A 54,949-nucleotide genomic window follows, 5' to 3' on the forward strand; every position below is an offset into this window, starting at 1 on the left:
GTACGTCGACCCGGCGAACCGGAAGCTCCGGCAACGCGACCAGCAGGTGTTCGCCAACCTGCGCAAGCTCGGCCTCTCCCGGCTGAGCTATCAGGTAGATGCCAACTGGGCCCCGGAAGTGCAAGCGCAGCACGGACCGAGTGCACGCGCGGTCCGCGTTCTGATGCTGGTGCAGATCGCAGGCATCGACTCGACTCCGCGCGCCACCGCGCTCGGCTACACGTTTGCCGAGCGTGACGGTCACTGGCTGCTGGTCGACGACGACGATCTCGCGGCCGAGACGGACCTCAAGGCGTACCGCGAACCCTGGGACCTCGGCGCGATCGAGGTGGCTCGCCGGCCCGGCGTACTCGTCATCGTCCCGGCGGGCGAACGACGCAACGGTGAACGACTTGCGCGAGAGTCGCAGTCGGCGATCCCGATGGTGCGCTCCGTCACCCGGCGTGCCCAGGCAGGGATCGCGGTGATCGCGATGGCCGACAGCCGTTCGATGGATCCCGAGTGGCGAACCGGCGGGCATCCGGCGGCCGCTGTCGCCGCGCAGAACTACGCTCCGGCGAATCCGGAGGCGAGCGAGTTCAAGGTCACCGGGAGCCGGGTGGTGATCAACCCCGACCAGCGCACCCAGGCCGGACGGCTGCTGCTCGCGCACGAGTTCACTCATGCGGCGATGGGGCCGCTGGGCGGTCGTGCGCCGATCTGGTTGGTCGAAGGATTCGCCAGGTACGTCGAGTACCGGCTCGCCGCGCAGAGCGGGTACCAGCGGGAGCTCGCCGACGAGCGCCGTGAGTTGCTGCGCGAGAAGATCCCGGCGCTGGTGGTGCTCCCGATCGACGGCGTCTTCCACGGCGACTACGACGAGGACAGCTACGGCGTCAGCTGGATCATCGTCGAGTACCTGGTGACGACCTATGGGCAGGCGGCCGTGAACTCGCTGTACGCCGATCTCGCGCGCGGACCGGATGCGCCCGCCGTTCGGGAGCAGGTACTGCGCAAGCATCTGAAGGTGAGCGAGACGGCTCTGGTTGCGGCGCTCAAGGAGTACGACGGCTCGGCCTAGCGCGGGCGGTGCTGGTCTGCCGTCGTACAGCCGACGAGGACGACCGAGGTTGCCGACCGTTGCGTTGTCAGGGTTACCGGGAGGACCTGGTGACGGGGTGCGTCTGCCTGGACCGTGACCGTCACCTCGCCGACGATCGAGAAGTCCGCGGACTTCGCCTGCAGGCGGCAGTTCGCCTCCACCGACTTGCTGCGGTCCACCTTCAGCGTCGCCTTCGCGCTGGTCGGCGAGACGATCTCGAATCCCTGCAGTTGCGAGGTCACCGGCGGGTTCGACTGCACCCAGGCCACCCAGATCAGCCAGGTCAGTCCGGCCAGGACGACCACTCCCACGGCGCCGATCAGCAGCGGCCGCCGGGACCGCCCGCCGCGGCCGTAGCGGGCGTTCAGGTCGGAGGCCGGAGTGGCGGCAGAAGACTCGGTCACAAGCGTGTCCAGGGGGTCGGTCGTGGGTTTTCGCGGGCGTTGGAGGACCATTGTGTCTTGTGAGTGGAGATCTTCGGTTGTTGCATGTGCACGCCCACCCGGACGACGAGTCGAGCAAGGGCGCCGCTTCGACCGCCCGGTACGTCGCTGAAGGCGTGGAAGTGATGGTCGCCACCTGTACCGGTGGGGAACGCGGATCGATCCTGAATCCGAAGATGGACCGCCCGGAGGTGCTGGCGAACATCACCGAGATCCGCCGCAAGGAGATGGATGCGGCGCGCGAGATCCTCGGGATCCGGCAGGAGTGGCTGGGCTGGGTGGACTCCGGTTTCCCGGAGGGCGATCCGCTGCCGCCGCTCCCGGAAGGCTGCTTCGCGGCGCAGAAGGTCGAGGACGCCGCCGCCCCGCTGGTGAAGCTGATCCGCGAGTTCCGCCCGCAGGTCGTCACGACGTACGACGAGAACGGTGGCTACCCGCACCCGGACCACGTCATGTGCCACACGATCACGGTCGCCGCGTTCGAGGCGGCGGGGGACAAGGACGCCTACCCGGAGCTCGGCGAGCCGTGGCAGCCGCTCAAGCTGTACTACCACCACACGTTCCACTACGAGCGGATGAAGGCGCTGCACGACGGGATGCTCGCGCGCGGCCTGGAGTCGCCGTACGCCGAGCGCCTGAAGGACTGGAAGCCCGACCCGGAGAACGAGCGCCGCATCACCACGCGGGTCGAGTGCGCGCAGTACTTCGAGGTGCGGGACAGGGCGCTGCTCGCGCACGCCACGCAGATCGATCCGGACGGTGCGTGGTTCGCCGTACCGCTGGAGGTGCATCAGGCGGTCTGGCCGACCGAGGACTACGAGCTGGCGCGGAGTCTGGTCGAGTCCGAGCTGCCCGAGAACGATCTGTTCGCGGGGCTGCGCTGACGGGGGCTGCGGACAATGAGAGAATGGTGGCGTGACAGCGATGATCTCCCTTCAGACGGCCGAGATCGACCCCAACGTCGTGAAGCCGGGATGGGTCGCGCTGCTCATCGTGCTCGCTCTCGGTGCCGCCACGGTGCTGCTGTGGCGCAACATGGGCAAGCAGTTGAAGCGGATCGACGTGGACCACGCTGGTGCGGACGACCCAGCACCGTCCGCCGGCCCAGCGAGTCCGGCCGACTCGCAGTCCCCGGCTGGCGATGCGGAGCCGAAGACTTCGGCCCCGAGCCAGACTCCGAGTGACGCCAAGGAACACAAGGAACACTTAGAGCACTGAGTCCATGTCGGTGCTGTAACTGATTCCCGGGAACTCGGAAACACCCTGGTCACGAGATGGTGTCGGACTGGGCTGCCCACCTTCGGCTGACCCTATAGTGAGCCGCGTGCTGAATGGTGCCCACGACCTGTCCCTCCGGTGACCGCGACCCGCGCGGCCAGGCACCGCATGCCCGGACGCCTGGTAGCGGGTGGGGTCGGTGCTGTCCTCATCGCCTCGGCGGCGCTGGTAGTGGCGCTGTACGCCGCCGACAGCGAGCCGCATGACGTCGGTGGGATCGGCGGGCCGGGCGCCTTCGTGTCCTGGCTGCTGCCGCTGTTCCGGTTGATCTCCACGCTGGCCACCGTCGGCTGCGCGGGCGCGCTGCTCGCGGCGGTCGTGCTGCTGCGGATCGAGGGCGGACCGCTCGGAGTGCAGGGCCGGCGGGCGGTTCGGGACGCGAGCAACTCGGCGATCATCTGGGCGGTGTGCGCGTTCGCGGGCGCGATCGTGACGGCGGCGCTCATACTCAACACCCCGGTGCTGCTGCTGCGGCTACGGCTCGACGACGCACTCGGCGTACCCGAGGTGAAGGCGCTGCTGATCACCGGCATCCTCGTCGTCGCACTGGCGATCGGCATCCGCCGGGTGCAGACCTCCTCGGCGGCAGGGCTCGGCGTACTCGTCGCCATCGCCGCACTGGTCCCGACCGCGGTCACGGCGTACCCGAGGAACGAGGCGTACGTCGTACTTGCCGGAGCGGCCCTGGTGATCCACGTGATCGCGGCCACGACCTGGGTCGGCGGGCTCGCGGGCCTTGTCCGCTACGGGCGGGCGAGCCGGACCGGGCTGCCGATCGTGCTGGAACGGTACGGCCAGGTCGCACTCATCTCGGCGATCGCCGTCCTGGTCAGCGGCCTGCTCAGCGCAGCGAGCCGCCTGGCCGCGATGGGTGGCGGCTGGGGCTCGATCATCGACGCCGCCACCGAGGACGCGTACGGCGTTCTGCTGCTGGTGAAGGTGGCCGCCTTCCTGCTCCTCGTCATCCTCGCCGCCGTCCACCGCAGCCGCTCCGACACCGACCTACTCGACTCGAGCCGCCCCTTCTGGCGCGTCGTAGGCGTAGAACTCCTCGTCATGGCCCTGACCCTCGGCCTCTCAGTAGCCCTCTCCCAGACCGCCTAGGACCAGGGGGCTGTTTGTAGGTCGGTGGTGGTGCGGCGGTCGCGGGCTGGTGGGGGTGGTTCGGCGGGGCGGCCTACGGCGATCATCGAGACGATGTGCCAGCCGGGGCTGGGGTTCAGGTCGGTGGTGAGGGTTTCGAGGTCGAAGGCGCGGAACTGGCGGCAGGCGAGGTCCATGGCGTGGGCCTGCAAGGTGAGGTGCGCGACCGATTGCCCGAGGTCGTAGTCCGCGAAGTCGGAGTAGGCCCAGTCGGTGTCCTCGACGTACCGGTGGGCCATCGTCACGATCAGCAGCGAGGCGCTCGGTGCCCAGCGGGCCGAACTGCGGGCGAGGTGCCGGACGACGCGTTTGTGGTCAGGCTCGTCGCGGCGGGCGACGAAGTACGCCCACGGTTGCGAGTTGCCCGCGGACGGTGCCCAGCGGGCCGCGTCGAGGAGCAGTTCGACGTCCTCCTCGGTGACCGTCCAGCCGGGATCGAACTGCAAGGGGCTGAAGCGGCTGGCGAGCAGTGGATGGACGGGCATGTTCCCATTCAACTGCCGCCCGTGCGGGGTCATTCCGCGGGACGCATACGGTGGGGGCATGGCGAACGAGCTCGGACAGTCGACCAGTCCGTACCTGCGACAGCACGCGGGCAACCCGGTGGAGTGGCGGGAGTGGTCTGAGCGGGCGTTCGCCGAGGCCCGGGAGCGGGACGTGCCGATCTTCCTGTCGGTGGGGTACTCCGCTTGTCACTGGTGTCATGTGATGGCGCACGAGTCGTTCGAGGACGCCGAGACGGCGGCGTACCTGGCTGAGCATTTCGTGAGCGTGAAGGTGGACCGGGAGGAGCGGCCGGACGTCGACGCCATCTACATGGCGGCGACAGTCGCGATGACCGGGCAGGGCGGCTGGCCGATGTCGGTGTTCCTGACGCCGGCGGGGGAGCCGTTCTTCTGCGGGACGTACTTCCCGAAGGACGCCCGCGGCGGGATGGCGTCGTTCCGGCAGGTGCTGGAGGCAATCACCGACGCCTGGCAGAACCGGCGTGAGCAGCTCGACGGGATCGGGAAGCGGGTCGTCGAGCAGCTCGGCGCGCAGCAACCCGCGGGCCAGGAGGCGTTCGACCTGGCGCAGGCGGTCCAGCTGCTCAAGGTCGATTTCGATCCGGTCGACGCCGGGTTCGGGCGAGCTCCGAAGTTCCCACCGTCGATGGTGCTCGACTTCCTGCTCCGCCATCACCGCCGTACCGGCGACCAGGACGCGCTCGCGATGGTCGCCCATACTTGCGACCGGATGGCCCGAGGCGGGATGTACGACCAGCTCGCCGGCGGTTTCGCGCGGTACTCCGTCGACGGCCAGTGGATCGTCCCGCACTTCGAGAAGATGCTGTACGACAACGCGCTGCTCCTGGACGTCTACACGCACTGGTGGACGATCAGCGGCGACCCCCTCGCGAAGCGCATCGCCGAGGAGACCGCCGACTTCCTGCTCGCCGAGCTCCGGACACCGGAAGGTGGGTTCGCCTCCGCCCTCGACGCCGACACCGACGGAGAGGAAGGCAAGTACTACGCCTGGACGCCGGAGCAACTCCGTGAAGCCGTCGGGGACGACGCCGACTGGGTCATCGACCTCTGCGACGTGACCGGAACCTTCGAGCACGGTACGTCGGTCCTCCAGCTTCGGCAGGACCCGGATGACTTGCACCGATGGAGCCGGGTCCGCGAAACGCTCAAGCAGGCGCGGAGCAGTCGTACCTACCCCGGGCGCGACGACAAGGTGGTGGCCGCGTGGAACGGTCTGGCGATCACGGCACTCACTCGCGCCGGGATCGTGCTCGAGAAGCCGCAGTACGTCGAGGCCGCGGAGGCAGCCGCCCGCTTGGTCCGGGACGTGCATCTGGATGGCGCGCGGTTGTACCGGACGTCGCGGGACGGTGTGCGGGGGAGTGCGGACGGCGTACTCGAGGACTATGCGGCGGTCGCCCAAGGATGCTTGACGTTGCTGGGGGCAACCGGTGACGTCGAGTGGTACCAGGTCGCAGAGGCCTTGCTGGACAGGGTTCTGGAGCAGTTTGTTGCTGATGGCTCCTACTTCGACACCGCTGCGGACGCCGAGCAGTTGGTGTGGCGGCCGCAGGACGCGACGGACAACGCGACCCCGTCGGGGGTGAGCCTCGCCGCCGAGGCCTTCGCCACGCTCGCGAGCCTGACGGGATCAGACCGGTATGAGACCGCGGCCCAAAAGGCGCTGCAGGCGTCGTCCGCCATCGCCCACCGCGCGCCCCGCTTCGCCGGCCGTGCCCTCGCGGTCGCCGAAACCATTGCCACCGGCCCCCTGGAGATCGCGATCGTCACCGGCCCCGCCACTCCGACCGGCGCGGGGGATTTGCTGCGAGTTGCTTTCACTGACGCGCCTTGGGGTACGCCGATCGCATCCGGCGTGCCCGGTTCCGCCGTACCGCTGATGGCGGGACGGGAGCTCATAGGCGGGCTGCCCGCGGCCTATGTGTGTCAGAAATTCACCTGCCGGCTACCCGTGACGTTGCCGGAACACCTTCGCCGGGAGTTGCACCCCACGGACTGAGGCCGTGCCGGGTGCGGGTTTTCCCTGCGCTTTCGGCCGGATCCCTTGACGCGCGGCGAGCGGACGGCGACAGTCGATCCTCAGCTGGATGTAACAGAACTCGCATGCATCGACACGAAGTGTCACAAATGAGGCAGTGGCACTGTTGCGTCAGCATCCGGCGCGTCCCCAACTGAATTCGGTCGCTGCGCCCAAACAGCGACCACACCGTGAGGAGATGTTGTCTTGAAACGACTGACATCAGCAGGGGCGGTGGCCGTCGTCGCGGCAGCGGGTCTTGCCGCTGGTATGACGGGGCTCACCGCTTCGAACGCGGGTGCCGCCGACCGGACGGCTCCGCTCCCGGCATCCGGCTTCAACCAGCCGGCCGCCGTCCAGGCCGAGCAGGCGCTGACCGCGCAGACGGCCGCCGCTCTCGGCCTCGGCACCGGAGAGCAGCTCAAGGTCCGCGACGTGGTCAAGGACCCGGACGGTACGGAGTACGTCCGATACGACCGTACCTTCAACGGCCTCAAGGTCGTCGGAGGTGACCTGATCGTCAAGCGCAAGGGCGAAACGATCGGGCAGGTCACGTACAACCGCGGCGCGAAGGTGGTTGCCGTCGGCACCAAGCCGACCCTGTCCCAGTCGGCGGCCCTCACCAAGGGCGCGCAGGCGGCCAAGTTCAAGGCGACCGGCAACAAGGGCGAGTTGGTGGTCTTTGTGACGCCGGCCAAGCCCGTCCTCGCGTACGAGGTCGTGACCACCGGTGTGAAGCCCGACCAGACCCCGTCGGTGCTGCACTCGTTCGTCGACGCCAAGTCCGGTGCGGTGCTCGCACAGGACGACGAGGTCAAGACCGGTACCGGCAACTCGATGTACTCCGGCACTGTCAGCATCGGTACGTCGGGCAGCTACACGATGAGCGACCCGAACCGCGGCGGCAACTACACCACGGACCTGAACGGCTCGACCTCCGGTAACGGCACGACGTTCACCGACGCCGACGACACCTGGGGGACCGGCGCCGCGTCGAACCGCCAGACCGCCGGCGTGGACGCGCACTACGGAGCCCAGCTGACCTGGGACTACTACAAGAACGTCCACGGCCGCAACGGCATCTTCAACAACGGCCAGGGCGCCCGCTCGCGCACGCACTACGGCAACGCCTACGTGAACGCGTTCTGGGACGGCACCCAGATGACGTACGGCGACGGCAGCAGCAACACGCACCCGCTGACGTCGATCGACGTGGCCGGTCACGAGATGAGCCACGGTGTCACCGAGGCGACCGCGAACCTGGACTACTCCGGTGACGCGGGCGGCCTCAACGAGGCGACCTCCGACATCTTCGGTACTGCGGTGGAGTTCTCCGCCAACAACTCGTCCGACCCGGGTGACTACCTGATCGGCGAGAAGATCAACATCAACGGCAACGGCACGCCGCTGCGCTACATGGACAAGCCCTCGAAGGACGGCCGCAGCGTGGACTGCTGGTCGACCAGCACCGGCGGCCTGGACCCGCACTACTCGTCGGGCCCGCTGAACCACTGGTTCTACCTGGCGTCGGAAGGCACCGGGAGCAAGGTCATCGGCGGCGTGACGCACAGCAGCACCGCCTGCAACGGCGCCACCATCACCGGCGTCGGCCGCGACGTGGCCGCGAAGGTCTGGTACCGCACGCTGAGCACCAAGCTGAGCTCAGGCAGCACCTACAAGGACGCCCGTGAGGGTGCGATCAACTCCGCGAAGGAGCTGTACGGCGCGGACTCGGCGCAGTGCAAGGGCATCGAGGCCGCGTTCAGCGGCATCTCGGTCCCGGCCGGCGCGGCCGCCTGTGGCGGTGGCACCGACCCGCAGCCGCCGACGGGTGACAACCTGCTGCTGAACCCGGGCTTCGAGTCCGGTGCGGTGAACTGGACCGGCACCTCGGGCCCGATCACCAACAACGCCGATCGCCCGGCGCGGACCGGCACCTGGAAGCTGTGGCTGCAGGGCAACGGTCGCGCCACCACCGAGAACGTCGGCCAGTCGGTCGCGATCCCGGCCTCGGCGACCAGCGCCACCCTGTCGTTCTGGATCCGGATCGACACCGCCGAGACGACTGCCTCGACGGTGTACGACACGGCGAAGGTGCAGATCGTCGACGGGTCGACCACGACCACGCTGGCGACGTACTCGAACCTGAACAAGAACACGTCGTACCTCCAGAAGACCCTGAACGTCACGGCGTACAAGGGGAAGACCGTCACGGTGAAGTTCGTCGGCCAGGAGGACTCCTCCCTGCAGACCAGCTTCGTCATCGACGACACCTCTCTGACCGCGAGCTGAGCTCACGGTGAATCGTCCGGGGCGTGCGCGGCCTCCCGCCCAGGCCCGCGCGCCCCGGATTCCTTTGCCTGAAGGAGATCCACCATGCGCAAGTCCCTCGTCCCAGGGCTCGGCGTAGTGCTCGCCGCGGGCGCATTGTTTGCTACTGGCAACAGTGCGGAAGCGGCCGATTCACCCGATATCTCAGTCACCAACACGAAGGCCCATCTGGACAAGTTGCAGTCCATCGCCACCAGCAACGGTGGTGACCGGTACACCGGCCGGGCCGGGTACAAGGCCTCGGCCGACTACGTGAAGGCCAAGCTGGACGCGGCCGGGTACACCACGACCCTGCAGTCGTTCAGCACCTCGGCGGGTACGTCGTACAACGTGATCGCGGAATGGCCGCACGGCGACGCGAACCACGTGGTGATGGCCGGCTCGCACCTGGACAGCGTCAGTTCCGGTCCGGGGATCAACGACAACGGCTCTGGTAGCGCCGGCGTACTCGAAACCGCCCTCGCCTACGCTGCCAGTGGTCAGACGCCCAAGAATCGCTTGCGGTTCGGATTCTGGGGTGCCGAGGAGCTCGGGCTGCTCGGCTCGAAGTACTACGTGAACAACCTGCCCGCCGCCGAGCGGGACAAGGTCGAGCTGTACCTGAACTTCGACATGATCGCGTCGCCGAACCCGGGGTACTTCGTGTACGACGACAACCCGGCCGGCAACGGCGCCCGTGACGATCTGGTGGCGTACTTCACCGGCAAGAGCGTGCAGACCGAGTTCATCGACGTCCAGGGCCGCTCCGACCACGCGGCGTTCCGTTCGTTGGGGATCCCAACGGCCGGTACGTTCTCCGGTGCCGAGGGCACCAAGACGTCCGCCCAGGCGACGAAGTGGGGAGGTACGGCGGGGAGCGCATTCGACCCGTGCTACCACCGGTCCTGCGACACCATCAACAACCTGGACCTGACCTCGCTGGACCGCCAGATCGATGCCATCGGCCACATGATCTGGATGTACGCGCAGAAGGACTACACAGGCGGACCGCCCCCGACCGGCGACAACCTCCTGCAAAATCCGGGCTTCGAGTCCGGTACGGCGAACTGGACCGGGAACACCGGCGTGATCACGAACAGCACCTCACGCCCGGCGCACACCGGCTCGTACAAGGCGTGGCTGCAGGGGAACGGCCGGAGCAGCACCGAGAACCTCGGGCAGTCGGTCGCGATCCCTGGTACGGCGACAGCGGCGTCGTTGTCGTTGTGGATCCGGATCGACACCGCGGAGACCACGGGCTCCACGGTGTACGACACGGTCAAGGTGCAGATCGTCGACGGGCCGACCACGACCACGCTGGCGACGTACTCGAACCTGAACAAGAGCACGTCGTACGTGCAGAAAACGCTGGATGTCACGCAGTACAAGGGAAAGACGGTCACTGTGAAGTTCGTCGGCCAGGAGGATTCCTCCCTGCAGACCAGCTTCGTGATCGACGACGTAGCCCTGACCGCGGGCTAGATCTGCTTGCAGAGCTTGCCCGGTGGGATGGCGGCCTCGGTGAGCAGTTGCGTCACCGGGGCCGCCAGCGGCTTCACCTTCGGGTCCTCGATGCGCGCCGTCCGGCCGTTCGCACTCACCGCGACGATCATGTCGTCGGGGTGCTTCGTGGCCGGCTTGGTCGCCGTCAGGCTCGCCCAGTCGACCTGCTGCGCGGCCGTGGTGATGGTCGTCAGCAGGCTCGGGTCGAGCTTGCACCGGATGGTTCCCTTGCCGCTCTTGCTCACGGTCGCGACACCGTCGGTGCCGATCTGCACCTGGTCGTCGAAGCCCGCGAACCCACCGGTCCTGGAGACGGTGAGCGGCAGACCGGTGCCCACGGGCGTCGACTGCGTCACCGACGCCGTCGGCAGGGTCGGCGCACTGGTCGACGGTGTGCTTGGGCTTCCGGTGCCGGATTCGCTTCCGCATCCGGTCAGCACGAAGCCTGCGATGACGGTTGCTGCTGCGTATCTGCTCAGGTTCCTCACGCATCATGGATACACGCAGGGGTGCCGTTCGTTGCAGCTGTGACACGACTGAAATGTGATCGCGTCAAACGACAGGGGAGACCAGGTCGATCAGCGCACGGGTCAGCTGGACCCGCTGCTCGAACAGCTCCAGTGGAGCGTTGTGCGTGCCGAACATCTCCAGCGGCAGTGCGGTGAACGCGGCCCGGATCAGCAGCGAGCCCAGGTACCCGTAGAGGACCTCCTCCTCGGTCACTTGCAGGCCGTCCTCCGCAAGCCCTTCCCGGAACCCTTTCAAGATCACATTGTGTACTGCGGGCAATGCCTCCGGCGCCAACTCGCCCGCGTGCGCCAGTCCGATCAGCAACTGCCCCAGATCGAACCCAACCGCCTGCGGGCAGTCGAAACCCCAGTCGATCGCCACGAACTCGTTCGGGCTGTCGTGCGGCACCAGCAGGTTCTGCGGGCTCGCATCCCCGTGCTGGTAGCACTGCGGCAACGCCTCGAGCGCATCGAGTACGGCAGGGACGCGCTCGCCCAGTGCGAGCAGGTCGTCCCGTAGTGCGTGGTCGCCAAGGTGGCAGACCGCTGCGCTCAACAGGGGGTGCCGCCAGGTCTGCGGATCAGCGAGCACGGGTAGCGCAGACTTCATGACGCGGCCGTCTGCGTAGTACCGCAGCGCCGTACCCGGTGTGCTGGAGACGACCCTGTCGAGCAGGGGCTCGACGAGATGGGGTTGCCGGCGAGCCGACAATCGTCCGAGCAGGTACGCCGCCCGCTCGAAGCGGTCCATCGGCCACGGGCCCCATTCCTGGACGACGTTCTCCATCCACAGGGTCGCGCGGTCGTCGTCGTACACGTCGATGCGATAGGCGTGCGCCAGTCGCAGGCCCGGCGGCATCAGGTCGCCGACGCCGCTGCGGTGGACGGCGATCTCCAACTGCCAGGGCATGTAGTCGATGAAGCTCTGCCGGTACTCCATGGGCACGAACTCGATGATCGGCGAGTGCCGGACGGACTGGAGTTTCTTCACGAAGCACGACCAGTCGGCGCCGTCGAGCGTCGTACCGAAGACGCGGTGCAGCGACTCGGTACTCGGCGTACCGATCGGGTAGTCGACAGGTTCGACCCGGACCGCGCCCGCGACGGCCGCCGGATCCCCGGTGATCGTCCGCGCGAGCGCGGTCAGGTCCTCCTCCCCCAACGCGTCCCGGCCCAACGGTTCGAGTCCGGTGATCATGTTCCCCCCACGGAAGTAAAGTCACCTTACTGATGTGATAGTAAAGTTGCTTTATGACTTCCGTCAACGACGATCGCCGGGTCGGGACCGATCACATCGCCGCACTGCTCGGGTCGGCGCTGGAACGGATCCGGTCGGAGATCCTGGCCACGTCCGAGGAGCAGTACCCCGGACTCCGGGTCTCGCACTACCGCCTGCTCGAACTGATCCCGCCCGACGGCGCCCGGATCACCGACCTGGCGGAGGTCGCGGCAATGACGAAACAGGGCCTCGGGCAGCACGTCGACTACCTGCAGAAACTCGGCTACACCGAGTCCGCCCGCCTCCCCACCGACCGCCGAGTCCGCCTGGTCCGCCGTACGCCGCTGGGCGACCAGGCAGTCGCCTTCAGCCGAGCCGCCATTGCCCGCGTAGAACAATCCTGGTCCACCCAACTAGGCCCCACCCGCTACACCCACCTCCGCCAAACCCTCCACGAACTAGGCAGCCAGCGGTAACCGCCCCGACGCGACGAGTCCGAACTACTCGACCGGATCAGACTGGGGATCGGCGATGGGGTGTGGGGACAGGCAATTGCCTGTCCCCAGTCCCCGCCGGGTGTCCCCGGCGCGCGAACGGCGTGCGGGGTTCACGCGCTCGGTGAGCGTGTGGTGGTGGGGGATACGGAGCGGTCACGCCTTCGGCGTGGCTGCTTGTCGGCCGGCTTCGCCGGCGTGCGCGGGGTGTGGGGGCGAGCGGAGGTGCTTGGTGGGTGGATGTGCGCTCGGCGCCTGGGGATCGACCGGCCGCTTTGCGGAACAAATGTTGCAGTAGCTGGCAAAAATGTTCCGAGCTACTCGACCGGATCAGACTGGGGATAGGCGATGGGGTGTGGGGATAGGCAATTGCCTATTCCCAGTCCCCGGCGGGTGTGCGCGGTGCGCGAACGGCGTGCGGGGTTCACGCGCTCGGTGAGCGTGTGGTGGTGAATGCAGAGCGGTCACGCCTTCGGCGGGGCGGCTTGTTGGCCGGCTTCGCCGGCGTGCGCGGGGTGTGGGGACGCGCGGGGGTGCTTGGCGGGTGGATGTGGGCTCGGCGCCGGAGGGCTTCGCCGGGTGAATGTCGCGTCGGGCGGGCGCGCGGGGCGGCCGGGCTGTTTGCGGAAGAAATGTTGCAGTAGGTGGCAGAAGCGTTCCGCAGTACCGGGCTGGGGCGGGCGATGGGGGCTGGCGACAAGGTGTTGCTTGTTCACTGGCGCCGCCGACGTGGTTCGGGCCCCGGGTGAGGGGGTTAGCCGGCGCGGTAGGTCGCGATGCTTACGGCGATGTAGTGGCAGATGAAGGCGGCGACGGTGAAGGCGTGGAAGATTTCGTGGAAGCCGAACCAGCGGGGGGACGGGTTCGGGCGCTTGGTGCCGTAGACGACCGCGCCGATCGAGTACAGGCCGCCGCCGACGGCGATCAGGGTGACGACTGCCGCGCCGCCCGCGTGGTAGATGTCGCCCATCCAGAAGATCGCGACCCAGCCCAGCGCCAGGTAGAGCGGCGTGTAGATCCAGCGCGGCGCGCTGAGCCAGAAGATCCGGAACAGGATGCCGAGCACCGCGCCGCCCCAGGCCAGGCCGAGCATCAGCAGCCGGTCGTTGCCGTGCAGCAGCACCATGCCGAGCGGCGTGTAGGTGCCGGCAATCAGCAGGAAGATGTTGCTGTGGTCGAGCCGGCGCAGGATCGCCTCGCCCTTCGGGCCCCAGTAGAACCGGTGGTACAGCGCGGAGATGCCGAACAGCAGCATCGAACCGACGGTGTAGACCGCGGCCGCCCAGCGCGCGTTCGCGTGCGGTGCCAGGCAGACCAGCACGATGCCGGCGGCGGTTGCGAACGGGAACGTTCCGGCATGCAACCATCCACGGAGCTTGGGCTTGAGTGGCCCGAGTCGCCCGGAGAGCCGGTGACCGGCTTCCTGGGGTTGTGCGCTGGAAACGGTCATCGCCGTCCTTTCGAGGGGTGTCCGGGCGGTTCCTACCTACGCAACCGTAACCTACGCAACCGTAGGTTCAATGGTTCAGAAGGATGAAATGTAGGCGAAGTCACCCGGGTGATGCAGCACGCCCACGGTTTACGATGCACGAACTTCGCTGAAAGTTCGACCTTTCCGGCAGGTTTCTGTGAGCCGCTCCAGGGCCTCTCGTGCCTGGCGTTTCTGGGCTAGCCTCGTGACCGAGAGTCTTCGAGGAGAGCACCCTACCCATGCGGACACCTGGCAAGCAGAAGCTGCGCAACGCCCTCTACAGCCTGTACGAGCGCCGGGTCCGCCGGTCCCTGTCGCCGGACCGGATCCCGCGGCACATCGGCGTCATCATCGACGGCAACCGGCGCTGGGCCCGGCAGGTCGGCGACCCGGTGTCGCGCGGTCACGAGGCCGGGGCGAACAAGATCTCCGAGTTCCTGGAGTGGTGCGACGACGTCGGCGTCAAGGTCGTCACGGTGTGGATGCTGTCCACCGACAACCTGACCCGCCCGGCCGACGAGCTGGAGCCGCTGCTGCGGATCATCGAGCAGACGGTCGAGGAGCTGACCGCGATCGGCCGCTACCGGATCCATCCGGTCGGCGCGCTCGACCTGCTGCCCGGCACCACCGCCGAGGCGCTGAAAGCGGCGGAGACAGCGACCCATGACGTCGACGGGATGCTGGTCAACGTCGCGGTCGGGTACGGCGGACGTCGCGAGCTCGCCGACGCGGTCCGTTCCCTGCTCCTCGAGGAGGCCGCGAAGGGCATCTCGATCGAGGAGTTGGCCGACCGCGTGGACGTCGAACACATCGCGCGGCACCTCTACACCAAGGGCCAGCCTGACCCCGATCTGGTCATCCGGACGTCGGGTGAGCAGCGCCTGGGCGGCTTCCTGCTCTGGCAGAGCGCGCTGAGCGAGTTCTACTTCTGCGAGGCGCTCTGGCCGGACTTCCGCCACGTCGACTTCCTCCGCGCCATCCGAAGCTACGCCCAACGCGAGCGCCGCTTCGGGACCTGATCTGCACGACCGGCGGGGCTCCTCGGCCGCAGCGTGTGCAGGTGGTACGGCGCCTGAGGTAGTACCCGTACGTCGCCACGCCCAGCGCCGTACCCCACAGCATCCAGAGGATGCCCGGGGCGTTGGCGGCCCACATGTCGCCGCCGAGTGGGGCCTGGGTGTTCATCAGGCCGGCTGGGATCAGTACGACGGCGACGATCGAGGCCGGGATGATCGCGAGCAGCGGTGGGACGCGCCGGCCGGCCTTGAACCAGATCCAGCGCGGGTAGACGTCGCCCCACCGGTGCACCAGGCCGTGCGTGAGCACGCCTCCGCCAAGGCCCATCACAGCCAGGCCGAGGCCCATCTCGAGCATTCCGGGGGTGTCGGCCATCATCTGGTGGAACTCGTCGGTGATGCCGACCGGCCAGCCGAGGTACCAGGCGATCCGGGTGAACTCGTACGGCAGGTTCGCCACCACCGCGACCGCGACCGCCCACTTGCCCCAGCGGAGCGCAGCCTCCGGTCGCATCCAGGCCGGATCGTGGGAGCCCCGGCCGCAGGAGACGCAGGCGTTGCGGCTGCGCCGGTGGTACGCGAGCGCCGTCGCCGCCCAGAGGATGCCGCCGACGAACAGGATGATCAGGTTCACCCGGTGCCAGTACAGGATGTCGCCGACGCCGTCCTGCGGTCCCGGTACGCCGGTGAATGCGAACACGATCAGCGCCGGGGCCATCGCGACCACCGCGATCAGCGTGTAGTCGGGGATGACAAGCGCCAGACCGACCGCGAGTACGGCGGCGACCGCCTGCAGGATCGACCCGCGCGGCCGCATCCGGGTCATGACGAGCGCGAGTACGGCGCCGCCGAGCCCGATCGCCGCCATCACGGGAGCGACCACGTGGACCGGCGTACCTTCGAGGATCGATGACGAGGCCTGATCGTCGGCGACCCGCGCGAACGGGTATCCGGCACCGCCAAGGGTCCAGTAGAGCCCTAGTACGCCGTACACAAGGGACCAGAGCGCGGTGGCGTACCCGGTCCACGTCGGCCAGTTCTTCGTCATGCACCGAGCCTCGCCCGGCGGCCCGGCGTACCGGATCACCCTGCGGAGTGACACGGCTCCCCCGCGTGGGTGGGGGAAGGCGTAACACCGTGTTAACCCCGTGGCCGGGCGTGTCGGGCTGCGCCGTTTGCAGGAGCCTCCTACCCTGACATTGACGGTCGGAGGGGAAGCCGGCTGTCACGGGAGGCCCGATCAGTTTGAGAATCTCGTTCCAGCCGGTTGCCCCATGAGGGGCCGAACGGAGTACCCGAGACCTAGGGTCTCGAGCTCACTGATCGCCGTTGCCGCTCGCGCGGCGGCGCGGAAGGGGCCAACACCAGGCCCCGAGGGCGGCACCCGACCCATCACCTAACCACTGGCGGGCCGGGGCGAGGGTGTACGTCACGGCCTAGAAGAGGACGTGCGACATGGCCATCCACGCCAAGGCGTCAAGTACCTCATCCACACCGGACCAGCGCACCTTCGTGCTGGACACCTCGGTGCTTCTCTCGGACCCGCACGCGATGCTGCGGTTCGACGAGCACGAGGTGGTCGTCCCGGTGGTCGTCGTCACCGAATTGGAGGCCAAACGGCATCACCCGGAACTCGGCTATTTCGCGCGGACGGCGCTCCGCCTGCTCGACGAGCTCCGGATACTGCACGGACGACTGGACGCGCCCCTGCCAGTGGGGGAGAAGGGTGGAACTCTTCGGGTCGAACTGAACCACACCGACCCGGAGACCTTGCCGGCCGGTTTCCGGCTCGGCGACAACGACAGCCGGATCCTGGCCGTGGCCTGCAACTTCATGGCCGAGGGCAAGGACGTCACGCTGGTCTCGAAGGACCTGCCGATGCGGGTCAAGGCGTCGGCGTGCGGTCTGATCGCCGAGGAGTACCGCGCCGAGCTGACGCTGGAGTCCGGTTGGACCGGTATGGCGGAGCTCGAGGTCGAGACGCACGTCGTCGACGACCTGTACGAGAACGGCGCGGTCGAGCTGACGGAGGCCGGTGAGTTCCCGACCCACACCGGGCTGGTGATGCTGTCCGACCGGGGCAGCGCGCTCGGCCGGGTGATGCCGGACAAGCGGATCCGGCTGGTCCGGGGCGACCGGGAGGCGTTCGGGATCCGCGGTCGTTCCGCCGAGCAGCGGGTCGCGCTCGATCTGCTGCTGGATCCTGATGTCGGGATCATCTCGCTCGGCGGCCGGGCCGGTACGGGCAAGTCCGCGCTCGCGCTGTGCGCCGGCCTCGAATCGGTGATGGAACGCCGGCAGCACAAGAAGGTGGTCGTGTTCCGGCCGCTGTTCGCGGTCGGCGGCCAGGAGCTCGGGTACCTGCCGGGCAGCGAGTCGGAGAAGATGCAGCCGTGGGCCCAGGCCGTGTACGACACGCTCGGCGCGCTGACCAGCGGTGACGTGATCGACGAGGTGATCGACCGGGGCATGCTCGAGGTCCTGCCGCTGACCCACATCCGCGGGCGGTCGCTGCACGACGCGTTCGTGATCGTCGACGAGGCGCAGTCGCTGGAGCGGAACGTGCTGCTCACGGTGCTGTCCCGGGTCGGTGCCAACTCGCGGGTGGTGCTCACCCACGACGTGGCGCAGCGGGACAACCTGCGGGTCGGCCGGCACGACGGTGTGGTCGCGGTGGTCGAGCAGTTGAAGGGGCACCCGCTGTTCGCGCACGTCACGCTGACCCGCTCGGAGCGGTCGCCGATCGCGGCGCTGGTCACCGAGATGCTCGATGACCTGCAGCTGTAAGGAGCGTTCGTACAGTTAGGTAATAAACGTCTGTAAAGCAGAGGTAAGAACGGTGCGGTCGCCACGCGGCGACCGCACCGTTCGTCCGTGACCTGCTTGTGATCACGGACGGTTTACGTCAGAGTATGTTCTCGTTGCAGCCGACGGGGGTCGGGTTTTCTCGGAAGGACAGATGAAAGCGAAGCGCTCCGTCGCGATTCTCGCAGTGACCGGAATCGCCGTGGTTTCCGTTGTCGCCGGTATCGACCTCTTCAGCTCTCCTGGGAGCAGCAGTGCGTCGGAGAAGGTGTCCGGGCGGGCCGAGATGGCCGTGCTGAACAGTGGGAAGGCGATCCCTTCCGCGACCACGCCGTCGGTCAATCCGCAGTCGGCCGCCGAGCTCGCCGCCGAGGCGGTCCGGATGCGGAACCAGGTCGAGGCCATCGAGCAGCAGCGCACCGCCCTGCAGGACGCGGCCGCGGTGAAGATGAAGGCCAAGAACGCCGCTCTGAAGCGCTATGAGGCGCTTCGGGAGGCCCAGCGCTCGTCGAGCGAGGAGCGGGCCAGCCGGGACGCCGAGCGGAAGAAGTACGAGGGCACGCCGAAGGAGGTCGCGATGAACCTCCTCCCCGACCACGGCTGGAGCCAGAGCCAGTTCAGCTGCCTGGAGAAGCTCTGGAACAAGGAGTCCCGCTGGAAGGTCAGCGCCGACAACCCGACGTCCACGGCCTACGGCATCCCGCAGGCGCTGCCCGGTAACCGCATGGCGGCTTACGGCAAGGACTGGCGGACCAACCCGGTCACCCAGATCAAATGGGGCCTGGACTACATCGAAGCCACCTACGGTTCCCCCTGCAGCGCTTGGGGCCACTCCCAGGCCAAGGGCTGGTACTGACCCGTCACCCGACGCGGAACACCGGACCGTAGGTCCCGTCACCGGCTCTCTTCAGCAGGGTGCCCTGACCGGCAGTTGCCAGCGTGATCGGGTCGCCGCCCAGACGTGCTGCGTGACCGCTCAGCCGGACGTCCTTGATGACGATGTCCCCCTTCGGCCGGCCCAGTACGACGGCGTACACCGTCTCGCCCTTCTGGGTGAACATCACCTGGTCTCCGGCGGTAGTGGTCGCCGACGAGCGCGTCCACGGCCGGGTGCCGTCCAGTGCCTCCCGGTTGACCTTCAGCCAGGCTCCGATGTCGGTGAGTCTGCTCAGCTGCTCCGGGACGATCACACCGTCGCCACCGCTCGGTCCGACGTTCAGTAGCAGCGCACCGTTGTTGGCTGCCGCCTTGGCGAGTGAAGCGATCAGATCGGTCGACTTGGCGTAGTCCTGGTCGTTCTCCTGACGGTTGTAGCCGAACGAGCCGCCGATACCGCGGTCCTGCTGCCAGAACTTGTCCTGGACGGTGTCGAAGTCTGTGTACTCCGGCGTCCGGAAGTCACTGTGCGGAGCGGGCTTCTGGGTGTTGATGCTGTCCGCCACACCAGGCAGCTTGAACAGGCCCTTCATCAACTGGTCGAACCCCCAACGCATCGGCTTCGGGCTCATCACCTGCCGGCCGAAGGACGCCGTACTCCAGCGGTCGTCGACGACTCCCTCCGGGACGGTGTTGTAGTAGTCCGCCAGCACCGAGTAGAGCCGTTTGGAGCCGGTCGGCCAGGCGATGTCGTTCCACAGGATGTCCGGCTTGTACCGCGTGATCAGCTCGCGCACCTGCGCCACGGCGTACTCGCGGTAGTCCTCGCCGTAGTGCAGATAGGCGTAGTCGCCCAGCGTCTTCACGGTCTTGCGCTGGAACGTCCAGTCGACCCCACCGGAGTAGTAGACGCCGAACTTGAGGCCCTGCTTTCGGACGGCCGCGGCCAGCTCACCCATCAGGTCCCGCTGGGTGTGGAAGTCCGGTGCGTGCGGGTTGCGGACCTTCGTGGGCCACAGCGAGTACCCGTCGGCGTACTTGGCCGTCACCACGATGTACGACGCTCCGGCCGCCTTGAACTGCGCAGCCCACCGGTCCGGGTTCCAGTTGGCCAGACCGGCGTCGAACTGCTTGGTGAAGTCGCTGTACGGCGCGTCGCCGTAGTGCTCGCGGTGATAGCTCGCGGTCGGCGACTTCGGGTCCTTCATCGCGTTCGCGTAGTCCTCGGCGTACGGGTTGTGGGTCATCGCGTGCCCGTACTGCGTCTCGAGCAGCTTGCTGAACGTGGTGCCCTTCGGCGCGAAGCCGGGGACCGAGTAGAGGCCCCAGTGGATCATGATCCCGAACTTCGCGTCGGCGAACCACTTCGGCAGCGGATGCTTGTTCAGCGACTCCACCGTGGCCTTGTACGGCCCGTCGGTCGTCATCTCGGCCTTGCGGTCGTCCTGCCACCTCCAGACCACGGAACCGCCGGCGAAGACCAGCACCAGTACGACGGCCACCACGGCGAGCCGCAGCAGGAACCTGCCGATCCCTCGGAGGATGCTTTTGGCAAGGATCATGGCGGCCATCCTGCCGTCGTACGGCGATCCCGCGGATCAGCCCGCCGTACGTCGTTGCCGTCGTTCGGGGGACCTGCGCCTCCACCGAAAGTATCGTTGCTGTGGGCCGTTCAGGCGCTACCGTCGGTCGAGTGGACACGGGGATCTTCGCCGCGCTGATCGCGCCCGGTTCGCGGACCGCGCCGGGCTACGGACGGTTGACCCCGCGGGACCGGGTGGTGGACGTCGCCTGCGTGCTGATCGCGCTCCTGCTCGGGCTGATCGCGGTGGGGGATGTGGAGCCGCCGCCCCGGATCGGTCCGCTGCCACACTGGCTGGACGTGTCGCTGTGCATCGCCGGTGCGCTGTCGCTCCTGCTCCGTAGGCGCTGGCCGACCGGTCTGGCCGTGTTGATGATCCTGGCGTCCACTCTGGTGCCGTCAGTGGGTGCAGCGGGCGGTCTGGCGCTGTTCAACGTTGCTGTGCACCGTCGGCCTGCTGTCAGCCTCTCGCTGGGTGCGGTGGCGATGGCGTCCTGCATGCTTCAGTTCTGGCTCTATCCGGTTGCTGACGTCCCCAATGGCTACTGGATCGCTGTGACGCTCACAGCGCTCGCCTGTCTGGTGCTGGTCGCCTGGGGGATCGTGATTCGGACGAGGCGGCAGCTGATGGCGTCACTGACCGAGCGTGCGGTCCGGGCCGAGTCGGAGCAGCAGTTGCGTGTTGAGCAGGGGAAGCGGCGGGAGCGGGAGCGGATCGCCCGGGAGATGCATGACGCGCTCGGGCATCGCTTGTCGTTGCTGAGCATGCATGCGGGTGCGTTGGAGTTCCGGCCGGACATGCCGTCCGCCGAGCTGTCACGTGCCGCTGGCGTGATCCGGTCCAGCGCACGCGACTGCGTGGACGACCTGCGCGAGATTGTCGGCGTACTGCGGTCTCAGCACACCGCTGACGAGTTGGGACGAGGCATAGCCGAGCTGGATGAACTGGTGGCCGAGTCACGGGCTGCGGGCACGCGGATCGAGCTAGAGGTGGCGGCTGAGCTCAGTGCGGTGCCGGACTCGATCGGGCGGCACGCGTACCGGATTATCCAGGAGGGGCTGACGAATGCGCGGAAACACGCTCCTCACCAGGCGGTTCGGGTGGCGGTGAGCGGTGCGGTAGGCACCGGCCTGTCGGTGGAGGTCTCGAACCGGTTGGAGCCTGGTGCGGAGGGTCCCGGTTCGCGCGTGGGGCTGATTGGGCTGGCCGAGCGGGCGTCCCTGGCTGGTGGGCGGTTCGAGCACGGGCCGACGGCGGACGGTGAGTTCCGGCTCGCGTGCTGGTTGCCGTGGGTGGCCTACGATGACGGGCGTGAGTGAACCGGTCCGACTGCTGTTGGTCGACGACGACCCACTCGTGCGGGCAGGGCTGTCCAGCATGCTGTCCGGTGCCCCGGAGTTGGAGCTGGTCGGTGCGGCCTCCGACGGGCAGCAGGCGGTCGATGCGGTGCGTGACCTGCGGCCGGACGTCGTACTGATGGACATCGGGATGCCGGTGCTGGACGGGGTTGCTGCGACTGCTGCGATCCGTAGGCGAGCCGGCGCGCCGGAGGTGGTCATGCTGACCACGTTCGGGTCGGATGAGGCTCTGCTACGCGCGCTGCGGGCCGGTGCGTCGGGTTACCTGCTCAAGGACGCTGCACCGGTTGAGATCGTTGCCGCTGTGGTGAAGGCGGCATCTGGTGAGTCTGTGCTGTCACCACAGTCCACGCGACAGCTGATGGACCATGTAGGCGCGGTCGACCAGCACAGCCGCCGTACGACGGCTCTCGCGGCGCTGGCACAGTTGACGGAGCGGGAGCGGGACGTCGTACTGGCCGTGGCCGAAGGCAGGAGCAATGCGGAAGCGGCCGCTGTGCTGGAGGTCGGGGTCGCCACGGTGAAGACGCATCTGACGAACTCGCTCGCGAAGCTCCAGCTCACCAACCGCGTGCAGCTCGCTTTGCTGGCTCACGACGCCGGACTGGTGTGACGGTGGAGTTGGCACGGGCAGTGAGTGAGCGCGGCGAGTTGGTGCTGCGCCGACGCGACGACGGGGCGTTGGAGCTGCGGGTCAACGGGGTCTTCGTGATGGACGATCAGGAGACGTCGAGCGAGGAGCTGCTGGCGTCAGCTGCGCTGGAGGCGGTGCGGCATCCGGATCGGGTGCTTGTCGGTGGGCTCGGACTTGGGTACACGGTCCGCGCGCTGCTGGCCGATTCCCGCTTACGGCAGGTGATCGTCGCGGAGATCGAGCCGGATGTGGTGTCCTGGATGCGCTCCGGCCTCGTCCCATCGGTCCTCGACGACCCTCGCGTCGGTGTGGTGGTCGGTGACGTGCGGGCTGTCGTCGCGGATCTTCCCGACGCATCCGTCGACGCGATCCTGCTCGACGTCGACAACGGCCCGGACTTCCTTGTCTACAACGAGAATTCGGCCATCTACTCGTCGGACTTCTTCAGCACCTGTCGCGCGAAGCTGCGCGCCGACGGCGTACTGACCGTTTGGTCATCGTCGTCCTCGGAGGCGCTCGAGTCCGCCGTCGCCTCGGTGTTCGGTGCCTGTGTCGTCAAACCGGTGCCCGTCGAGCTCCAGGGCCGGGCCGAGACGTACTTCGTCTATCAGGGCTGTGGCGTTGTCCACAGGTAGGCGATCGGCCTGATCCGGCAACGCTCAGCGACGTACTCTTTTGGTATGGGTGACGACGTGGAATTCAGGATCGAGCACGACACGATGGGCGAGGTCAAGGTGCCTCGCGACGCGTTGTGGCGTGCGCAGACGCAGCGTGCGGTGGAGAACTTCCCGATCTCCGGGCGGCCGCTGGCGCCGGCGCTCGTGCACGCGCTCGCGCAGATCAAGGCATCCGCCGCGGTCGTGAACGCCTCGCTCGGAGTGCTCGACGCGGAGCGGTCGGCCGCGATCGTGGCCGCCGCGGACCAGGTGGCGGCGGGGGAGTTCGACGCGGAGTTCCCGATCGACGTCTTCCAGACCGGTTCGGGTACGTCGACCAACATGAACGCCAACGAGGTTCTGGCCACCCTCGCCACCCGCTCGCTCGGCGCGGACGTGCATCCGAACGATCACGTCAACGCGTCGCAGTCCAGCAACGACACCTTCCCGTCGGCGATCCACGTCGCGGCCACGGCCGGCGTCGTGCAGGAGTTGCTGCCGGCGTTGGAGCACCTCGCGAATTCCCTGTCCCGTAAGGGATCCGAGTTCGCGGAGGTGGTGAAGTCCGGGCGGACACACCTGATGGACGCGACCCCGGTGACGCTCGGCCAGGAGTTCAACGGCTACGCGCAGCAGATCAGGCGCGGCGCCGCGCGGGTACGGGCGACGCTCCCGAGGGTCGCCGAGTTGCCGCTGGGCGGGACCGCGGTCGGGACCGGGATCAACACGCCACCCGGGTTCGCGGCCGCGGTGATCACCGAGCTGAACCGCCGCACCGGGCTGGAGCTGACCGAGGCTGAGGACCACTTCGAGGCCCAGGGTGCTCGTGACGGGCTGGTCGAGCTGTCCGGGCAGCTGAAGACGATCGCTGTCAGCCTGACGAAGATCTGCAACGATCTGCGCTGGATGGGCTCCGGGCCGCGCGCCGGGCTCGGCGAGATCGCGCTGCCGGACCTGCAACCCGGATCGAGCATCATGCCCGGCAAGGTGAACCCGGTGATCTGCGAGGCGACGCTGATGGTCGCCGCCCAGGTGATCGGCAACGACGCCGCGATCACCGTGGCCGGTGCCGGAGGCAACTTCGAGCTGAACGTGATGCTGCCGGTGATCGCGCGCAACCTGCTCGAGTCCATCAGCCTGCTGGCGAACAGCTCGCGCCTGCTCGCCGATCGCTGCGTCGACGGCATCACGGCGAACGTCGACCACGCCCGCGCGCTGGCCGAGTCGTCGCCGTCGATCGTGACGCCGCTGAACCGCTACATCGGGTACGAGAACGCGGCCGCCGTCGCCAAGAGTGCTTTGAAACAAGGGAAAACGATCCGCGAGGTCGTGATCGAGAACGGTCACGTCGAGAAGGGAGACCTGACCGAGGAGCAGCTGGACGCGGCCCTCGACGTACTGTCCATGACCCGGCCGGCGCAGTCGTGACAGAAGGCGTGACCGATGGCGATGGCGTGACGCGGTACTGGGAGCCGGGTACGACGATCGAGTGGGTGTACGAGGGCACCGGGAAGCATGCGGACAAGCCGAACGTGCGGCCGATGACAGTGGTGCGTGACGACGCGGGCGGGCTGGTCGCCTGGCTCGCGCCGGGTACGCCGCTGCTCAGACCGGTGCTCACCGACGGGCGTGAGATGCGGCACGCCGGACCGGTGGCGATGTTCACCGCGGACCGGGCGCTGAAGCTCGACGTGTGGCACGGGACCGGGATCCTCAAGGTGTCACCGCCCGGGAAGCCGTGGTCGGTCTGGTATTTCTGGGGCGCCGACGGGACGTTCCGCGGGTGGTACGTGAACCTCGAGCGGGAGCATGTGCGCGACTGGGCTTCCCGCCGTACCAGCACCGTCGATCATGTGCTCGACCTCTGGATCAATCCGGACCGCAGCATCGAGTGGAAGGACGAGGACGAGCTGGAGGGTGCCGTCACTGCGGGGCGCTTCACCGCCGCTGAGGCGGAGCAGATCGTCGCCGACGCGCACGCGGCGATCCGCGACATCGAGGCCTGGACTACACCGTTCTCCGACGACTGGCAGACCTGGTCCGCGCCGGCGGCCTGGCGACTGCCCGTCGCGCCGACGACCCACCAGCCCGACCTGATCGCGGAGGAGCTCCACAGCGGCTGACAACACAGGTGGGTCACGAGCGGTTGCAACTGACCGGTTTGGACTTAGCTTGGAAGTATGTACACCATCGAGTTGCAGGCAGAGGAGCTCCAGCTACTGCGATCCGCACTCAGGAGCTACCTCCAGGCGTTCGGCCACAACGAAGCCGATCTCGTCCAGGCCGCGAAGACGCTCATGCTCAAACTGCCTGAAGTCGTCGACAGCAAGGCCGGCTGAGAGTCAGTCCGGTTTCAGTACGGCGACGGGGATCGTCCGCTGGGCCTTCGTCGCGTACCGGCCGATCCCTGGATCCTCGCGCAGGATGATGTCGGTCCACACCGTGTGCCGCTCGGGACCGGTCAGCTCCCGTGCGTGCATGGTTGTGTGCACGGCGCCGATCTGTACGTCGGTGGTCTGCGCGGCGCGGAGGTTGCGGAACCAGTCCGGGTCCCGGCGGGAGCCCGATCCGGTGCCCCAGACGAGCAGTCCCTCGGGAGTCTCGACGTACCGCACGCATGTCGACCGCGGTACGCCGGTGCGGCGGCCCGGGGTGGTGAGCATCAGGACATGCACGTCCTTGCTCCCACTAGCCAGGCGCCCGTTCAGCGTCTTGTACATCCACACGCCGATCCGGCCGCCGACCCGCAACATCCGCTTGCCCATCGCCACCACCCCCACCTCAGAGGGTCGGGCGGCCGATCAGCCACGTCAAGTGGCAGATGCCCCCTGAGCTGCAGGCTTGCCCACTCAAAATCTCAGTGGGCGACCCTGCATTTCAGCGGGCAACCCACCGTTTCAGCTGCGCGGGCGGACTGTGAGGGGGACTGGCTTCTTGGTGTCGGTGAAGAAGTCGTTGCCTTTGTCGTCGACGACGATGAACGCCGGGAAGTCCTCGACCTGGATCTTCCAGATCGCCTCCATGCCGAGCTCCGGGTACTCGATCACGTCGACCGACTTGATGCAGTCCTGCGCCAGCCGCGCTGCCGGCCCCCCGATCGACCCGAGGTAGAACCCGCCGTGCTCCTTGCACGCCGCCGTCACCTTCGCCGACCGGTTGCCCTTGGCAAGCATCACGAACGATCCACCGGCCGCCTGGAACTGATCGACGTACGCGTCCATCCGCCCCGCCGTCGTCGGCCCGAACGATCCGGACGCATAACCCTCAGGCGTCTTCGCCGGCCCCGCGTAGTACACCGCGTGATCCCGCAAGTACGACGGCATCGGCTCGCCCGCGTCCAGCCGCTCCTTGATCTTCGCGTGCGCGATGTCCCGCGCCACCACCAGCGGACCGGTCAGAGACAGCCGCGTCTTCACCGGCAGCTTGGACAGCTCGTCGCGGATCTCGCTCATCGGCCGGTTGAGGTCGATCCGCACGACCTCGGTGTCGTCGGCAAGGTGCTCGTCGGTGGTGTCCGGCAGGAACCGTGCCGGATCGCGCTCGAGCTGTTCCAGGAACACGCCCTCCGGCGTGATCTTCGCCAGCGCCTGCCGATCCGCCGAGCAGGACACCGCGATCGCGACCGGGCAGGACGCGCCGTGCCGCGGCAGCCGGATCACCCGGACGTCGTGGCAGAAGTACTTCCCGCCGAACTGTGCCCCGATCCCGAACTCCTGCGTGAGCTTGAAGACCTCCTCCTCCAGTTCCACGTCCCGGAACCCGTGCCCCACCGGCGATCCCGCGGTCGGCAGCGTGTCGAGGTAGTGCGCGGAGGCGTACTTCGCGGTCTTCAGCGCGAACTCGGCCGACGTGCCGCCGACCACGACCGCCAGGTGGTACGGCGGGCAGGCCGCAGTACCCAACGACCTGATCTTCTCGTCCAGGAACTCCATCATCCGCGACGGGTTCAGGACCGCCTTCGTCTCCTGGTAGAGGAACGACTTGTTCGCGGAGCCGCCGCCCTTGGCCATGAACAGGAACTTGTACGCCGGGTCGCCCTTGGCCGGCGTGGAGTACAGCTCGATCTGGGCGGGCAGGTTGGAGCCGGTGTTCTTCTCGTCCCACATGGTCAGCGGGGCCATCTGCGAGTAGCGCAGGTTCAGCTTGGTGTAGGCGTCGTACACGCCGCGGCTGATCCACTCCTCGTCGACCGCGCCGGTGAGGACGCCCTCGGACTTCTTGCCCATCACGATCGCGGTGCCGGTGTCCTGGCACATCGGGAGTACGCCGCCGGCCGAGATGTTCGCGTTCTTCAGCAGGTCGAGCGCGACGAACCGGTCGTTCCCGGACGCCTCCGGGTCGTCGATGATCCGCCGCAGCTGCGCGAGGTGCGCGGTCCGCAGGTAGTGCGAGATGTCGTGCATCGCCTCCGCGGTCAGCGCCTGCAGCACGTCCGGCTGGACCTGCAGGAACGTCCGGTCGCCCGCGGTGAACGTGCTGACACCCTCCGTCGTCAGCAGCCGGTACTCCGTCTCGTCGGCACCCAACGGCAACAGATCGGAGTAGTTGAAGTCGGCAGACACCGGGCATACCTCCACACAAGCTGGACTGGACCCCCAAAGCCTAGTTCTCCCCGCCCCGCCGGCGGACGCGACCTCCATCTCATCGCAGCGGGAAAGAAATCGTCGCCCGGTGACGAATAGTTTCCCGGCGACTCACCCTCGCATGGCGCGCCAGGCCTGCCAGCAGTCTCCGCTCGGTGCCCCACCCCAGTTCATGGCGGACAGTACGCGGCTCAGGGGCGGGATCAGGGGTGAATCGGGGAGGAAACGGGTCTGCGGGCGGGGGTGGGCGCGCGTATGGTTTTGGGGTGGCTCAGGATGACGTTCCCCAGGAGAACCGCCCGCAGGATGTCGTGCCCGCGCAGGGCGGTGACGATCCGGTGCTGCGGCGCCGGGTGTCCGATCTCGAGCGGGAGGAGGTCGCCGACATCCTCCGCGACGCCGCGGGCGAGGGCCGGCTGTCGTACACCGAGCTCGAGGACCGGCTCGAGACGCTGTACAGCTCCAAGACATACGGCGAACTGGTCGAGCTGACCGCCGACCTGCCGAACGGCCCGCGCACGCAGAGCGTGCCGACCACCACCCCGCAGTACGGCGGCGCACTGGTGGAAACCGGGCCGGTGATCAACGTGTTCCTGTCCGACTCCAAGCGGATGGGGAACTGGCTGGTCCCGCAGCGCCAGGAGGTGAACGCGGTCCTCGGCGACGTCACGCTCGACTACACCGAGGCGCAGATCCCGTTCGACGAGATCACGATCGACGTGAAGTCGATCCTCGCGGACGTGAAGATCCGGGTCCCGCAGAACGCGATCGTCCTCCTCGACAGCAACCCGATCCTCGGCTCCGTCTCCGAACAGGAAACCGGCCTCAAAGCCGTCCCCGACCCGAACACCCAGCCCGCCACCCCCAAACGCTTCCACATCCGCGGAACCGCCATCCTCGGCGAAATCAAGATCAAACGAGGCCCCCGCCTCACCAAACGCCTCGGCCTCACCTGACGGGCCGGGCTGGGGAGGATAACTGCCCGATCCGGGTGCAGAACCCTCCCCAGGTTCGAAGCATCCACGGTCTGTGGGACGACTCCCTTGGCCTAGCCGGGGGAGGCTACTGTGCGGCGGTGTTCCTCGAGTAGGTCGAGCAGCCAGTACCTGAACGCCACCACATTGCGTACGTACTCCGGGCCGATCCAGAGCTTCCTCCGGTGGACCTTTGATACGACGGCGAACCGGCGGTCGCCGGGCGGACCGTCCAGCTCGGTGATGGCGTCGATCTCGCTCCAAGCCATGAACCGCCTGCGCCCAAGCCGGACGCCGCCCGTGTCGATCGTCAGTACCGGACCCCGGGTGAGCAGCTGCCAGATGCTGAAGCACAATCCGATCACGACCGCCGTCGTGACGACGATGACCACGATGAGCTGCACGCCGCTGATCTTCAGCGCGTGGGGTAGTCCGGCGACGGCCAGCAAGCCCAGTAGACCGAAGGTAGACCAGGTCTGCCGCAGAAGCGGTTGGCGCCGCAGCGGAAACGCGACTCGGCCGGTGCGCCGCAGGTCCGCGGTCCACAGCTCAGTGGGTCCGTCGCCGGTCGCTGTCATTGTCGTCCCGCGGGGATTCCGTACGGCGCTGCTCGTCGAGCACCTCTTGGAGCCAGGTTTGGAAGGTTTGTAGGTCGTTGACGTGTTGCTGGGTGAGGATGAGGTGCTTGGCCCAGATGTTCTTCGGGTAGACATGGAGTTGGCGGGCCAGTTTGGGGCCGGAGACGGGGCCGATGGAGCCGATCTCGGTCCAGGGCATGAAGCGGCGGCGGCCTTGGTGGATGCCTCGGTGGTCGATGACGAGGATCGGGCGCTGGGTGACGAACTGCCAGGCGAACACGGCGACAATGCCGAGGTACGTCGCGATCAGCAGATAGGCGAGGAAGCGCCAGCCGCCGTCGTCGAGCATGTCCGGCAGCCGGCCAAGCGTCAAAGCCGAGTACCCCACCAGCAAAAACCCCGGGAACTGCAGGAACGACCAGCGGCGTAGCGGGAACTCGACGCGGCTGTTGCGATGCCACTCGACCATCCAGGCCTCGGGCAGTCGTTCGCCCATCACAGTCATGTCGCCCCCAGCCCTCACGACTCCACCCCCGGAGCTGGACTCACTGTAGACGACACTTAGCGCATGGGGCGGCTTCGTGTGGTGCTGAGCTGGGCGTTCGTACGTGGTCCGGCAGCGGCGTACGAGCTGGCCGACTCCGGCTCGTCGCTGTTCGGGATCGGGGGCGTGCTCGTCCTGGTCGTGCTCGCCGCGCTCGGCTCCGGCATCGGTGCTCTGGTCGGCCTCATCGCTCACCGTCCGGTCGGCGACGCGGTCTTCGTCGGTGGGATGATCGGGATCGGCATCTTCATGGCGTGGCTGGTGCTGATGGTGGTTGTCGTGGCTGTTCTCTGGGTCCGCGGCCTCAGCCCGGCCGACGCGGCGAGCGGCGAGAAGCTAGCCGGGCGGCATGCCGCGCGAGGCTACGGATGGCGGCGGCCCGGGGAACCACTGGTGCCAGGAAGTCTCGTGCTGTTCTTCGCACTGATGACCTTGGCGTTCGGCAGTCTCGGGCTGCACGCGCGACAGGTGTCGAGACCGTGGGACGGGCCGACGGCAACGACCAGCGGGACGGTCGTCAGTGTGCACGAGCCGGCATGGTTCGAGAAGGGCAGTGGGTCGGTCGACATCCGGTACACCGTCGCGGGAGTGGAGCACGTGATCGAGACCGGCAGGGATCCCGGTGAGCACGTGCTCGCGCTCGGCGAGGTCGTACCCGTCGAGTACGACGTCGCCGAGCCGGCGAAGGCCCGCAGTACCTGGGCTGTCGAGTCCGCGCGGTCGGACGCCACGTTCTGGTTGTGGCTCGGCGGCGGGTGCGGCGTACTGGGACTGCTCAGTGGTGCGGGGTGGCTCGGTGGGCGGTTGCGGTCCAGCGGCCGGCGTGGCGGTTGATCTCGATCGGATGGTCGAACGTCGCCGAGATCAGCTCGGTGGTGATCACGTCGTCGACCGGGCCGGCGGACAGCACGCGGCCTTCGCGGAGGAGGGCGGCGTGGGTGGTGCAGGTGGGGAGCTCCTCGAGGTGATGGGTGACGAGGACCCACGCCAGGTGCGGGTGGCTCAGGTGGATCTGGTCGAGCGTCTCCAGCAGTTGCTCGCGCGCCGCGACGTCCAGGCCGGTCGACGGCTCGTCCAGCAGAAGCAGTTGCGGGTCCGAGATCAGCGCCCGCGCAATCAACGCGCGTCCTCGTTCGCCCTGGGACAGCGTGGTCCAGTGCGCGCCGGCCAACCCGCCGATCCCGAGCAGGTCGATCAGCTCGAGAGCGCGAGCCTCCTGCGCAGGAGTCGGCTCCCAACGCGGCATGCGCTCGATCGTCCCGGTCAGACCGGTCAGTACGACGTCCCGGATGCTCAACGGCGACCGCAGCGGGTGCCGCGGATTCACGTGCCCGATGGACTCCCGCAGGGTGCGAATGTCGACCGTACCGAGCCGGCGTCCGAGGATCTCGACCGTACCGCGGGTGGGATGCGCGACCGCGCCGCACAACCCGAGCAGTGTGCTCTTCCCCGCGCCGTTCGGCCCGAGCAGCGCCCACCGCTCACCCTCGCCCGCGGTCAGCGACACCCCGGACAGCAACGCCTTGCCGTCCCGGACGAAGTCGACGTCCTTCAGTTCGAGCACCCGTAAACCTCCTCGTACAACGCCTTCAACTCCTCCGCACTCGCTTCCCGCCCGGTCGCGTCCGTATGCCGCTGCACGTGCCTCGCGAACTCCCGCTCCTGCTCCGGAGCGAGCCGAATGCCGTACACAGACTCCAGCACATGCGCGATCCCGCCCTTACCGGACTGGCTGTTCACCCGTACGACGGCCTCGTACCCGCGCCCGACGTCCGCCGGATCGATCGGCAGATAAGGCACTTCCCAGACACCGGGCCCCTGTATGGCGAAACCCTTCCGGATCGCGTCCTGGTGGGTTCCCGAGAAGGCGGTGTAGACGAGCTCCCCGACGTACGGATGCCGCGGATGGATCGGCATCCGCGTGCAGTACTCGACCACTTCACGGATCCCGTCGATGTCCGAGAAGTCGATCATCGGGTCGACGCCCTGCGCGTGCAGGTTGAGTGCGAGGGTGGCGATGTCGACGTTGCCGGTGCGTTCGCCGTTGCCGAAGACGCAGCCCTCGACGCGCTGGGCTCCCGCTAGCACTGCTAGCTCCGCGCAGGCGACGCCCGTACCGCGATCGTTGTGCGGATGCACCGAGAGGATGACGCCGTCGCGGCGCGGCAGGTTCTGGTGCATGTACTCGATCTGGTCGGCGTACACGTTCGGCGTGGCGGCCTCGATCGTCGCGGGCAGGTTCAGGATCACCGGCCGCTCCGGCGTCGCGTCCCATTGCTTGGTGAGGTGATCCGCCAGCTCGAGTACGTAGTCCGGCTCGGTCAGGTTGTAGACCTCGGGCGAGAACTGGAACCGCACCGAGTCCCCGGCCAGTCGCAGGATCTCCTCGGAGCCGGCGTAGATCATCGACGCCAGTTCGTCCCGGGTACGACGCAGTACGACGTCCCGCCAGACCGGCGCGGTCGCGGCGTACATGTGGATCACCACGTCGCCGCGCATCCCCGCGACCGACTCCACGGTCCGCTCGATCAGGTCGCGGCGGGCCGGTGTGAACACCACGATCGTGACGTCGTCCGGGACCAGGTCGGACGTGGCCAGCAGTCGCACGAAGTCGAAGTCGGTCTGGGACGCCGACGGGTAGCCGACCTCGATCTCTTTGTAGCCGATGGCAACCATCAGCTCGAAGAACCGGCGCTTGCGTTCGGGGTCCATCGGGTCGGCGAGCGCCTGGTTGCCGTCCCGGAGGTCGACCGGTACCCAGAGCGGGGCTGTCGTGATCCGGCGGTCCGGCCAGGTGCGGTCGACGGGTGCGACCGGGACCCTGGCGAAGATGTCGCGATAGCGGTGGCTGGGCATGGGGGAGGGCTGCTGACGATTCATGACTGGTCCTTCCGGGAAGCGGGGGAGGACCGGCGGACGACTGCACTCCACGGAGGGAGCGCCGGTCGAATCAGCTCCCGCCGTGGCGGCCAAGAAGGAGGAGACCCGAGAGCTTGCGCATGCCGAGCACCGTATCAACTCCTCAGACAAGCTGACAACCTGAGTAGCCCTAGAATGTCCGTCATGATTCGCCGTCATCCGCTCGCCGAGCAGGCAGCCGAGGAGTTGCTACGCCGGATCGGGAGCGGCGAATGGGCCCTCGGAGCCAAGCTTCCCGGTGAGACCACCCTGGCCGCGCAGCTCGGCGTCGGCCGGTCCACGATCCGCGAGGCCGTGCGCGAACTGGCCGGCCGGCGGGTGCTGGAGAGCCGCCAGGGCGCGGGCGTGTTCGTGATCGCGCTACAGGCCGCCGAGGACTGGGACAAGGTGCTGCGGAAGGCCGACATCACCGACGTACTGGAAGGCCGGCTGGCGATCGAGACCGAGGGCGCCCGGCTGGCGGCGACCCGTCGTACGCCGGCCGACCTGAAGAACTTCCGCTACACGCTCGCGGATCGCCGACGGGCCGCCGTGAAGGCGCCCGACGACTGGTACATCGAGGCCGATCTCGCGTTCCACCGCGCGGTGGTGACGGCCGCGCACAACGCCGTACTCACGGAGTTGTTCGACACGTTCGTGCCGCGGATCCGGCGGGCGATGATCGACATGCTCAAGCTCGACGAGGAGCACCGGCATCGCCACGACCAGGCCGCCCACGAGGCGATCGCGGACGCCATCCGCGCCAAGGACCCGGACCTGGCCGCAGCGCGCTCCCGAGAGCACCTCAGCGCAGTACGCAGTTCGATGAACTAGTCCCGGTGCTGTTCGTGGAGTGAGCGCAGCCAGGGGGCGAGGGCGTCCAGGTCGCCGACGTGGTCCTGCGGAATCGAGATCGGTCGGGTACGACGGTCTGCCGGGTTGATCTGTACCGCGCGAGCCAGCGGCCAGCCGGCCGGCTCGTCGATGCTGGTGATGCCCGACCACTGCAGGCTGCGGCCCCGGGTCACGCCCTCGGCGTCCACGGTGATGACCGGGCGGTTCGTGATCAGCTGCCACGCGGTCCAGCCGGTGCCGTAGACGAACGCCGCGAGGGCGGTCAGCCGCAGTACGCCGAGAGCGCCCGAGATCCCGTCCGTGCGCAGATGCTCGACGTTGGTCCAGGCCGACAACACCATCAGCAGACCGAACCCGACCAGCCGCACCGCGAGCCTGCTGCGGCGCGGCCGGAAGTTCACGCTGCCGTTGGACTCCAGTTCGGAGGTCCACGTTTCGGCAGACACCCTCAGGAACCCCATTTCTCCGTGTGCTCGACCGCGGTCGGTGGGTCGGCGCCGTGCCGGGTACAGGTGATCGCCGCTGCCTTCACGGCGTAGTCCACGACGTCCCGCAGCTCCTCGGAGGTGAGTCCGGCCAGCCGCCGCTCACCGAGCAACCCGCGCGCCAGCAGCCCCGCGATCAGCGCCGCCATCAGCGAGTCGCCGGCCCCCACGGTGTCGACCACCTCGATCGCCGGTGCCGGAACCTCTACCCGGACGCCCCGGCCGACGCCGAGCGCGCCGTGTCCGCCGCGTGTGATCACCACGCACTGCGTCCGGTCGGCGGTCAGCAGCTCCTCCGCGATGTCGTCGAGCGACACCCCGGGCCGGAAGAATTCGCAGTCCTCGTCGCTCAACTTCACCAGGTCAGACAGGGCGGCAAGCTCTCGAACGGCGGACCACGCCACCACCGGATCGGGGGTGATCGCCGGCCGCGCGTTCGGGTCGAGCGTGACCGTCACCGGCTGGTCGGCCACTGACTTCAGGAACTCGCGGATCGCGGTCGCCCCGGGCTCGAGCATCATCGCGATCGACCCGGTATGGATCGCCGGGCAGCCCCGGGGCAGCGACAGCTCCGGCGGATCCCAGGTCATGTCGAACTTGTACGTCGCGACCCCGTCGGAATCCAGGGTCGCGGTGGCGGTGCTGGTCCGGAACCCCGGGTCCACCGTCCCGGGCGCGAGCTGGACGCCGTTCCCGAACAGGTGGGACCCGAGGAGATCGCCGTACGGATCGGTGCCGAAACGGGCCACCAGCTCGGTCGGCACACCCATCCGGGCCAGGCCGACCGCGACGTTGGCGGCGAATCCGCCGGGGATCGCCTTGGCCTTGCCATTGCCGTTGCGGGCGGTCTTCGCTGCCGGCCCGACGATGTCCACGAGAGCCTCGCCGATGACGAGGACAGGTGTACTCATCGGGCGTGCTCGAAGTCGATGGCGGAGTAGGCGCGGAGCTTCTCCAGTTGGTGGACGCTCTCGATGGAGCGGATCGTGCCGCTGCGGGAGCGCATGACGAGCGAGTGGGTGCGGGCAGTGGAGCGGCCGTAGCGGACCCCGCGGAGCAGTTCGCCGTCGGTGATGCCGGTCGCGACGAAGAAGCAGTCGTCACCGCTCACCAGGTCGTCGGTGTCGAGCACCTGGTCCAGGTCGTGCCCGGCGTCGAGCGCCTTCTGCCGTTCCGCGTCGTCCCGGGGCCAGAGCTTGCCCTGGATCTTCCCGCCCAGGCACTTCATCGCGCAGGCGGCGATGATTCCCTCCGGTGTACCGCCGATGCCGAGCAGCATGTCCAGACCGGTGTCCGGGCGGGCAGCCTCGACCGCGCCCGCCACGTCGCCGTCGGAGATGAACTTGATCCGCGCGCCGGTGGCCCGGATCTGGGTGGCGAGCTCGTCGTGCCGCGGCCGGTCCAGCAGTACGACGGTGACGTCGTCGACCGAGCTGCCCTTCGCCTTCGCGACGCGGCGGATGTTCTCCGCGACCGGGAGCCGGATGTCGACCACCTCGGCCGCCTCCGGGCCGACGACGAGCTTCTCCATGTAGAAGACCGCGGACGGGTCGTACATCGAGTTCCGGACGGAGACGGCCATCACCGCGATGCCGTTGTTCATGCCCTTCGCGACCAGCGTCGTACCGTCGACCGGGTCGACCGCGACGTCACACTCCGGGCCCTCGCCGGAGCCGACCTGCTCGCCGTTGTACAGCATCGGGGCGTTGTCCTTCTCGCCCTCGCCGATCACCACCACGCCGTCCATGCCGACCGTGCCGATCAGCGTACGCATCGCGTTCACCGCCGCGCCGTCGGCGCCGTTCTTGTCGCCGCGGCCGACCCAGCGGCCCGCCGCCATCGCCGCGGCCTCGGTGACCCGAACCAGTTCGAGGGCGAGGTTACGGTCGGGCGCGTGCGCATCGACCTCGAGATGGGCAGGTGGCGTGGTCGGGTCGGTCATGCTTTTGTTCGCTCGCTGCGCTCGCTCATGCCAACGGATCGTAGCCAACGGCCTTGGCCGCTGTTCGGGCGGATTGCACCTCGCGAGACACTGTGGTCATGAGTTCCACAGGTCAGGACGCTTCCGGCGACGCCGCCGCCCAGGAGAAGGCGGACGTGAAGGCACAGCAGCGGGCGCGGGAGCGGGCGCAGGTTCAGGCGGAGGCGAACGAGTACCGGCAGGCGTACCGGCGGGACAAGCGCAAGTCGCAGACCGTCGGGAACATGGTGTTCGCGCTGGTGATCTGCCTGGCCGTGGTCGCGTTCCTGATCACCGTCACGTGGCGCCCGAAGAAGGAGGCGCAGCCCAACCCGGTCGAGTACACCGCCCAGTTGCAGGACGCCCGGAAGGCCGCCGCCTGGGTCCGCGGGCCGGAGCCGATGCCGTCCGGGTGGACCGCGACCAGCGTGGAATTCCGCACCCCGCAGCAGGAGCCGATCACCTGGCATCTCGGAGTCGTGACGAACGAGAAGAAATACGTCGGCCTCGAGCAGTCCAATGTCACCGGCGGGAAATACGTCGCCGAGAAGCTCGGCCGGACCTCGGACGACGGTACGGCGTCGGTCGGTGGCGTGACCTGGCAACGCAAGGTGCTGCTCGACCGGAAGAACGAGAACGCCTTGCTCCTGGTGGGTTCCGGGGTGACAACGATCGTCGCCGGAAATGCCGGATATCCGGCGCTTGAAGCGTTCGCTTCGGTGCTGCGCTGAACATTTGTGCTGACCTGCGGTAACCACCGGACTGCCCATTTTCCGGTCAATTCCGACCACTTTCCGGACGGTCGTTGACACCTGCCCACGGCAAGGGGTTCGATCGAGGCTCGGCTTGCGTACGCTCGGGGACCAGCAGAAGGGTCGTCGAATGGTCACGCCGTCCCGGGCAGGGAGTTGACCCGCAGATGTTCATCACGGGGCTGTTGCTGGGCGCGGACAGTTCGCCGCATCTCGGATCTCCTTGGCAATTGCTGGCCTATCGCGGCGGCACATTGCTCGGCGCCGCGCTGCAGAGCGCGCGGGAATGCTCGTTCGACCAGTTGGTCGTGACGCTCGGCAGCGCGTCGGAGCAGGTCCACGACCGGATCGATCTCGACGGGGTGCGGGTGGTCGAGTCGCCGCACTCCGACACCGGTAGTTCGTCGATCGTGCCGGCCCTGGACGCGGTCGACCGGCGGGCCGACGGGATCGTCGTACTGCTCGGTGATCAGCCCGGGATCACGTCGGCGAGCGTCTGGTCGCTCGTCGCCGAGGCCTCCACCCCGATCGGTGTCAGCCGGTACGACGACGGCGAGAGCTACCCGTGCTGGTTCGGCCGCGAGCTCTTCGGCGAACTCCGCGGCCTCCGCAGCGACGCCGACCTCTGGGACCCGATCCGCGAAGGCACCCACCCCGTCACCCGAGTGGATGCCATCGGCAACATCCCGCCGCGCGCCACCACCTGGTCCGCCTACCACCAACTCCTGGCCGGCGACCCCGCCTCGACCCACGATCTCCCCCTGGGCACCCACCTCCCCACCGGCCCCCACGCCCGCGGCCGACGCCGCACCTCCACCTGACCTCACCCCCGCGCGACCGCCACCAGTTCGCCTACTCGGCGCCGGCCAGGCGGAGGCCGATGACGCCGATGACGATCAGGGCGATACAGGCGAGGCGGATCGGGGTGATCGGCTCGTGGAACAGGACGATGCCGAGGATGACCACGCCCACCGAGCCGATGCCGGTCCAGATCGCGTACGCCGTACCGACCGGGAGGCGATCGAGTGTCTTCGCGAGCAGGGCGACCGAGATCACGCCGAACACCAGTACGCCGAGCGTCGGCCACAGCCGGCTGAAGCCCTCGCTCGGTTTCAGGCTGAGCGCGAACGCGATCTCGAACGCCGCCGCGGCGAGCAGGATGAGCCATGCCATCAGGCCGCCAGTGCTCCTCTCAGGTGCCGGTGCGTGACGGTCGCGACCCGCGCGCCGAGCGCGGCCGCGGTCCGCAGGTCGGTGGCCGGCGGCGCCTTCTCCGCGGACAGGTCCGCGTCGGACTGCGCCATCGCGCCGAGCCAGCTGCCGAGCCGGTTGAGGTCCTCGATGCTCGCCGTACTGTCCGCCCAGCCCGGGTAGATGTCCAGGCCGACCCAGATCATCCCGTGCTGCGCGGCGAACACGGCCAGGTCGACCAGGCTGTTCAGCTTGTCGCCGGACATCGCTTTCGAGTTGGTGAACCCGGCCGCGATCTTGTCGCGCCAGCCGAGGTCGGCCGCCCAGATCCGCACGCTCTCCTCAGCGAACTTCTTGAACACCCAACTCGGGCTCCCCATGTACGTCGGTGCGCCGAAGATGATCGCGTCGGCGGCCGTCAGCCGCTCCCACACGTCCTCGGTCAGCTCGTCCAGCGGCACCAGATCGGTCGTCGTCTCCGGTACCGACGCGGCGCCCGCGGCCACCGCCTCGGCCTGCTTCGCGGTGTGCCCGTAGCCCGAGTGGTAGGCGATCGCGATCCGAGCGTTGCTCATGTCTTCTTCCTCCAGAGTCTTTAGCGGACTACAGTCCGTCTTATGAACGACAGTACCGGACCACGGTCCGCTTTACAACGGAGTCTTCCGGTCGTGGGGGAGCCGCGGCCGGAGCGGGCGGATGCGCGACGCAATCGGCTCCGGGTGCTGGAGGCTGCCGACCGGCTGTTCACCGAGCGCGGCGTGAAGAACGTCTCGCTGGATGCGATCGCCGCGGAGGCGGGCGTCGGGAAGGGGACCGTGTTCCGGCGGTTCGGCGATCGGGCCGGACTGGCGGTCGCGCTGCTCGACGAGCGCGAGCAGGAGCTCCAGGCGAAGATCATCAGCGGGCCTCTGCCGCTCGGGCCGGGTGCGCCGCCCGACGTACGGGTGCTGGCGTTCCTCGACGCGTACCTCGACCTACTCGATCGGCACGTCGCCCTGTTCATGGACAGCGAGAACGCCTCGGACGGCGCGCGCTACCGCATCGGCTCGTACCACCTCTGGCACCGCCACCTGTCCCACCTGATCGAAGCCGCGCGCCCCGAACTGGACGCGGACTACACGGCCCACGTGTTACTAGCACCGCTAGCAGCCGACCTGCACAACGCCCTCCGCGAACAGGGGTACGACCTCAACCGCATGAAAACCGGCCTCCGAGCGGTAGCAACAAGCCTGTTGTCCGCGTGATTGACCGTGGTGGATGTGCAGAAGGACAGGTAGTGCACCGGTGAGACGCCGTACGCGCCAACCCCGCCACGCTCAGGTGCACTAGGGCCGGCTCTAGTACCTCCTGTTCTTACGCACACCTGCCAGGGGTGCGGTCAGCCTGATCTCGGGGAGGTTGCCGAGCGAGGAGTGGGTGCGGTCGGGCGTTTCCGTGAAGCCGTAGCGCGTGTAGAAGCGGCGCGCGCGGATGTTTGCCTCGAGCACCCAAAGGCGGACTGTGGTGCAGCCGGCGTCGCGGAGGTCGGTGCAGGCGGCGTCGGTCAGGGCGCGGCCGGCGCCGGTTCCCCAGTGGTCGGGGTGGACGAAGAGCGCGTACAGCTCGCCTGTGTTCGGTGGTGCTTCGGCGTCACGCTCCGGGCCCACCCCGGCGTACCCGATCACGTGCTCATCCGCGATTGCGACGTACAGGCGGGACCGTCCGGCAGCGATGCTGTCCGCCCAGGAGGAGGCGATCGAGGCCGGGTCCATGGAGTCCAGGAAGTCCTGCGGGACCAGGCCGGTGAACGCGGCTCGCCAGCTGGCCACGCGGGCTTCGGCGGCCCCGAGCAGATCCTCCGGCCGCGCCGGTCGAGTCACGAGGCTGCCGGGCGGGACGAGCGGTCCGGGCTGGATAGGCGGTCCGGGCTGGGCAGGCGGTCCGGGCGGTCCGGGCATCGGTTCCGCGGTGGTCAGTTGGGCTTTTCCTCGTGGGCGGCTTGGGCCTTGGCGAGGCGTTCGCGGGCGCCGTCCAGCCAGCGTTGGCAGGTGCCGGCGAGTTCTTCGCCGCGTTCCCACAGGGCGAGGGATTCCTCGAGGCTGGTGCCGCCGGCCTCGAGTTTGCGGACCACGTCGACGAGCTCCTCGCGGGCCTGCTCGTAGGTCATCTCGGGTCGGTCGCCGCTCACTTGTCCTCCTCGGACTTGACTTCGACCGCGAAGCGGCCGTCACTGACCCGCGCCTGCAGCAGGTCACCCGGCGCCACCTGCGCCACTTCCCGTACGGCGGTGCCGTCGGCCAACTGGAGTACGGAGTACCCGCGCTCGAGCGTCGCCTTCGGGGACAACGCCCGCACGCTCGCCAACCGGTGCGCGATGTCGTCGCTCGCCCGGTCGAGCCGATGCGTGAGCGTACGCCGGCTGCGCTCGACCAGCGCCGTGATCTCGTCGGACCGCCGCTGCAGATCCGACACCGGCGCCGCCAGTGCCGGCCGCGAACGGATCGCCGCCAGTGCGTGCGCCTCGCGATCCAGCCAGGACCGGATCGCCCGCAGGCCGCGCTCGCGCAACTGCCGTACGCCGTCCAGCTCCTCGCGGACGTCCGGCACGATCCGCTTCGCCGCGTCGGTCGGTGTCGACGCCCGGAGGTCCGCGACCAGGTCGAGCAGCGGCGAGTCCGGCTCGTGCCCGATCGCGCTCACCACCGGCGTACCCGTCTTGGACACCGCCCGGATCAGACCCTCGTCGGAGAACGGCAGCAGATCCTCCAGCGACCCGCCGCCGCGCGCGATCACGATCACCTCGACCGCGTCGTCGGCGTCCAGCTTCCGCAGCGCGGTCATCACCTCACCGGCCGCCGACGGGCCCTGCACCGACGCGTACTCGATCCGGAACGCGACCGCCGGCCAGCGCCGCTTCGCGTTCTCCAGTACGTCGCGCTCGGCCGCGGAGTCGCGTCCGCAGATCAGCCCGATCGTGTGCGGGAGGAACGGCAGCTTCTTCTTCCGGTAGGGCTCGAAGAGGCCCTCGGCCGCGAGCAGCTGCTTCAGCCGCTCGATCCGGGCCAGCAGCTCGCCGATCCCGACGTGGCGGATCTCGTTGACGGCCAGGGCGAGCGTGCCGCGGCGGGCGAAGAAGTTCGGCTTGGCGTGCACCAGCACCCGCGAGCCGTCGCGGACCTCGACCGCCTCGAACACCCGCCGGTTGCAGGTGAATCGCAACGAGATGTCCGCGTCGGTGTCGCGCAGGGTCCCGAAGACCGTCGTCGTACCGCGCCCGATCGAGACGTCCGTCAGTTGCCCCTCGACCCACACGGCACCGAGCTGGTTGATCCAGCTCGCGATCCCGTTCGCGATTGTCCGCACGGCCGCAGGCGCTTCCGGCGAGGTCTCCAAAGCCACCCCCAGACCCTACGACCCCACACCGACATTCCCTAACGTTGAGTAATGCGCCCGCTCCTGCTGCTGGATTTCGACGGTCCGCTCAACCCGCACCGGGCCGTGGGGGTGCCGCCGGGGTACGAGCGGCACGAGATCGTTGAGGGTGCGAGGACCTGGCGGGTTCTGCTCAATCCGCTGCACGGGGTGGAGCTCAACGCGCTCGCGGACAGTTTCGAGCTGGTGTGGGCCAGTAGCTGGGAGCACGGCGCCAATCGCCTGCTCGGGCCCCTCCTCGGGCTGCCTGAGCTGCCGACAATTCTCTGGCCCGATCGCACGCCGGTACGCCGTGGTTCCTGGAAAGCGCCGTACGTCGCGGACTGGGTCGGTGATCGTCCGTTCGCCTGGGTGGACGACGAGGTGGGGGAGACCGAGCGGACCCGGTTCCCCGGTGCGCATCAGCTGATTCATCCGGTCGACGCGCGGGTCGGTCTGACCGCTGCGGACTTCGGGACGCTGCGGGCGTGGGCGTCCGGAAAATCCTTTGCGCACAAGGCGTTTCCAGGTGATTCTTGACGTGCTGGTAACACCTCCCACGGAGGAGCCGTCCGGACAGGGCGGACGGCTCCCCGATGTACGTTCGTCGTGACGTGGCTCACGGCGCTGGATCCGGGCGTGTGCACGGCGGCCCGTACCATGGGGACCGTGACCTCTCAGCCTGACGACACCGGTGCGACGACCGCGACGAAGACGAAGCGGGTGCTGCTTGCGGCGCCCCGTGGGTACTGCGCGGGTGTCGACCGGGCCGTGGTGGCGGTGGAGAAGGCGCTCGACCTGTACGGGCCGCCGGTGTACGTGCGCAAAGAGATCGTGCACAACAAGTACGTCGTACAGACGCTGCAGAAGCGTGGTGCGATCTTCGTCGACGAGACCGACGAGGTACCCGAGGGCGAGACGGTCATCTTCTCCGCGCACGGCGTCGCCCCGGTGGTGCACGAGGAGGCGGCCGCGCGGCAGCTGAAGACCATCGACGCGACCTGCCCGCTGGTCACCAAGGTGCACCACGAGGCGAAGCGGTTCGCCGCGACCGACTACGACATCCTGCTGATCGGCCACGAGGGCCACGAGGAGGTCATCGGCACCTCCGGCGAGGCCCCGGAGCACGTCACGCTCGTCGACGGTCCGGACGACGTACCGAGTGTCACCGTCCGTGACCCGGAGAAGGTCGTCTGGCTGTCCCAGACCACGCTGTCGGTCGACGAGACGATGGAGACGGTACGGCGGTTGCGCGAGCGGTTCCCGCACCTGCAAGACCCGCCGAGCGACGACATCTGCTACGCCACCCAGAACCGCCAGGCCGCGGTCAAGAAGCTCGCCCCGGAAGCCGACCTGATGCTCGTTGTCGGCTCCCGGAACTCGTCGAACTCGGTGCGCCTGGTCGAGGTCGCGATCGAGCACGGCGCGAAGGCCGGCTACCTGGTCGACTACGCCGAGGAGATCGACGAGGCCTGGCTGGAGGGCGTCGACTCGGTCGGTGTCAGCAGTGGCGCGAGCGTGCCGGAGGTGCTGGTCCGCGACGTCCTGCGCTGGCTCGCCGAGCGCGGGTACGGCGACGTACAGGAGGTCACCACCGCGGAGGAGAGCCTGACGTTCGCCCTCCCGCGCGACCTCCGCACCGACCTGAAGGCAGCCGGCCTCCCCACCACCGGCACCTCCGACCACGCCTGGACTATTTGACCGTCACCTTCACGGTCTTGGTGGTCGTGAACGCGCTGTTCTTGGCATTGCAGTACCGCACTTCATAGCGCAGCGTGTACGTGCCCGGCTGCGCGTAGGTATGCGTCTCGATCGAGTACGTCTCATGACCGGTCTTCCGCGTCGTGCCTCCACACCCAGGCGAACCGCCGTCCGAACCGCCCTGCGCGCCGTCGCCCCAGTAGTAGTTCGTTCCGCCGGAGAGGTTGAGGAACGAGGTGTCGGCGGGCAGGTTCCGTCCATTCTCCGTGGGAACGATGACGGTGCCCGAGAGCGTCACCTTCACCGAGACCGTGCGGCCGGTGACGGTCGGCTTGAGTACGACGTCGACCGCAATCGGCCGAACCGGCGGAGGCGTGTTCTTGGTGCCTCCCGTTGTCGTCGTACCGGTCGGCCGCTCAGTGCTTCTCGGCGTCCCGGTGGTTGTCCCCGTGGTTGTCCCGGTGGTCGTCCCGGTTGTCGTGCCCGTCGTGGTGCTGGTCGCGCCGGTCGAGGCCGGTGGCGTCGCTGACGGCGTACTGGTCGGCGGGCCGGTGACGATCGTCACGGGTGCGCTCGGGGTGTTCGTGATCGGCGGACTGCTGTTGACGTCCGCGAGGTTGCCAGCGGCAACAGCGACGGCGACCACCGCGGCCGCGGCCAGGGTCAGTGCGCCGGCCGTACGACGGCGCCGGGCGGTCCGGACCCGGGCGAACACGGACTCGCTCGGCATCGCGGTGGGCGGCGGCGGGTCGGCGACCAGTCGCTCGAACTGCTGCTTGAGATCGTCGGTCATTGGTCAGCCCTCCTTCTGGGCCGGAGCGGAAACGGCGGCGACCAGGTGGTGTTCGCGGAGCTTGGCCAGTCCGCGGGAGACGTTCGACTTCACGGTGCCGACCGAGCAGCCCATGATCTGGGCGATCTCGGCCTCCGGAAGGTCCTCGAAGTACCGCAGGACCAGCGTCGCGCGCGTCCTGCGGGGGAGTCCGGCGAGTGCCCGCAGCAACAGGTCACGGTCGTCGACCGAGCCGTACTGCTCGCGTGCCTGCGGCTCCGGCAACTGTTCGGTCGGCGTTTCCCCGCGCCACTTCCGGCGCCACCACTGCGTGCTGGTGTTCACCATCACAGTCCGGGTGTAGCTCTCCAGCGCGCTGCTGCTGCGCAACGAGTTCCGGTGGAACCACACCTTCGTCAGTGCGGTTTGCACCAGGTCCTCGGCCAGGTGCCATTCACCGGTCAGCAGGTAGCCGAACTTCTGCAGTGCGGTGAATCGCCCGTCCACGAACTCAGCGAATTCGTGGTCGCGTCCTGGATCCATTCCAACTCCCATCTCACTCAACTCGGTCAGCCTTGAGATGGCGTGACCCGAAGGAAAGGTTGAGCAGTGAGCTGGATGATCTCAGGCGAGTTCGTCGTACGCCGCTTGGGCCTTGGTGATCGCGGGCACGTGGGTCTCCGCCCAGTCGGTGATCACGCTGATCGGCTCGATCAGGGACGCGCCCATCGGGGTCAGGGTGTAGACGACCCGTGGCGGGATCTCCGGGTAGACCTCGCGGGTGATCAGGCCGTCGCGCTCCATCCGGCGCAGGGTCTGGGTGAGGACCTTGGGTGCGACCCGGCCGATGCCGTCGCGGAGCTCGGTGAAGCGGAGCGGGCCGCTGCGCAGGCTCAGGACGACGAGCACCGTCCACTTGTCGCCGATCCGGTCCAGGATCGTGCGGGTCGGGCAGTTCGGGTCGAACGCGTTGCCTTTGGTTACCACAAGGTACTTATAGCACGTTGAAGTAGCCAGTTACCAATGGATACCGTCGAGGTCAGGTCAAGAGACAAGGAGCAGAGATGAAGATCGCGGTGTTCGGCGCGAGTGGGATGGTCGGCAGCCGGGTGGCGGCCGAGGCGGTCGGCCGTGGGCACGAGGTGGCCGGCGTGACCCGCTCCGGCGGCGAACTGCCGGACGGCGTCCGCGCGGTGCAGGGGAGTGCGAACGACGCCGCGGTGGTCAAGGAGCTGGCGGTGGACTCGGACGTGCTGGTTGCGGCGATCGGGCCGAGCCGGACCGGCGGCGACCACCAGGAGTACCTGGACGCGGTCGACAACCTGATCGCCGCGGTGCGGGGGACGGCGACCCGGCTGCTCGTGGTTGGTGGCGCCGGCAGCCTGGTTGTCAACGGCAACCGGGTGGTGGACGGCTCGGACTTCCCGGCCGAGTACAAGGGCGAGTCGTTGACCGTCTCGCAGGCGCTCGAGAACCTGCGCGCGAGCGACGTGAACTGGACCATGCTGTCCCCGGCCTTCGTGATCGCCCCCGGCGAGCGCACCGGCGTCTTCCGCCTGGGCCAGGACGAGCCCGTCGGCGACCACATCTCCGCCGAGGACTACGCGGTAGCCCTGATCGACGAGGCCGAAACCCCCGCCCACAACCGCCGCCGCTTCACGCTCGGCTACTGACTGGGGATAGGCGTTGGGGACTGGGAACTGGCTATTGCCTATGCCCAGTCACCGGAGGGTGTTCCCGCTTCAGGTGCTGAGGGATTTGCCGAGGTAGCCGCGGGCGAGCATCGTGACCCATTGGTAGACGGCGTCCTCGGCGGGTGCGAGCGGGCCGGGGCGGAAGTGCGGGGACTCGGCGCCGCGTTGGACCGACTCACAGGCGGCCCAGTCCTCGCGGTTCGTGATGTCCCAGAACTCCACGGCGTACGACGGGTCCGTCACTTCGGGCCGGAAGTACCAGGAGCACTCGATCGCGGTCAGGCCCGGGGTGCGCGGTTCGAGGCGATGGGTCATCACATAGTCGGGGTGCAGTGAGATCAGCAGGTTCGGGAACAGGCCGAGGTAGCTGACCTGGCGCGGGTCTACGCCGGCAATCGGGACCCCGAGTGACCGGCCGTCGAGCGACATCGTCTCGGCGTCCGGTCGCAGGTCCATCAGTCCGCCGACCCACGCGCCGGGCAGGTTCCAGTTGTCGCCCGAGGTCGGCGGCGACACCTTGCACAGCTCGGGATGGATCAGCGGGCAGTGGTAGCACTCGTGGTAGTTCTCCACGATCGTCTTCCAGTTCGCCGCCACGTCGTACGCGTGTCGCGCCTTCAGAACAAGGGTTTCCGGCGCGTACGGCGCGACGAGGTCGGTGATCCCGCCGAGATGGTCCTCGAACGCCGCCGCCGTACCGGTCGCATTCACGAACAGCCAACCGTGCCACACCGCGACCGGCAGTTCGACGAGCCCGTACGGCGACGTGTCGAAGGACTCGCCCATCCGCGGCGCCGCCTTCACCGACCCGTCGAGCCCGTACGACCACCCGTGGTACGGGCAGACCACGGCCCGGCGGTCACTCGTCTCGTCCCGGCGGAGCAGCTCGTGACCGCGATGGCGGCACGTGTTCGCGAACGCCCGCGGTACGTCGCCGAACGTGACGACGGTCGCGATGTCGCCGACGGTCACCTCGCGGTACGTCGTACCGTCGGACAGCTCGTCGACGCGGCCGAGGCACGTCCAGGTGCCGGCGAAGAAGTGCCGGCGCTCCCAGGCGAGCACCTCCGGATCGACGTACGCCGCCCGCGGCAACATGACCGATTCACCATGCGGCCGCAGCGAGGCTTCCAGGGCGCGCGCGTCAACGGGAGGGTTCGCCATCCCTCAACTATCGGGTGTGTTCGACGTACTTGCCCAGCACGTAGTCCCAACCTGTGTCGTAGCTGAGGCGGGCTCGGGCGCCGTCGTCGCGGCGCTCCCAGCCGGAGTGCACGAGCTGAACCTGTGTGCCGCCGTCGGTGGCGTTGAACGTCACCGTGACCTGTCCGGCTTCCGACGGATCCTGCCCGGGGTGCCAGCTGAAGCTCAGCGACTTCGGCGGATCCCAGTCCGACAGGGTGCCCCAGGTGGCGATCTCGCCGTCGGCGCCGTACTCGACGATGCGTCCGCCGACGGCGCCCTCCAGTCGTACCTCGTTCGCCGCCGCCGCGCCGACCGAGTGGCTGAACAGCGGCCACCACGCCGACGTCTCGGCGGTGAACGCCTCGAACGCCCGGTCGACCCCGACCGGTACCACGACGGTCTTCACCAACGGCGAGATGTCTTGTTCCACAGTCATTTCCGCTCCTCCTCGGTCCGCCGTACGTGGTCGGCGTACGCCTGCAACGTGTCGCCCCAGAACTGGTCGAGCCAGCTGCGCAGCTCGCCGAGACCCGCCTGATGGACCCGGTAGATGTTCCGGGTCCCGCGCGACTCGTGCTGCACCAGCCCGACCGCGCCGAGCACCTTCAGGTGCTGCGAGATCGCGGGACGGCTGACGGGCACGCGCTCGGCCAGTACGCCGACCGAGCACGGCCCGCCGGTGCGCAGCGTCTCGAGGATCACCCGGCGCGTCGGGTCGCCGAGCGCGTCCAGCACCGGTCCGGCAGCTTCGAGTGATCCGTAAGTCCCCACGAACGGTAAGTTGCCACTAACGGAGCCGGGAGTCAAGCCTCAGTCGAACGGATCGAGGATCAATCCGGCCGCCTGCGGGTTCCCGTCGTGGACGAGGGCCTCGTGGTTGCCGACGTCGTCGAAGGCGAACCCGTACGCGTGGCCGTCGGCCATCTGGGAGTGGATGATCTTCGAGTACTGGTTGGTGACCGCGTCCTGGTAGAAGTTCGCGTCGTTCGGGTCCGGCTGGTTGGGGTTCGTCAGCAGGGTGGAGCGGTTGTAGCCGGCGCACAGGGTCCGGGAGATCGGGCCGCGGAGCTGGTCGTTCGGTGCGTCGAGCAACTTGAAGCAGCCGAACACGCTGGCCGAGTCGGGCTTCTGGAACGACGTGACGACAGCGCCGGAGCTGTTGGTGAAGTTCATGACGCCGCCGGACACGCGACCGAAGTACTTGGTGCCGGGCTGGTCGCCGAACGGCGTGACCGTCAGGGTCTCCGAGCTGTACTTCGACCAGACACGGTTGATGTAGTCGTCCATCGCGCTCGCCGGAATCGCCCCGGTCTCCACGCCGAACAGCGGGGAGAGCGCGCGGAGCACCGAGCCGTCGGGCGCCGTCTGGATCAGGCCGTCCCAAGCGCCGGGGGCGTTGCGGAGGCCGTTGTAGACGGCGTTGTAGCCGCCGGACTTGAGGTGACCGGTGGTCTTCGTGGACCCGTCTGCGGCCTTCACGCTCACGGCGTACGGCGCCGAAACCATGTCGACCTGCGTGCTGTTGATCCACAGGCCGCCGTCGTTGAGCGTGTACTCCGACCAGTGGAACAGGATGTTCCGGTTGGGGTCGCTCGGGTTCTGTACGGCGGGTTGCACGAGGCCGCCCGTGGTGAGTTTGAAGACGAGCTTCTGGCCGTAGGAGAAGTACACGCGGCCGGAGAACTTCGGCATCTGGATCGTGACGGACTGCCCGTTGGCGGGTCCGGCGATCGAGGCGTCCGGCGCCGGGGTCGGCGGGTTGCCGCCGGCCGGCCAGGCGTGGAACGTGCCCGAGGCGTCGGCCCAGCCCTGCTGCCCCGTCGCCAGGTTCGTGCCCAGGTTGTAGATGTAGACCGGGTCGCCACGACCCGAGTTGTTGGTGATTGTCAGCGGAATCGTCGCCGGTACGGCCGCGTCGGCCGGTCGGTCCGGGGTCGCCGACAGTACGCCGGCCACAGCCACCGCAGCCGCGACGGCACCCAGGACTCTGGTTCTGAAGCGCATTCTTCCTCCTCACGTCGCCCCCCGAGAGAGCGCTCTCATCGTTGCGTGAGAAGGACACCGACTGTCAACACCTCACTACTGTCGGCTTTCCGACAGCTACTGTGGTGCGCCTTCGCCGGTGAGGCCGTCGATGGATTCCCTGATCAGGTCGGCGTGGCCGGTATGGCGGGCGTACTCCTCGATGAGGTCCACGAGGATGTAGCGCAGGCTCGGGGAGGCGCCGCCGCGGCCTTTCCAGTCGGCCAGTTGATCCACGCCGCCCGCGGTCAGAACCTCGGCGACCGCCGCGCGGGAGCGGCCGACCGCGGCCTCCCACAGGGCCGTCAACTCCTCAGGGGAATCGTCCGGCGCGCTGTGCCACTCCCAGTCGGGGTCCGCGTCCCAGTCGACGGAGTCCCACGGAGCGCCGAGTTCCTTGCCGAGCAGGCGACGGGTGAAGTATTCGTCCTCGACCAGCGCCAGGTGCTTCAGCAGCCCGCCGAGCGTCACGGTCGACGGCGGGTGCTGCTTGTTCAGGCCGGCCGCGTCCAGGCCGCCGCACTTCCAGGCGAACGTACGCCGGTTGCGCTCGAGCGCCCCCAGCAACGTGTCGGCCTCGGTCCCGGCGATCGGCGGCTCGGTGAGCTGTGCGTTGTCCATGGCAAGGACAGTAGTGCGGGTTCCGGACGATCACCTTCCGGAACTGTCAGCCCGCCTGTGTCGGGGGCCAGCGTCTTGTGGTCGGCGACTCGTCCAGCGCGACGAACTCGGGTGCCGTGAGTGGTCGCACGGACGCTTCGATCGACTCCATCGCGGTCAACTCGGACTCGGTGACATGCAGATCGCGGAGCTTGCGCGCGGTGATGAACACCCGGCGCTCGAACGACCCGACCGTCCCGTTGTAGGCCTCCACCGCCGACGTGAGCGACCGCCCGACGCGGCCGAGATGGTCGCCCATCGTGCCGAGCCGCTCGTACAGCTCCCGGCCGAGCTCGAAGACCTGTTGCGCGGACTCGGTCAACGCCGACTGGTTCCACGCGTACGCCGCGGCGCGCAACGTGGCGATCAGCGTGGTCGGCGTCGCGAGGATCACGCGGCGTTCAGCGGCGTACTCGAGCAGGGAAGGCTCGACGTCGAGCGCAGCCGACAGGAAGGACTCGCCCGGCACGAAGAGGATGACGAACTCCGGCGACGGGGACAGCCGCGTCCAGTACGCCTTCGCGGCCAACTGGTCGACATGGGTCCGCAGGTGCCGCGCGTGCGCCCGCAACCGGTCCTCGCGGTACTCCGCGTCGTCGGACTCGCTCGCGTCGAGGAACGCGGCCAGCGGCACCTTCGAGTCGACGACGATATTCTTGCCCTCGGCAAGCCTCACCACGAGGTCCGGCCGCAGTACGCCGTCCTCGGCGACCGTGGTCGTCTGCTCGGTGAAGTCGCAGTGGGCAACCATTCCGGCGAGCTCGACGGTGCGACGCAGATGCAGCTCGCCCCACCGGCCGCGCACCTGCGGCTTGCGTAATGCGGTCGACAACGAGGCGGTCTCGCGACGCAACGCCTCGCCGCTCATTCGCACCTCGTTCACCTGCTGATGCAGCTGGCTCTGCCACGCCGCGCGGCCCTGCTCGAGCTGATTCAGCTGCGCGTGCAGGCGATCCAGCGCTTCCTTGACGACGGCCTGCCCGCCCATCTGCTGACCGACGCTCGTGCGCTCCTGCGTCAGCTCGACCACCCGGTCCTCGGCCGCGTCCCGCTCGGCCGTGATCCGCGCCAGCGCAGCACCGTCCCGTCCGCGCACCCACAGCACGCCGAACACAGCGCCCAGCAACAGCCCCACCACGAGGAAGAGCAGGATCAGCAACACCGTCGTACCGGTCATGTCACAGATAGTGCCGAACCCCACCGACAGTTTCCGGCAGATCGCGCGAGAGTTCCGGGAAAGTGCGGGAAGAAGTCCGATTCGGTTCCGGATCGCAGCCGTCAGCGCGCGGCGGCCTCGATCACGAACGTAGGACTCGCGGTGGCGACGGTGTCCACGAGCTCGAGGCCGGCGGCGGCGAGCAGCGTGCGGTACTCGTCCGTCGTACGCTCCCGTCCGCCGGTCATGATCAGCATGTTGAGGTCGGAGAACGCCGTACGCACCGGATCGGGCGACAGATCGAGCAACTGCTCCACGAGCAGTACGCGACCGCCCGGGCGCAGTGCCTGGCGGCAGTTCCGGAGGATCGCGATCGACTCGGCGTCCGCCCAGTCGTGGATCACCGACTTCAGCACCAGCGCGTCACCGCCCGGGACGCTGTCGAAGAAGTCGCCTCCGACCACCTGAAACCGATCGGCCGAAGCGCCCGCCACCACGTCGGTCTGGTCGAAGAGCACGCCCTTGACCGTCGGGTAGCGCTCGAGGATCCCGAGCAGCAACCGTCCGTGCCCGCCCCCGACGTCCACCACGGTGCCGTAGCGGCTGAAGTCGTACGCCGCGACCACAGCGCTGGATACCGCATCAGCCATCGACGTCATGGCCGCGTCGAACGCGTCCTGTTCATCGGGATGCCTGGCGCGGTACTCCCACACCGGTTCGCCGTGCAGGATCGAGAACGCCGTGTCACCGGTGCGGATGCTCTGCTCCAGGGCGGCGTACGTCTGCCAGTACGACCCCGTGCCGATGAAGCGCGCCCAGCCGGCGGCCGAGCGCGGCGCATCGGCCCGCAAGGCCGCGCCGAGCTCGGTGTTCGCGAAGGTCCCGCCGTCGGCTGTGTAGAGGCCCAAGGCTGTGAGTGCCCGCATCAGCCGGGCCAGCGCTCGTGTATCGGTCCCGCTCGCCGCGGCGAGCTCGTCCAAGGACATCGGACCGGTGGCCAGTACGTCGCTGATCCGCAGGCGAGCGGCGACGGAGATCGCCTGCGACACCTGGTACCCGCCGATCAGACGGAACAATTCCCGGGAAGCATCCATGGCTCAGTGTGCGTCCCGGAGCGCCCGGCGTCAGCAGTTCATCGCGGGGAAGGTGTAGCCCTGGGCCTTCAGGAGCGGGAGGATCTTGTCGAGCGCGGCGACGGTCTGGGCCCGGTTGCCGCCGCCGTCGTGCATCAGGATGATGTTGTGGTTGTGCGCGTGGGTGAGGACGTTGTGCACGATCGCGTTCGTCCCCGGGCGGGCCCAGTCGCGCGGGTCGACGTCCCACAGCACCTGGACCATGCCGGCCGCCTTGATGTCGGCGCGGACCTTCGGGTTCGAGGCGCCGTACGGCGGGCGGAAGCAGGTCGAGTCGGGTCCGTCGAAGATCTCGTGGTGCCGCTTCGCCGGTGAGATCGCGGTCAGCTGCGGGTGCGTGATCGAGTGGCTGCCGATCGTGTGGCCGGCGGCAAGCACCTGCTCGCGGAGCCCGGGGTGCGCGGTCTGCATCGATCCGAGCTCGAAGAACGTCGCGTGCGCGCCGTACTTCTTCAGGACCTGCAGGACCTTCGGCGTCCAGTACGGGTCCGGCCCGTCGTCGAAGCTGAGGAACAGGACCTTTTTGTTGCCGGAGGCAAGTGCTGCGGTGGGGTTCGGGGCCGGTTTGCGCGGTGTCGACGGCGGTGCGTTCAGCGTCGGTGTCTCGGTGGGCGTCGGGCTCGGTGTCGTGGTTTGCGTGGTGGCGGCGGCCGGTCGTGGTTGCCGTTCGTGCCCGAGCGCCAGGACCAGCAACGAACCGGCGACGACGGCCAGCGCCACCCCGGTCGCGACGAATGCGGCGAACTTTCGGGACATGACTTTCCCCTTGCAACTAAGGCGGTTCCCCAGCGCCCCCTCAGGCGCCCTCACACCACTGAAGACGCCTTACCTGTCAGCTTGGTTGGCCTTGCCGTGTTGCGGTGAGATCTCGACTGTTGCGGTTCCACCGCGGTGGTACAGCCGGCCCTCCAGCGACTTCACGCTCGCGACCAGCACGAAACTCATGCTCACCAGCAACGACCACGCACCGAACTTCGCCGGATGCACGAGCCGCCACACACTCACCTGGTCCGGGTAGTTCCACGCGTCGAGGAACGTGCCGAAGTTCTCCGCGATCCACAGGAAGAACCCGATCAACGCGAACGACAACGCCAGCGGCATCCGGTAGCGCCGGACGCCGACCGTGAAGAAGACCCAGGTACGGCGCAACACGACGAGCAGACCGAGCGCGATCGGGATCCGCAGGTCGGGGATCCACTGGTGGGTGAAGAAGTTCGCGTAGATCAGCACCGCGAAGACCGTGGTCAGGATCGGCCGGTAGTTGCTGACGCGGAGGTCGAACCGGCGCCAGGCCTGGCACAGGTAGCTGCCGACCGCGGCGTACATGAACCCGGCGAACAGCGGCACCCCGGCGAACTTCGTCACCGCGTCGCCCGGGTACTGCCACGAACCGACCCGGACCTTGAACAGTTCCAGCCCGAGCCCGACCAGGTGGAACCCGAAGATCACCGCGACCTCACGCCAGGTCTCCAGCCGCACCACCCAGAACAGCAGTGTCAGGCCGAGGCAGTAGATCAGCAGGGCGTCGTACCGGGCGATCGGCAGGTCGACGTACTTCGAGATCGCCAGGCCCGCGAACAGGAACCCCGGAAACAGGCACGACACCACCTCCAGCCACCCGAAACGCAGGAACTGCAGGCATCCGAACACGAAGCGTGAGGGAATCCCGATCCGATCCGTCCAAGTGGTCACAGGATGGAGACGTTGCTTGCGAACGGCTGGTTCGCGGAAATATGAACAGCCTTGGGAGGTGGGGAGCATGGTGGTTTTCGAGACCGACCGGCTCGTGGTGCGGGACTGGGTGGACCCGGACGGCGACCGTGTCTTCGACATCTACCGGCGCTGGGAGGTGTCGCGCTGGCTGGGCGCGGAGCCTCGGGTGATGCCCGATCGCGGTGCCGCGTCGAAGGCGATCATGCGGTGGAACGAGCGCAGCCGCGAGGCGCCGTACGGCGTCTGGGCCGTGGAGGAACGCGCCACCGGGACGATCGCGGGCACCGTATTACTGGCCCCGCTGCCCGACCCGACGGACGGTACCGCGGGGCGTGGCGAGGTCGAGGTCGGCTGGCATCTCCACCCGGACGCGTGGGGACGAGGCCTGGCGACCGAGTCGGCACGGGGGGCGATCGAGCATGGGTTCAAGGCCGGGATCGGGCAGATCCACGCGGTCGTCCGCCCGGGCAACGTCGCGTCGCTGGCCGTCTGCCACCGCCTCGGCATGCGCCCGATCGGCCGCACCACCCGCTGGTACGACGCCGAACTCGAGGCCTTCCTGATCTGACGGATTGGGGTACTTCGGTGTTGGCCGCGTAACCTTGACGCCCGTGGCACTCACCATCGGAATCGTCGGGCTCCCGAACGCGGGCAAGTCCACCCTGTTCAATGCGCTGACCAAGAACGACGTACTCGCCGCGAACTACCCGTTCGCGACTATCGAGCCGAACGTCGGAGTGGTCGGCGTCCCGGACCCGCGGCTGGGGAAGCTCGCCGAGCTGTTCAGCTCGCAGAAGGTGATTCCCGCCACCGTGCAGTTCGTCGACATCGCCGGCATCGTCCGCGGCGCGTCGGAGGGTGAGGGCCTCGGCAACAAGTTCCTCAGCCACATCCGTGAGTCGGACGCGATCTGCCAAGTCACCCGGGTGTTCCGCGACGACGACGTGACGCACGTCGACGGCAAGGTCTCGCCGGCCGACGACATCTCCACGATCCAGACCGAGCTGATCCTCGCCGACCTGCAGACCGTCGAGAAGGCGATCCCGCGGCTGGAGAAGGAAGCCCGCCTGAAGAAGGAGTCGGCGGTCGTCCTGGAGGCGGTGCGCGAGGCGCAGAAGCACCTCGAGGCGGGTACGCCGATCATCGCCACCGGCGTGGACCGGGACGCGATCCGCGAGCTGATGCTGATGACCGCGAAGCCGTACCTGTACGTCTTCAACTGCGATTCCGACGAACTCGCCGACGAGGACCTCAAGCAGAAGATGCGGGATCTGGTCGCGCCGGCCGAGGCGATCTTCCTGGACGCCAAGTTCGAGGCGGAGCTGGTCGAGCTCGGCGACGAGGACGAGGCCCGCGAGATGCTCGCCGAGATGGGCATCGACCAGCCCGGTCTCGACGTACTGGCGCGCGTCGGGTTCGACACGCTGGGGCTGCAGACGTACCTGACGGCCGGCCCGAAGGAGTCCCGCGCCTGGACGATCAAGCGCGGCGCCACCGCCCCCGAGGCTGCCGGTGTCATCCACACCGACTTCCAGCGCGGCTTCATCAAGGCCGAGATCGTCTCCTTCGACGACCTGATGGAAGCCGGCTCCATGAACGCCGCCCGCTCCGTCGGCAAGGTCCGCATGGAAGGCAAGGACTACGTGATGCAAGACGGCGACGTAGTCGAATTCCGCTTCAACGTCTGAGAAGAGGGATTGGAGGGCTGGGGAGGATTTTCTACCCGGATCGGGACAACATCCTCCCCAAAGTCACCTCCGCCCCGCTTCACGCCATCCGC

At 68.2% G+C, this 54,949-nt stretch carries 60 protein-coding genes (1 of these 60 cut by a window edge); 28 read left to right on the forward strand and 32 right to left on the reverse strand.

Annotated features, from left to right (window positions below):
- A protein-coding gene (locus tag EV647_RS24340) for a hypothetical protein (protein ID WP_238177368.1) crosses the window boundary here: on the forward strand, positions 1 to 1,060 show its 3' portion. Its footprint begins 260 nt before the window's first position; only the last 1,060 of its 1,320 coding nucleotides appear in the window; its start codon lies beyond the left edge, outside the window; it ends in the stop codon at positions 1,058 to 1,060.
- Here the strand turns inward: EV647_RS24340 and EV647_RS24345 are convergent.
- Positions 1,057 to 1,485 (reverse strand): DUF4307 domain-containing protein, encoded by a 429-nt coding sequence (locus EV647_RS24345; protein ID WP_238175573.1) that lies wholly within the window; start codon positions 1,483 to 1,485, stop codon positions 1,057 to 1,059. The genes EV647_RS24340 and EV647_RS24345 overlap by 4 nt on opposite strands.
- Before the next feature lie 59 nt (positions 1,486 to 1,544).
- On the opposite strand from EV647_RS24345, the gene mca reads away from it, so the two are divergent.
- The 3 genes from mca (at position 1,545) to EV647_RS24360 (ending at position 3,906) form a co-directional block, all read left to right on the forward strand.
- A complete protein-coding gene (gene mca / locus EV647_RS24350) occupies positions 1,545 to 2,408 on the forward strand; it encodes a mycothiol conjugate amidase Mca (RefSeq protein ID WP_134006632.1) in 864 nt (287 codons plus the stop codon).
- Between the two features lie 31 nt (positions 2,409 to 2,439).
- Positions 2,440 to 2,742: a hypothetical protein gene (locus tag EV647_RS24355; protein ID WP_134006634.1), complete on the forward strand. Its 303-nt coding sequence runs from the start codon at positions 2,440 to 2,442 to the stop codon at positions 2,740 to 2,742.
- 168 nt (positions 2,743 to 2,910) lie between these two features.
- Positions 2,911 to 3,906, forward strand: coding sequence for a copper resistance D family protein (locus tag EV647_RS24360; RefSeq protein WP_238177369.1), 996 nt, complete (start codon positions 2,911 to 2,913; stop codon positions 3,904 to 3,906).
- Here the strand turns inward: EV647_RS24360 and EV647_RS24365 are convergent.
- Entirely contained in the window at positions 3,903 to 4,430 is a 528-nt protein-coding gene (locus EV647_RS24365; protein ID WP_134006638.1) for a nitroreductase family protein, read from the reverse strand. The two genes, EV647_RS24360 and EV647_RS24365, sit on opposite strands and share 4 nt — an antisense overlap.
- A gap of 58 nt (positions 4,431 to 4,488) precedes the next feature.
- Between EV647_RS24365 and EV647_RS24370 the strand changes: the two genes are divergently transcribed.
- The 3 genes from EV647_RS24370 (at position 4,489) to EV647_RS24380 (ending at position 10,281) form a co-directional block, all read left to right on the forward strand.
- Positions 4,489 to 6,471, forward strand: a complete 1,983-nt coding sequence (locus EV647_RS24370; RefSeq protein WP_134006640.1) for a thioredoxin domain-containing protein — start codon at positions 4,489 to 4,491, stop codon at positions 6,469 to 6,471.
- A gap of 225 nt (positions 6,472 to 6,696) precedes the next feature.
- Entirely contained in the window at positions 6,697 to 8,781 is a 2,085-nt protein-coding gene (locus EV647_RS24375; RefSeq protein WP_238177370.1) for a M4 family metallopeptidase, read from the forward strand.
- Positions 8,782 to 8,865: 84 nt separating this feature from the next.
- On the forward strand, positions 8,866 to 10,281 hold the full coding sequence (locus tag EV647_RS24380) for a M28 family metallopeptidase (protein WP_134006642.1): 1,416 nt from the start codon (positions 8,866 to 8,868) through the stop codon (positions 10,279 to 10,281).
- Here the strand turns inward: EV647_RS24380 and EV647_RS24385 are convergent.
- Together EV647_RS24385 and EV647_RS24390 are read right to left on the reverse strand one after the other, a co-directional pair.
- A complete protein-coding gene (locus tag EV647_RS24385) occupies positions 10,278 to 10,790 on the reverse strand; it encodes a hypothetical protein (protein ID WP_238175570.1) in 513 nt (170 codons plus the stop codon). The genes EV647_RS24380 and EV647_RS24385 overlap by 4 nt on opposite strands.
- Positions 10,791 to 10,854: 64 nt before the next feature.
- Entirely contained in the window at positions 10,855 to 12,009 is a 1,155-nt protein-coding gene (locus EV647_RS24390) for a phosphotransferase (RefSeq protein WP_134006644.1), read from the reverse strand.
- Positions 12,010 to 12,062: 53 nt separating this feature from the next.
- Here EV647_RS24390 and EV647_RS24395 point away from each other — a divergent pair, with 53 nt between their 5' ends.
- Positions 12,063 to 12,506, forward strand: coding sequence for a MarR family winged helix-turn-helix transcriptional regulator (locus EV647_RS24395; protein ID WP_134006646.1), 444 nt, complete (start codon positions 12,063 to 12,065; stop codon positions 12,504 to 12,506).
- Between the two features lie 772 nt (positions 12,507 to 13,278).
- Here EV647_RS24395 and EV647_RS24400 read toward each other — a convergent pair.
- On the reverse strand, positions 13,279 to 13,974 hold the full coding sequence (locus EV647_RS24400) for a hemolysin III family protein (protein ID WP_134006648.1): 696 nt from the start codon (positions 13,972 to 13,974) through the stop codon (positions 13,279 to 13,281).
- 260 nt (positions 13,975 to 14,234) lie between these two features.
- On the opposite strand from EV647_RS24400, the gene EV647_RS24405 reads away from it, so the two are divergent.
- The 3 genes from EV647_RS24405 to EV647_RS24420 all read left to right on the forward strand — a co-directional run bounded on the left by EV647_RS24405 (position 14,235) and on the right by EV647_RS24420 (position 18,672).
- Complete coding sequence (locus tag EV647_RS24405) at positions 14,235 to 15,014, forward strand: isoprenyl transferase (RefSeq protein WP_134006650.1); 780 nt, start codon at positions 14,235 to 14,237, stop codon at positions 15,012 to 15,014.
- A gap of 1,452 nt (positions 15,015 to 16,466) precedes the next feature.
- On the forward strand, positions 16,467 to 17,798 hold the full coding sequence (locus EV647_RS24415; RefSeq protein WP_134006652.1) for a PhoH family protein: 1,332 nt from the start codon (positions 16,467 to 16,469) through the stop codon (positions 17,796 to 17,798).
- A 172-nt stretch (positions 17,799 to 17,970) separates the two neighbouring features.
- A complete protein-coding gene (locus EV647_RS24420; RefSeq protein WP_134006654.1) occupies positions 17,971 to 18,672 on the forward strand; it encodes a hypothetical protein in 702 nt (233 codons plus the stop codon).
- A gap of 4 nt (positions 18,673 to 18,676) precedes the next feature.
- Here the strand turns inward: EV647_RS24420 and EV647_RS24425 are convergent, their stop codons facing one another.
- Entirely contained in the window at positions 18,677 to 20,254 is a 1,578-nt protein-coding gene (locus EV647_RS24425) for an alpha-L-fucosidase (RefSeq protein WP_166680427.1), read from the reverse strand.
- 131 nt (positions 20,255 to 20,385) lie between these two features.
- Here EV647_RS24425 and EV647_RS24430 point away from each other — a divergent pair, with 131 nt between their 5' ends.
- Genes EV647_RS24430 through EV647_RS42160 form a run of 6 tightly spaced genes read left to right on the forward strand, consistent with a single transcriptional unit; the run spans position 20,386 to position 25,262 of the window.
- Positions 20,386 to 21,594 (forward strand): sensor histidine kinase, encoded by a 1,209-nt coding sequence (locus EV647_RS24430; RefSeq protein ID WP_134006658.1) that lies wholly within the window; start codon positions 20,386 to 20,388, stop codon positions 21,592 to 21,594.
- A complete protein-coding gene (locus EV647_RS24435) occupies positions 21,578 to 22,246 on the forward strand; it encodes a response regulator transcription factor (protein ID WP_134006660.1) in 669 nt (222 codons plus the stop codon). Before EV647_RS24430 ends, EV647_RS24435 begins: the two co-directional genes overlap by 17 nt.
- A gap of 2 nt (positions 22,247 to 22,248) precedes the next feature.
- Entirely contained in the window at positions 22,249 to 22,902 is a 654-nt protein-coding gene (locus tag EV647_RS24440; protein ID WP_238177371.1) for a hypothetical protein, read from the forward strand.
- Positions 22,903 to 22,947: 45 nt separating this feature from the next.
- Positions 22,948 to 24,351: an aspartate ammonia-lyase gene (locus tag EV647_RS24445; RefSeq protein WP_134006664.1), complete on the forward strand. Its 1,404-nt coding sequence runs from the start codon at positions 22,948 to 22,950 to the stop codon at positions 24,349 to 24,351.
- Between the two features lie 8 nt (positions 24,352 to 24,359).
- Positions 24,360 to 25,046: a DUF402 domain-containing protein gene (locus tag EV647_RS24450; RefSeq protein WP_238177372.1), complete on the forward strand. Its 687-nt coding sequence runs from the start codon at positions 24,360 to 24,362 to the stop codon at positions 25,044 to 25,046.
- A gap of 57 nt (positions 25,047 to 25,103) precedes the next feature.
- Entirely contained in the window at positions 25,104 to 25,262 is a 159-nt protein-coding gene (locus tag EV647_RS42160) for a hypothetical protein (RefSeq protein ID WP_166658517.1), read from the forward strand.
- A gap of 3 nt (positions 25,263 to 25,265) precedes the next feature.
- Here EV647_RS42160 and EV647_RS24455 read toward each other — a convergent pair whose 3' ends face one another.
- Complete coding sequence (locus tag EV647_RS24455; RefSeq protein ID WP_134006666.1) at positions 25,266 to 25,688, reverse strand: nitroreductase/quinone reductase family protein; 423 nt, start codon at positions 25,686 to 25,688, stop codon at positions 25,266 to 25,268.
- Between the two features lie 132 nt (positions 25,689 to 25,820).
- Positions 25,821 to 27,485 (reverse strand): fumarate hydratase, encoded by a 1,665-nt coding sequence (locus tag EV647_RS24460; protein ID WP_134006668.1) that lies wholly within the window; start codon positions 27,483 to 27,485, stop codon positions 25,821 to 25,823.
- Between the two features lie 287 nt (positions 27,486 to 27,772).
- Between EV647_RS24460 and EV647_RS24465 the strand changes: the two genes are divergently transcribed.
- Positions 27,773 to 28,462 carry a DUF1707 domain-containing protein gene (locus EV647_RS24465; protein ID WP_134006670.1) on the forward strand — a complete coding sequence of 230 codons (690 nt, stop codon included), beginning with the start codon at positions 27,773 to 27,775 and terminating at the stop codon, positions 28,460 to 28,462.
- A 92-nt stretch (positions 28,463 to 28,554) separates the two neighbouring features.
- Here EV647_RS24465 and EV647_RS24470 read toward each other — a convergent pair whose 3' ends face one another.
- A complete protein-coding gene (locus tag EV647_RS24470) occupies positions 28,555 to 29,058 on the reverse strand; it encodes a hypothetical protein (RefSeq protein WP_134006672.1) in 504 nt (167 codons plus the stop codon).
- Positions 29,030 to 29,563, reverse strand: a complete 534-nt coding sequence (locus EV647_RS24475; protein ID WP_238177373.1) for a hypothetical protein — start codon at positions 29,561 to 29,563, stop codon at positions 29,030 to 29,032. The genes EV647_RS24470 and EV647_RS24475 overlap by 29 nt, the downstream gene beginning before the upstream one ends.
- Positions 29,564 to 29,626: 63 nt before the next feature.
- On the opposite strand from EV647_RS24475, the gene EV647_RS24480 reads away from it, so the two are divergent.
- On the forward strand, positions 29,627 to 30,436 hold the full coding sequence (locus EV647_RS24480; RefSeq protein ID WP_134006676.1) for a DUF3592 domain-containing protein: 810 nt from the start codon (positions 29,627 to 29,629) through the stop codon (positions 30,434 to 30,436).
- On the opposite strand, the gene EV647_RS24485 is transcribed toward EV647_RS24480, so the two are convergent.
- Positions 30,378 to 31,166: an ABC transporter ATP-binding protein gene (locus EV647_RS24485; protein ID WP_134006678.1), complete on the reverse strand. Its 789-nt coding sequence runs from the start codon at positions 31,164 to 31,166 to the stop codon at positions 30,378 to 30,380. The two genes, EV647_RS24480 and EV647_RS24485, sit on opposite strands and share 59 nt — an antisense overlap.
- Entirely contained in the window at positions 31,154 to 32,482 is a 1,329-nt protein-coding gene (locus EV647_RS24490) for a 2-isopropylmalate synthase (RefSeq protein ID WP_238177374.1), read from the reverse strand. Before EV647_RS24490 ends, EV647_RS24485 begins: the two co-directional genes overlap by 13 nt.
- 183 nt (positions 32,483 to 32,665) lie before the next feature.
- On the opposite strand from EV647_RS24490, the gene EV647_RS24495 reads away from it, so the two are divergent.
- Positions 32,666 to 33,334 (forward strand): FadR/GntR family transcriptional regulator, encoded by a 669-nt coding sequence (locus EV647_RS24495; protein WP_238175567.1) that lies wholly within the window; start codon positions 32,666 to 32,668, stop codon positions 33,332 to 33,334.
- On the opposite strand, the gene EV647_RS24500 is transcribed toward EV647_RS24495, so the two are convergent.
- Genes EV647_RS24500 through glpX form a run of 3 tightly spaced genes read right to left on the reverse strand, consistent with a single transcriptional unit; the run spans position 33,331 to position 35,782 of the window.
- Positions 33,331 to 33,801 carry a hypothetical protein gene (locus tag EV647_RS24500; RefSeq protein ID WP_134006682.1) on the reverse strand — a complete coding sequence of 157 codons (471 nt, stop codon included), beginning with the start codon at positions 33,799 to 33,801 and terminating at the stop codon, positions 33,331 to 33,333. The two genes, EV647_RS24495 and EV647_RS24500, sit on opposite strands and share 4 nt — an antisense overlap.
- 2 nt (positions 33,802 to 33,803) lie before the next feature.
- Positions 33,804 to 34,751, reverse strand: coding sequence for a carbohydrate kinase (locus tag EV647_RS24505; protein ID WP_134006684.1), 948 nt, complete (start codon positions 34,749 to 34,751; stop codon positions 33,804 to 33,806).
- Positions 34,748 to 35,782, reverse strand: coding sequence for a class II fructose-bisphosphatase (glpX, locus tag EV647_RS24510; protein WP_134006686.1), 1,035 nt, complete (start codon positions 35,780 to 35,782; stop codon positions 34,748 to 34,750). Before glpX ends, EV647_RS24505 begins: the two co-directional genes overlap by 4 nt.
- A 98-nt stretch (positions 35,783 to 35,880) precedes the next feature.
- Between glpX and EV647_RS24515 the strand changes: the two genes are divergently transcribed.
- Together EV647_RS24515 and EV647_RS24520 are read left to right on the forward strand one after the other, a co-directional pair.
- A complete protein-coding gene (locus EV647_RS24515) occupies positions 35,881 to 36,531 on the forward strand; it encodes a DUF4245 domain-containing protein (protein ID WP_134006688.1) in 651 nt (216 codons plus the stop codon).
- A 188-nt stretch (positions 36,532 to 36,719) separates the two neighbouring features.
- Positions 36,720 to 37,373: an NTP transferase domain-containing protein gene (locus tag EV647_RS24520; RefSeq protein WP_134006690.1), complete on the forward strand. Its 654-nt coding sequence runs from the start codon at positions 36,720 to 36,722 to the stop codon at positions 37,371 to 37,373.
- Between the two features lie 31 nt (positions 37,374 to 37,404).
- Here EV647_RS24520 and EV647_RS24525 read toward each other — a convergent pair whose 3' ends face one another.
- Both EV647_RS24525 and EV647_RS24530 read right to left on the reverse strand, forming a co-directional pair.
- Positions 37,405 to 37,725, reverse strand: a complete 321-nt coding sequence (locus EV647_RS24525) for a multidrug efflux SMR transporter (protein ID WP_134006692.1) — start codon at positions 37,723 to 37,725, stop codon at positions 37,405 to 37,407.
- Entirely contained in the window at positions 37,725 to 38,318 is a 594-nt protein-coding gene (locus tag EV647_RS24530; RefSeq protein WP_133783117.1) for a flavodoxin family protein, read from the reverse strand. The genes EV647_RS24525 and EV647_RS24530 overlap by 1 nt, the downstream gene beginning before the upstream one ends.
- A gap of 93 nt (positions 38,319 to 38,411) precedes the next feature.
- Here EV647_RS24530 and EV647_RS24535 point away from each other — a divergent pair, with 93 nt between their 5' ends.
- Complete coding sequence (locus EV647_RS24535) at positions 38,412 to 38,987, forward strand: TetR/AcrR family transcriptional regulator (RefSeq protein ID WP_238177375.1); 576 nt, start codon at positions 38,412 to 38,414, stop codon at positions 38,985 to 38,987.
- Positions 38,988 to 39,080: 93 nt separating this feature from the next.
- Here EV647_RS24535 and EV647_RS24540 read toward each other — a convergent pair whose 3' ends face one another.
- The 3 genes from EV647_RS24540 to xseA form a co-directional block, all read right to left on the reverse strand.
- Positions 39,081 to 39,602 carry a GNAT family N-acetyltransferase gene (locus EV647_RS24540; RefSeq protein ID WP_166680024.1) on the reverse strand — a complete coding sequence of 174 codons (522 nt, stop codon included), beginning with the start codon at positions 39,600 to 39,602 and terminating at the stop codon, positions 39,081 to 39,083.
- Positions 39,603 to 39,694: 92 nt separating this feature from the next.
- Positions 39,695 to 39,889, reverse strand: coding sequence for an exodeoxyribonuclease VII small subunit (locus EV647_RS24545; protein WP_133783368.1), 195 nt, complete (start codon positions 39,887 to 39,889; stop codon positions 39,695 to 39,697).
- Positions 39,890 to 39,906: 17 nt separating this feature from the next.
- Positions 39,907 to 41,121 carry an exodeoxyribonuclease VII large subunit gene (gene xseA, locus EV647_RS24550; RefSeq protein WP_134006697.1) on the reverse strand — a complete coding sequence of 405 codons (1,215 nt, stop codon included), beginning with the start codon at positions 41,119 to 41,121 and terminating at the stop codon, positions 39,907 to 39,909.
- A gap of 45 nt (positions 41,122 to 41,166) precedes the next feature.
- On the opposite strand from xseA, the gene EV647_RS24555 reads away from it, so the two are divergent.
- Together EV647_RS24555 and EV647_RS24560 are read left to right on the forward strand one after the other, a co-directional pair.
- Positions 41,167 to 41,673, forward strand: a complete 507-nt coding sequence (locus EV647_RS24555; RefSeq protein ID WP_134006699.1) for an HAD domain-containing protein — start codon at positions 41,167 to 41,169, stop codon at positions 41,671 to 41,673.
- A 120-nt stretch (positions 41,674 to 41,793) separates the two neighbouring features.
- Positions 41,794 to 42,834: a 4-hydroxy-3-methylbut-2-enyl diphosphate reductase gene (locus EV647_RS24560; protein ID WP_134007598.1), complete on the forward strand. Its 1,041-nt coding sequence runs from the start codon at positions 41,794 to 41,796 to the stop codon at positions 42,832 to 42,834.
- Here EV647_RS24560 and EV647_RS24565 read toward each other — a convergent pair.
- From EV647_RS24565 to EV647_RS24575, 3 genes are all read right to left on the reverse strand, one after another.
- A complete protein-coding gene (locus EV647_RS24565) occupies positions 42,827 to 43,627 on the reverse strand; it encodes a hypothetical protein (protein ID WP_134006701.1) in 801 nt (266 codons plus the stop codon). The genes EV647_RS24560 and EV647_RS24565 overlap by 8 nt on opposite strands.
- A gap of 3 nt (positions 43,628 to 43,630) precedes the next feature.
- On the reverse strand, positions 43,631 to 44,149 hold the full coding sequence (locus EV647_RS24570) for a SigE family RNA polymerase sigma factor (RefSeq protein ID WP_134006703.1): 519 nt from the start codon (positions 44,147 to 44,149) through the stop codon (positions 43,631 to 43,633).
- An 81-nt stretch (positions 44,150 to 44,230) separates the two neighbouring features.
- Positions 44,231 to 44,593: a helix-turn-helix domain-containing protein gene (locus tag EV647_RS24575; RefSeq protein ID WP_134006705.1), complete on the reverse strand. Its 363-nt coding sequence runs from the start codon at positions 44,591 to 44,593 to the stop codon at positions 44,231 to 44,233.
- Positions 44,594 to 44,670: 77 nt separating this feature from the next.
- Between EV647_RS24575 and EV647_RS24580 the strand changes: the two genes are divergently transcribed.
- The gene (locus tag EV647_RS24580) at positions 44,671 to 45,279 is read left to right on the forward strand and encodes an NAD(P)-dependent oxidoreductase (protein ID WP_134006707.1); all 609 of its coding nucleotides are present in this window, start codon (positions 44,671 to 44,673) and stop codon (positions 45,277 to 45,279) included.
- 69 nt (positions 45,280 to 45,348) lie between these two features.
- Here EV647_RS24580 and EV647_RS24585 read toward each other — a convergent pair whose 3' ends face one another.
- From EV647_RS24585 to EV647_RS24625, 9 genes are all read right to left on the reverse strand, one after another.
- Positions 45,349 to 46,464: an SRPBCC family protein gene (locus tag EV647_RS24585; RefSeq protein ID WP_134006709.1), complete on the reverse strand. Its 1,116-nt coding sequence runs from the start codon at positions 46,462 to 46,464 to the stop codon at positions 45,349 to 45,351.
- Positions 46,465 to 46,471: 7 nt separating this feature from the next.
- The gene (locus EV647_RS24590) at positions 46,472 to 46,921 is read right to left on the reverse strand and encodes an SRPBCC domain-containing protein (RefSeq protein ID WP_134006711.1); all 450 of its coding nucleotides are present in this window, start codon (positions 46,919 to 46,921) and stop codon (positions 46,472 to 46,474) included.
- On the reverse strand, positions 46,918 to 47,256 hold the full coding sequence (locus EV647_RS24595) for a helix-turn-helix transcriptional regulator (protein WP_202876305.1): 339 nt from the start codon (positions 47,254 to 47,256) through the stop codon (positions 46,918 to 46,920). Before EV647_RS24595 ends, EV647_RS24590 begins: the two co-directional genes overlap by 4 nt.
- 39 nt (positions 47,257 to 47,295) lie before the next feature.
- Positions 47,296 to 48,489, reverse strand: coding sequence for a glycoside hydrolase family 64 protein (locus EV647_RS24600; RefSeq protein WP_134006715.1), 1,194 nt, complete (start codon positions 48,487 to 48,489; stop codon positions 47,296 to 47,298).
- A 96-nt stretch (positions 48,490 to 48,585) separates the two neighbouring features.
- The gene (locus EV647_RS24605; RefSeq protein ID WP_134006717.1) at positions 48,586 to 49,128 is read right to left on the reverse strand and encodes a DinB family protein; all 543 of its coding nucleotides are present in this window, start codon (positions 49,126 to 49,128) and stop codon (positions 48,586 to 48,588) included.
- Between the two features lie 46 nt (positions 49,129 to 49,174).
- Complete coding sequence (locus EV647_RS24610; protein WP_134006719.1) at positions 49,175 to 50,344, reverse strand: DNA recombination protein RmuC; 1,170 nt, start codon at positions 50,342 to 50,344, stop codon at positions 49,175 to 49,177.
- Positions 50,345 to 50,445: 101 nt separating this feature from the next.
- Complete coding sequence (locus EV647_RS24615) at positions 50,446 to 51,417, reverse strand: methyltransferase (protein ID WP_134006721.1); 972 nt, start codon at positions 51,415 to 51,417, stop codon at positions 50,446 to 50,448.
- A 30-nt stretch (positions 51,418 to 51,447) separates the two neighbouring features.
- Positions 51,448 to 52,212, reverse strand: a complete 765-nt coding sequence (locus tag EV647_RS24620; RefSeq protein WP_134006723.1) for a polysaccharide deacetylase family protein — start codon at positions 52,210 to 52,212, stop codon at positions 51,448 to 51,450.
- Positions 52,213 to 52,281: 69 nt separating this feature from the next.
- Positions 52,282 to 53,148 (reverse strand): DUF817 domain-containing protein, encoded by an 867-nt coding sequence (locus EV647_RS24625; RefSeq protein WP_238175564.1) that lies wholly within the window; start codon positions 53,146 to 53,148, stop codon positions 52,282 to 52,284.
- Positions 53,149 to 53,215: 67 nt separating this feature from the next.
- Here EV647_RS24625 and EV647_RS24630 point away from each other — a divergent pair, with 67 nt between their 5' ends.
- On the forward strand, positions 53,216 to 53,737 hold the full coding sequence (locus EV647_RS24630; RefSeq protein ID WP_134006726.1) for a GNAT family N-acetyltransferase: 522 nt from the start codon (positions 53,216 to 53,218) through the stop codon (positions 53,735 to 53,737).
- A 43-nt stretch (positions 53,738 to 53,780) separates the two neighbouring features.
- Positions 53,781 to 54,857 (forward strand): redox-regulated ATPase YchF, encoded by a 1,077-nt coding sequence (gene ychF, locus EV647_RS24635; protein ID WP_134006728.1) that lies wholly within the window; start codon positions 53,781 to 53,783, stop codon positions 54,855 to 54,857.
- Positions 54,858 to 54,949: the final 92 nt, after the last annotated feature.

The sequence above is a fragment of the Kribbella sp. VKM Ac-2566 genome, from assembly GCF_004366005.1.
Lineage (GTDB): Bacteria > Actinomycetota > Actinomycetes > Propionibacteriales > Kribbellaceae > Kribbella > Kribbella pratensis.

Coding starts and splice junctions, on each gene's coding strand:
- EV647_RS24360 (WP_238177369.1), top strand. CDS start 2,911: ATGCCCGGACGCCTGGTAGCGGGTGGGGTCGGTGCTGTCCTCATCGCC.
- EV647_RS24365 (WP_134006638.1), bottom strand. CDS start 4,430: ATGCCCGTCCATCCACTGCTCGCCAGCCGCTTCAGCCCCTTGCAGTTC.
- EV647_RS24370 (WP_134006640.1), top strand. CDS start 4,489: ATGGCGAACGAGCTCGGACAGTCGACCAGTCCGTACCTGCGACAGCAC.
- EV647_RS24380 (WP_134006642.1), top strand. CDS start 8,866: ATGCGCAAGTCCCTCGTCCCAGGGCTCGGCGTAGTGCTCGCCGCGGGC.
- EV647_RS24390 (WP_134006644.1), bottom strand. CDS start 12,009: ATGATCACCGGACTCGAACCGTTGGGCCGGGACGCGTTGGGGGAGGAG.
- EV647_RS24395 (WP_134006646.1), top strand. CDS start 12,063: ATGACTTCCGTCAACGACGATCGCCGGGTCGGGACCGATCACATCGCC.
- EV647_RS24400 (WP_134006648.1), bottom strand. CDS start 13,974: ATGACCGTTTCCAGCGCACAACCCCAGGAAGCCGGTCACCGGCTCTCC.
- EV647_RS24405 (WP_134006650.1), top strand. CDS start 14,235: ATGCGGACACCTGGCAAGCAGAAGCTGCGCAACGCCCTCTACAGCCTG.
- EV647_RS24415 (WP_134006652.1), top strand. CDS start 16,467: ATGGCCATCCACGCCAAGGCGTCAAGTACCTCATCCACACCGGACCAG.
- EV647_RS24420 (WP_134006654.1), top strand. CDS start 17,971: ATGAAAGCGAAGCGCTCCGTCGCGATTCTCGCAGTGACCGGAATCGCC.
- EV647_RS24425 (WP_166680427.1), bottom strand. CDS start 20,254: ATGATCCTTGCCAAAAGCATCCTCCGAGGGATCGGCAGGTTCCTGCTG.
- EV647_RS24435 (WP_134006660.1), top strand. CDS start 21,578: ATGACGGGCGTGAGTGAACCGGTCCGACTGCTGTTGGTCGACGACGAC.
- EV647_RS24445 (WP_134006664.1), top strand. CDS start 22,948: ATGGGTGACGACGTGGAATTCAGGATCGAGCACGACACGATGGGCGAG.
- EV647_RS42160 (WP_166658517.1), top strand. CDS start 25,104: ATGTACACCATCGAGTTGCAGGCAGAGGAGCTCCAGCTACTGCGATCC.
- EV647_RS24455 (WP_134006666.1), bottom strand. CDS start 25,688: ATGGGCAAGCGGATGTTGCGGGTCGGCGGCCGGATCGGCGTGTGGATG.
- EV647_RS24470 (WP_134006672.1), bottom strand. CDS start 29,058: ATGACAGCGACCGGCGACGGACCCACTGAGCTGTGGACCGCGGACCTG.
- EV647_RS24475 (WP_238177373.1), bottom strand. CDS start 29,563: ATGACTGTGATGGGCGAACGACTGCCCGAGGCCTGGATGGTCGAGTGG.
- EV647_RS24480 (WP_134006676.1), top strand. CDS start 29,627: ATGGGGCGGCTTCGTGTGGTGCTGAGCTGGGCGTTCGTACGTGGTCCG.
- EV647_RS24490 (WP_238177374.1), bottom strand. CDS start 32,482: ATGAATCGTCAGCAGCCCTCCCCCATGCCCAGCCACCGCTATCGCGAC.
- EV647_RS24495 (WP_238175567.1), top strand. CDS start 32,666: ATGATTCGCCGTCATCCGCTCGCCGAGCAGGCAGCCGAGGAGTTGCTA.
- EV647_RS24505 (WP_134006684.1), bottom strand. CDS start 34,751: ATGAGTACACCTGTCCTCGTCATCGGCGAGGCTCTCGTGGACATCGTC.
- glpX (WP_134006686.1), bottom strand. CDS start 35,782: ATGACCGACCCGACCACGCCACCTGCCCATCTCGAGGTCGATGCGCAC.
- EV647_RS24515 (WP_134006688.1), top strand. CDS start 35,881: ATGAGTTCCACAGGTCAGGACGCTTCCGGCGACGCCGCCGCCCAGGAG.
- EV647_RS24520 (WP_134006690.1), top strand. CDS start 36,720: ATGTTCATCACGGGGCTGTTGCTGGGCGCGGACAGTTCGCCGCATCTC.
- EV647_RS24525 (WP_134006692.1), bottom strand. CDS start 37,725: ATGGCATGGCTCATCCTGCTCGCCGCGGCGGCGTTCGAGATCGCGTTC.
- EV647_RS24530 (WP_133783117.1), bottom strand. CDS start 38,318: ATGAGCAACGCTCGGATCGCGATCGCCTACCACTCGGGCTACGGGCAC.
- EV647_RS24545 (WP_133783368.1), bottom strand. CDS start 39,889: ATGACCTACGAGCAGGCCCGCGAGGAGCTCGTCGACGTGGTCCGCAAA.
- EV647_RS24555 (WP_134006699.1), top strand. CDS start 41,167: ATGCGCCCGCTCCTGCTGCTGGATTTCGACGGTCCGCTCAACCCGCAC.
- EV647_RS24560 (WP_134007598.1), top strand. CDS start 41,794: ATGGGGACCGTGACCTCTCAGCCTGACGACACCGGTGCGACGACCGCG.
- EV647_RS24565 (WP_134006701.1), bottom strand. CDS start 43,627: ATGACCGACGATCTCAAGCAGCAGTTCGAGCGACTGGTCGCCGACCCG.
- EV647_RS24570 (WP_134006703.1), bottom strand. CDS start 44,149: ATGGATCCAGGACGCGACCACGAATTCGCTGAGTTCGTGGACGGGCGA.
- EV647_RS24580 (WP_134006707.1), top strand. CDS start 44,671: ATGAAGATCGCGGTGTTCGGCGCGAGTGGGATGGTCGGCAGCCGGGTG.
- EV647_RS24585 (WP_134006709.1), bottom strand. CDS start 46,464: ATGGCGAACCCTCCCGTTGACGCGCGCGCCCTGGAAGCCTCGCTGCGG.
- EV647_RS24590 (WP_134006711.1), bottom strand. CDS start 46,921: ATGACTGTGGAACAAGACATCTCGCCGTTGGTGAAGACCGTCGTGGTA.
- EV647_RS24600 (WP_134006715.1), bottom strand. CDS start 48,489: ATGCGCTTCAGAACCAGAGTCCTGGGTGCCGTCGCGGCTGCGGTGGCT.
- EV647_RS24605 (WP_134006717.1), bottom strand. CDS start 49,128: ATGGACAACGCACAGCTCACCGAGCCGCCGATCGCCGGGACCGAGGCC.
- EV647_RS24610 (WP_134006719.1), bottom strand. CDS start 50,344: ATGACCGGTACGACGGTGTTGCTGATCCTGCTCTTCCTCGTGGTGGGG.
- EV647_RS24615 (WP_134006721.1), bottom strand. CDS start 51,417: ATGGATGCTTCCCGGGAATTGTTCCGTCTGATCGGCGGGTACCAGGTG.
- EV647_RS24620 (WP_134006723.1), bottom strand. CDS start 52,212: ATGTCCCGAAAGTTCGCCGCATTCGTCGCGACCGGGGTGGCGCTGGCC.
- EV647_RS24630 (WP_134006726.1), top strand. CDS start 53,216: ATGGTGGTTTTCGAGACCGACCGGCTCGTGGTGCGGGACTGGGTGGAC.